Source organism: Pseudonocardia kunmingensis, assembly GCF_006716445.1.
GTDB classification, from domain to species: domain Bacteria; phylum Actinomycetota; class Actinomycetes; order Mycobacteriales; family Pseudonocardiaceae; genus Pseudonocardia; species Pseudonocardia kunmingensis.
This window is the reverse complement of sequence record NZ_VFPA01000001.1, coordinates 2612889-2668313: the sequence shown is the minus strand read 5'-3', so window position 1 is coordinate 2668313 and position 55425 is coordinate 2612889. Positions and strand designations below refer to the sequence as shown.

Below are 55425 nucleotides of genomic sequence, written 5' to 3'. Positions count from 1 at the left end.
GCAGGTGTGCGGAGCCGAAGCGCGGGGCGGCGCCGATCGGGCGGCGGTGCACGTCCAGCGCGCCGTAGGTGGGTCGGTCGGTCGGGGCCACGGCGTCGTAGGCGCCGCCGAACATGCGGCTCTCCCAGCGCCACCGGTCCCCGCCGGCGTGCGCGGTGAGCCCGCCGTTGCTGATGGCCGTCTCGAACTGGCTGCGATAGCGGCGGTCGGCCGCGATCGCTTCGAGCACCGTGCCTCCCCGGAACGGCAGGTCCGGGTGGAAGTGCAGCATGACGCGCCGGTCCGGCTCGGTCGGGCGGCCGCCGCCCCCGACGTGCGCGAGGGCGGCGCGGTGCGCGTCGCCGAGTGTCACGGGAGCCGATCGTCCCAGGCGGGACCGGCCCTGCCCACAGCCGGCGCACAGTCGAGGCCGAACCCGCGGACAGGGCGATCCGGCAACGTGGATCTCGCGGGTGGTTCCGGGGGCGAGCGGCCTGCGTGCTCGCCGCGTCCGAGGGCAGGGGGGCTCGGCGCGGTCCGGAGGGGCCCGCCGGTGCTGCAGGGGAGCACCGGCGGGTTCCTGCTCGCCGAGCCGGTGGGAACCCGGCAGTTTTGTAACGATGAATCCAGAACGTGCTACGGTTCCCGCCATGCCGCGCCCCCGGACGTTCGACGAGGACCGCGCCGTGGACGCCGCGATGCGCACGTTCTGGGCCCAGGGCTACGAGGCGACCACCACGCAGGACCTGTGCGAGGCCACCGGCCTGGGGCGCAGCAGCATCTACAACACGTTCACCAGCAAGCACGAGCTGTTCACCCGGGCGCTGCTGCGCTACATCGAGACCACGACCGCGACGCAGCTGGCCATGCTCGAGAACGAGCGGCGGCCGCCCGTGGAACGGTTGCGCGCCCTGTTCACCCTCGTCGTCGACGGCGAGGCGGCGAACCGCCGTGACGGTCGGAGCCCCGGCTGCCTGACCGTCAACACCACCGTCGAGCTCGCCGGGCGCGACCCGGAGGCCACCGCACTGCTCGAGCGCGACCAGCAGCGCCGGACCGAGGCCCTGCGCGACGTGATCGCGGCCGGGCAGCGCGACGGCGGGATCACCTCCCCCCGTGACCCGGTGGCGCTGGCCCGCTACCTCAACGCCGTGATCGGCGGGATCCGGGTGGCCGCGCAGGGTGGTGCGGACCCCGACATGCTGCAGTCGATCGCCGACGCCGCCCTGGACGCCCTGACTCCCTGACCTCGGCGGTCCCGCCGAGGGCCGCTCCTGCACGGGCAAGTTTTGTACAGATCATCCCAAAACAAGGAGGAACACGTGCCACGCGCCGTCTACGTGCTGGCCCTCGGCATCTTCGCCATGGTCACGAGCGAGTTCGTCGTCGCCGGGCTCATGCCGCAGATGGCCGAGGGGCTGGGTGTCTCGATCCCGCAGGTCGGCTACCTGATCACCGCGTTCGCATTCGCCATGTCCGTCGGCGGGCCCCTCCTGATGGTGTTCGTGATGCGGATGCGCCCCAAGCCGGCGCTCATGCTGCTGTTCGGGATCTTCCTGGCCGGGAACGTGCTGGCGGCCACCGCGACCGGGTACGGCGTGATGTTCGTGGCGCGCCTGGTCACGGGCACGGCGTCGCAGGCGTTCTTCGGCGCGGCGGTCTCGATCTGCGCCGCGATGGCCGCCCCGGAGCTGCGCGGGAGGGCCGTCGCGGTCGTCCTGAACGGCCTGATGCTGGGCACGTTGCTGGGGTTGCCGCTGGCCACCCTGGTCGGGGCGGCGTACGGGTGGCGGTCGGCGTTCTGGGCGATCGCGGCGCTCACGGTGGTCGCCGCGCTCTGCACGGTGCGGGGCGTGCCCGACCTGCCGCGCGTCGACCGCGGGCCGGTGCGCCAGGAGCTGGGTGTCTTCCGCAGCCCCCGGCTGTGGCTCGTGTTCGCCACCAGCACGCTCGTGATCGGCGCGACGTTCTCCGCCTTCAGCTTCCTCAACCCGATCCTGACCGGGATCAGCGGCTTCACCCCGGGTGCGGTCCCGCTGCTGCTGGTGGCCTACGGCGCCGCCACCCTCGTCGGGAACATGGTCGTCGGGCGGCTCGCCGACAGGTTCGCGCTGCCCGTGCTGTGCTGCGGGCTCGTCCTGAACCTGCTCTTCCTCACGGGGTTCGCGCTGTTCGCGGAGGTCGGCGCCGCGGCGGTGGTGTGCGCGCTGGGGATCGGCCTGGTCGGGGTGACGATGAACCCGGCGATGGTCGTGCGCGTGCAGCGGGCGGGCAGCGTCGGGCCGCTGGTGAACACGATCCACGGTTCGTTCATCACGGGCGGGATCATCATCAGCTCGTCCCTCGGCGGCCTCGCCATCGACGCGTTCGGGCTGCGGGCCCCGCTGTGGCTCGGCGCAGGCCTGGCGCTGGCCGGGATCCTCACGCTCGTGCCCGACCTCGTCCGCAGGGCCCGCCCGGACCGCGTCCCGGCGCTCACCGGGGCCGGCTGACGCTCAGGCTCCGGCGTCGCGGGCGATGCGGTCGAGCTGGTCGCGGTACTCCGCCCAGCGCGCCGCGTCGCCCGGCGGCATGTTCTCGTTGCCCGGGCGCAGCCCGACGCTGCCGTCGATCAGCTCCCGCACGATGTCGGCGTGCCCGGCGTGCCGGTTCGTCTCCGCGATGACGTGCACGAGGATCCGGTGCAGCGTGACGTCGCCCTCCGGCCACCAGGGCACGTGGCCGGGAGCGTCGAGGGAGAGGGTCTCGATCGTGACGTCCGAGTGCGCCCAGGCGGCGCGGTAGAGCCCGATGACGTGCTCGCGCGACTCGTCTGCGGTGGCGAACATGTCCGCGTTGGGGTCGGCGTCCATCCCGTACCAGGGACCCGGCGACTCGACGGGGCGTCCGAAGGTCTCTCCGAAGTACCCGAGCTCGACGCCGGCCAGGTGCTTGACCAGTCCGAGCAGGTTGGTGCCGGTCGGGGTCGACGGCCGCCGGACGTCGCGCTCGGCGAGCCCGTCGAGCTTCCACAGCATCGCGTCGCGCGCGGACTGCAGGTAGCGGCGGAGGTCCGCCTTCGGATCGTTCGCTGCCATGCGGGCCAGTCTGCCGGTGCCCGGTGTCCCACTCGGTCAGGCCTCGTGCGCCTCCGGGTCGCGGGCGAGCACCGAGCGGCCCCCGTCGACCGGCACCGTGGCGCCGGTGACGTACGCGGCGTCGTCCGAGAGCAGGTGGGCGATCACCGCGGCCACCTCGGCCGCGGTGCCCACGCGCCCGAGCGGGTGGATCCGCCGCATCTCATCCTCGACCTGCGCGGCGCCGGCGCCGCCGAGCCCGTCGAGGAAGGCCTCGTAGCGCTCGGTGGCGATCGAGCCCAGCGCGACCGTGTTGACGCGCACGCCGCGAGGTCCGTACTCGACGGCGAGCGCGCGGGTGAGGCCCTCGATCGCCGCCTTCGCCGTGACGTAGGGCGTGCACCCGGGAACGGCGCGCTGGGCCTGGTGGGAGGAGACGTTGACGACGGCGCCCGCCGTGCCGGCCGCCAGGAACCGGCGCACTGCGGTGGTGGCGCCGACGACCGCCGGGGCGAGGTTGGCGTGGACGAGGTCGAGCACCTCGGCCGCGGAGGCGGTGTGTACGGAGGCGTCGCGGAACACCGCTGCGTTGTTGACCCACCCGGTGAGCGGGGCGGCACGCTCGGCCCGGTCGGCGGCCTCCTCGGTGACGGCGTCCGACGAGGCGCTGCCGATCACCGCGACGGCGGCAGGGTGGTCGGCCAGCCAGTCGAGCGCGGCCGCGTCGAGCTCGATCGCGACCACCCGCGCGCCGTCGCGCAGCAGTCGCTCGACGACCGCGCGACCGACGCCGCGGCCGCCTCCGGTGACGACGACGGAGCGGGGAGCGCGGGCGGAAGGCACGCGCGCACACTAGTGGGTGTGACGGTCGTTGCGATTTCGTGATGTGCGGCCCAGACTGCGTCCGGGCGGTGCGTGCAACCCGCCTGAAATCACGTCGTGAGCTGGCGGAACGGCACCCTTCCCGGCTGCCATGATCTCCAAACCAAATTGTGATAGCGGTCACAATATCTGTGCCCACGGCTTCCCCTCCGGGTCCCGGAGCGGTATCCGGCCTGTTAAGTTCCATGGACATGGCCGCACCTGCTGGATCCCCCGACCGCACAGATCGAAACGTCGGGGAACAGTTGATGATCGGTCGGCCGACCGTGTCCGATGGAGTGGCGTGCTGGCGTATCGCGGCGGCGTCCGGGGTGCTGGACGTGAACTCGCGCTACGCGTACCTGCTGTGGTGCCGCGACTTCGCGGCCACCTCCGTGGTGGCCCGCGATGGCGCCGACGTGATCGGGTTCGTCACGGGCTTCCGCCGCCCCGACGAGCCTTCGACGCTGGTCGTCTGGCAGGTCGCGGTCGACGAGGTCGCCCGGGGTCGCGGCGTCGCGGGGCGGATGCTCGACGCCCTGTTCGACGCCGTGCCCGACGTCGGGCACCTGGAGACCACGATCACGCCCGACAACGAGGGCTCCATCGCGCTGTTCAGCCGCTTCGCGCAGCGCCGTGGCGCAGAGGTGCGCAGGAGCGAGCTGTTCAGCGCGGAACTGCTCGGAGCCGGCCATGAGCCCGAGATCCTGTTTCGGATCGGACCGGTTCGGCACTGACCGAACGATCCATTTCGACATTCCTAGGGGAAGCACGTGGAGACGACCGTTTTCGACGACATGGAATCCCAGGTCCGCAGCTACTGCCGGACCTGGCCCGTGGTGTTCGACACCGCCCGCGGGTCCCACATCAACGACATCCACGGCCGTAGCTACCTCGACTTCTTCGCCGGTGCCGGCGCATTGAACTACGGCCACAACCCGCCCGCTCTGAAACGTCCGCTGCTGGAGTACCTCGAGCGCGACGGCATCACCCACGGTCTGGACAAGTACACCGTCGCCAAGGGTGAGTTCCTGCGGACGTTCGAGGACGTCGTGCTGAAGCCGCGCGGCCTCGACTACAAGGTCCAGTTCCCCGGGCCGACGGGCGCGAACACCGTCGAGGCGGCCCTGAAGCTGGTCCGGAAGATCACCGGCCGCGAGTCGATGATCAACTTCACCAACGCGTTCCACGGCATGACGCTGGGCGCGCTGTCCGTCACCGGCAACTCGATGAAACGGGGCGGAGCGGGCATCCCGCTGGTGCACGCCACCCCGATGCCGTTCGACAACTACTTTGACGGCACGGTCCCGGACTTCCTGTGGTTCGAGAAGCTGCTCGGCGACGCCGGCAGCGGGCTGAACGAGCCCGCCGGCGTGATCGTCGAGACCGTGCAGGGCGAGGGCGGCATCAACCCGGCCCGCATCGAGTGGCTGCAGGGGCTCGAGGAGCTGTGCCGGCAGCACGGCATGCTGCTGATCGTCGACGACGTGCAGATGGGCGTCGGGCGCACCGGCCCGTTCTTCTCGTTCGAGGCCGCGGGCATCAAGCCGGACATCGTCTGCCTCTCGAAGTCCATCAGCGGTTACGGCCTGCCGATGGCCCTCACGCTGATCAAGCCCGAGCTCGACCAGTGGGGGCCGGGCGAGCACAACGGCACCTTCCGCGGGCACAACCCGGCCTTCATCACGGCCACGGCCGCCCTGCGCGAGTACTGGACCGACGACACGCTGGAGCGCTCCACCATCGCCAAGGGTGAGCGGGTGGAGCAGCACCTCACCGAGCTCGCGGCGTCGTCGCAGGCCGTGGAGCTGACGCCCAAGGGGCGCGGGCTCGCGCGCGGGTTGTCGTTCTCACAGCCCGAGCTGGCCGCGAAGGCGTGTGCCGCCGCGTTCGAGCGGGGACTGCTCATGGAGACGTCCGGCCCGTCCGACGAGGTCATGAAGATCATGCCCCCGCTCACGATCTCCGACGCGGAGCTGGAGGAGGGCCTGTCCGTGGTCGGCGACGCCGTCCGCGCCGTCACCGAAGGAGTTTCTGCATGATCGTTCGTACGCTGGACGAGATCACCGACACCGAGCGCGACATCAAGACCCCGCACTGGCGCAGCAAGCGCATCGTGCTGGCGGGCGACGGTGTCGGCTTCTCGGTGCACGAGACCGTGCTCGACGCGGGGTCGGTGAACGACTTCTGGTATGCGAACCACATCGAGGCCGTCTTCATCACCGAGGGTGAAGGCGAGCTGTACGACAAGGACAACGATGTCACGTACGAGCTCGGCCCGGGCTCGATCTACGTGCTGAACGGCAACGAGCGCCACCAGCTGCGTCCGAAGACGCAGATGCGGACGGTGTGCGTGTTCAACCCGCCGGTGACGGGGCGCGAGGTGCACGACGAGAACGGTGTGTACCCGCTCATCACCGTTCCGGCGGGAGCGGATGAGGAGGGTTCCTGAATGACGGCCACGATCGGCAGTGAGACCCGCAAGGAGGACCGCTACTACACCCGGGTGGCGCCGACCCCCGCTCTGATCGAGCGGGTCGAGCCGGCGGTCTGGGGTGGTGACGCGAGTGCGGGCATGTTCGGGGCGCAGGAGCTCGCCACGCACGAGCGTGACGGGTTCGTCTCGATCCCGCAGCTGCTCACGGCCGAGGAGGTGGCGGGTTACGCGGCCGAGCTGGACCGGCTCGCCACGGACCCGGCGGTGCGCGCGGACGACCGCACTGTCATCGAGAAGACCTCCAACGAGGTGCGCTCCGTCTTCGAGGTGCACAAGATCAGCGAGGCGATCGGCGCGCTCGTCTCCGACGAGCGGGTGGCCGGCCGGGCCCGCCAGATCCTCGGCTCCGAGGTGTACGTGCACCAGAGCCGGATCAACTACAAGCCCGGCTTCGGGGGCGGCGGCTTCTACTGGCACTCCGACTTCGAGACCTGGCACGCCGAGGACGGGATGCCGGTCCCGCGCGCGGTCAGCATCTCGATCTCGCTCACCGAGAACTACCCGCACAACGGCTGCCTGATGATCATGCCGGGGTCGCACAAGACGTTCGTGTCGTGCGTCGGGGAGACCCCGGAGGACAACTACAAGGAGTCGCTGCGCGAGCAGGAGATCGGGACGCCCGACCAGGACAGCCTCACGGCGCTGGCCGACCGCCACGGCATCGCCATGCTCACCGGCGCCGCCGGCTCGGCGACGTTCTTCGACTCCAACTGCATGCACGGCTCGGGTGGCAACATCACCCCGTACCCGCGCTCGAACATCTTCATCGTGTTCAACAGCGTGGAGAACGCCACGGTCGAGCCGTACTACGCGCCCAAGCGCCGCCCGGAGTACATCGCGGCACGGGACTTCACGCCGGTCCCGCGCAGCTGACACCCGAGCGACACCGACGCACCCCGTCACGGGGCGGGCGCCCCATCGACGGGGGGCGTCCGCCCGGGCGGGGTGCGTCGGCGTTCTCGCGGGTGAGCGGAACACCAGTGCTGTTCGATCACGTTCGGAGGACTCTGGTGTTCCGTTCACCCGTGATCGCTTGCGGTGGGCGCGCCGTTCCCGGCATCTGCCGCGGCCATGATCAGCAGGATCGGGACATGAACCGCGCCCGGGCAGCGGATGTCCGTTTCCGCCGATCATGGCTGGCGAACCGCCCGACGTGTCCGGATTGCTCGGGTGAGGTGGTGCACCGGCTCGACCTGATCATGGATGGCCGGGTGGTGATCGGCGGAAGTGGTGTGAGGGCGACATTTCTGTCGCTGTGACACCACTCCTGGCGATCATGCGGCGCGGCGGCGTGCGAGACGTACGGGAGCACGGTCGCGACGACGCCGACGTGCGACTCGCATCGATCACGCCGCCAGCACAGGAGCCCGACGTCAGAGCACCGGGTCCAGTGGCAGCAGCTCGGGGCGCTTGGGCACGTAGCCGTCGCCCGTGGCACGGCCCCGCAGCCGCTTGTGGACGTAGGGCATCACGAAGTCGCGCATCCAGCGCAGGTCCTCGCGCACCCAGTCGTGCCATGGTGTCGGGGCCATCTCCGGGAGCGGGGTGCGCCAGTCGTCGGTGACGGGCTCGCCGAGGGTCTCCAGCACGCGCAGGGCGACCCGGCGGTGCCCCTCGGCGGTGAGGTGCAGGCGGTCGCGGCCCCAGCTGCGGGGATCGGCGAGCGGCGCCATGCCCCACAGGTCCACCACGGTGCTGCCGTGGCGCTCGGCGCTGGCGCGCACCAGCTCGTTGAAGCAGGCGACGCGCCCGCGCAGGCGGCGCAGGATCGGGTGCATGCGGCCCAGGTCGAACCCGGTGAAGACGAGCACCTCCGCGCCGGTGGCGCTGACGCGCGCCAGCGCGGCGTCGAAGCGACGGGCGAGGTCGTCGGTGTCGCAGGAGAACCGGATGATGTCGTTGCCGCCCGCGCAGAACGTGATCAGGTCCGGCCGAAGCCGCTCGGCCACGGGCAGCTGGTCCTCGACGACCTGGTCGAGGAGCTTCCCGCGCACGGCGAGGTTGGCGTAGCGGAATCCCGGTTGCCGGGCGCCGAGGTGCTCGGCGAGCCGGTCGGCCCAACCCCGGGGCGTACCGTCGGGACGCCAGTCGTCCAGTCCTTCGGTGAAACTGTCCCCGAGTGCGAGGAAGCTGCTGATGGGTCTCACCGGCGGTCGCCCCCTTCCGTTCACGATCCCGTCATCCCCGTGACGGGCAGAGCTCCCCCCAATATCACCCAGGACCGGGCGGGAGCGCTACCGGGGTGATCGATCCGTAGTGATAGGGCACCCTTATCCCATGGGACGTCGGAAGGAGACCGCCGAGCCGGGCCTCGCGGAGGTCCTCGGGGGACGCGGTGGCGCCGTCGACGCGACGGTGCCGGTGGTCGCCTTCGTGGCGGCGTTCACCGTGGCCGACGCGTCGGCGTGGGCGTCGCCGGTGGCGTGGGCGGGCGGCGCGGCGGTGCTCGTCGGGGCCGTCGTGGCGGTGGTGCGGCTGGTGCGCGGGGGGCGGCCGCGCGCGGTGCTGTTCGGGCTGCTCGGTGTGGCGGTCGCGGCGCTGGTGGCGCTGTACACCGGCCGGGCCATCGACTTCTTCCTGGTCCAGATCGTGAGCAACGCGGCGAGCGCGCTCGCGTGGGCGGTGTCGATCGTGGTCCGGTGGCCGCTGCTGGGGCTCGTCGTCGGCACGGTGCTCGGCCAGCGCACCCGCTGGCGCGGGGACCCGGACCTGCTGCGCGGCTACCAGCGCGCCAGCTGGATCTGGGTCGGCCAGTACCTGGTGCGGCTCGCGGTGTTCCTCCCGCTCTACGCCGCCGACGCCGTGGTCGCGCTGGGCATCGCCCGCACCGTGCTCACGTGGCCGCTCGTCGCGCTGTGCGTGGCGCTGTCGTGGCCCGCGCTCCGCTCGGCGCTCCCGCCGGGGCACGGCGGCCTGCGGCATCCGGCCGTACGGGGTGAAGACGCTCACGAAGGGTGATCGACTGGAGCGATTCGCGAGATCGCCCCGTTGAAGCGGGACGGAAGCCCCCGCCCCGCGACGCCACCCCCAGGAGCCATGCGCCAGCCACCGAGTCCCCGGCCCGATCCCGCCCCCGCCGAGACGCCGCAGGAGCGCCTGCAGGAGACGACCGCGACGTCCGCCGCGAAGGCGGCGGCGGACCTCACCGTCAACAAGGTGCTCGCCGGTGCCGGCGCCGCCGCCACATCGGCCGTCCTCGGCTCGTACTTCGGCGCCACGGGCACGGTGGCGGGTGCCGCGTTCGGCTCCGTGGCCAGCACGCTGAGCACCACGCTGTACCAGCGCTCGCTCGACCGCACCCGGGACACGCTCGTCGCGCGCGTCCGGGTGCCGCGCGGTGGGCGCACCGGGTACGCGGACGCGCCGACGGTCCAGCTGGCGGTTCCGGAGCCGCGCGTCTCGCCCGAGGAGGCGACCACGCAGCTGCGCGTGGAGCCCGCCCTGCGCCGTCCCAGGCGGGTCTGGCTGTGGCTCGGGGTGACGGTGCTGGTGTTCGTCCTCGGCCTGCTCGCCGTCACGGGGATCGAGTGGGCCAAGGGCTCCACGCTCAGCACGGGCCAGGAGGGCACGTCGGTGGGGCGGGTGCTGGCGCCCGGACCGGCGACGGATGACGACACCGGTGACGGCGGCACGGGCGCCTCGGAGCCGGACGGGGCGGCGACCGACGGGTCGGACGGTGACGGATCAGATGGCGCCGACGCACCGGACACCGAGGGGGCCGAGGACGAGCGGTCGGGCGCGGACGACCCGGACGCGGGCGGGACGGACCGCTCGGGCTCGGAGGGCGCGGGCTCGGACGGCGCGGACGACTCGGGTGGTTCGGGCTCGGACGGTTCCGGCTCCGACGGCACGGGCTCGGGCGATGCGGGCTCGGGCGATGCGGGCGAGGACAGCGGTGGCGGACCCGGCCCCGAGCCCACCACGGCCCCCAGCGGTGCCGATGAGCCCGAGCCGGAGCCACGGGACGTGACCGGCCCGGAGCCGGCGGCCCCCGAGAACGGCTGACGCGGGCCGGCTGTTCGCCGCGACTTGTGACGGCTCGCGAACGTCTTCGCGCCGTGACCGCCCCGCGCGCCTACTCTCGGTCGGTGCGAGTGTTGATCACAGGTGGGGCCGGGTTCGTCGGGTCGCACGTCGCCGATCGGCTCGTCGCCGACGGCCACGACGTGCTGCTGCTCGACGCGCTGCTGCCGCAGGCGCACGGCGAGGGCGGCTCCGGGTGGCCGGGGGAGCACGACGGCGTCGTCGGCGACGTGCGCGACGCCGAACTGCTGGCCCGGCTGCTGCCCGGCGTGGACGCGGTCTGCCACCAGGCCGCGATGGTGGGGCACGGCGTGGACCCGTCCGACGCCCCGGACTACGCCGCGCACAACGACCTCGGCACCGCCGTGCTGCTCGCGGCCATGCACGGCGCCGGCGTGCGCAGGCTGGTGCTCGCCGGGTCGATGGTCGTGTACGGGGAGGGCCGCTACGACTGCCGCGAGCACGGCGTCGTGCGGCCGCTCCCCCGGACCGCGGCGGACCTCGACGCCGGCCGGTACGAGCCGCGTTGCCCGCACTGCGGGGCCCCGCTGGTGCCCGGGCTCGTCGGCGAGGACGCGCCGCTGGACCCGCGCAGCACCTACGCGGCCACGAAGCTGGCGCAGGAGCACCTGGCGAGCGCGTGGGCGCGGCAGAGCGGCGGGCAGGTGTGGTCGTTGCGCTACCACAACGTGTACGGCCCGCGGATGCCTCGCGACACCCCGTACGCGGGCGTCGCCTCGATCTTCCGCTCCGCCCTGGAGCGGGGTGAGGCACCGCGGGTGCTCGAGGACGGGCGCCAGCGCCGGGACTTCGTGCACGTCAGCGACGTCGCCCGGGTGAACGCGCTGGCACTGGCCGCGGACGGCGAGGGCTTCGCGGCGGTCAACGTCTGCTCCGGTGAGCCGCACACCGTCGGCGAGCTGGCGCAGGTGCTGGCGGAACGGATGGGCGGCCCGGCGCCGCAGGTCGTGGGCGGGGCGCGCCCGGGCGACGTGCGGCACGTGGTGGCCGATCCCGCGCGGGCCCGGGAGCTGCTCGGCTTCTCCGCGGCGGTCGGGTTCGCCGAGGGCGTCGGGGCGTTCGCCACCGACCCGTTGCGGGCGCCGGCCGCGACCGTCACCGTTCGGTAAGCCGTTCAGGCGGTTCAGCGGCGGCCGTCCGGCCCAAGATCGTGGTGTGCCCAGTTCACCGCCGGAGATCGTCCTGCCCTGCCTCGACGAGGCGGACGCCCTGCCCGCCGTGCTGCGCGAGCTGCCGGCGGGATGGCCGGTCCTCGTCGTCGACAACGCCTCCACCGACGACACCGCGGCCGTCGCCGCCGCGCTCGGCGCGCGGGTGGTCCGCGAACCGCGCCGCGGCTACGGGGCCGCCGTCCACGCCGGCCTGGTGGCGGCCCGGGCCGAGCTCGTCGCCGTGCTGGACGGCGACGGGTCGCTCGATCCGGCGGCGCTCGGCCCGCTGACGGACGCCGTCCGCTCCGGACGCGCGGACCTCGCCGTCGGACGGCGGGTGCCGGTCTCGGCCGGCGTGTGGCCATGGCACGCGCGCGCGGGCAACGCGGTGATCGCCGCGCTGCTGCGCGGGCGCGGCGTCCCGGTGCACGACATCGCGCCGATCCGGGTGGCCCGCCGGGACGCCCTGCTCGCGCTCGGCGTCGCCGACCGCGCCTTCGGCTACCCCCTGGAGCTGCTGCTGCGTGCCGGGGCGAGCGGCTGGCGGCTGCACGAGCTGGACGTCGCGTACCGGCCGCGCGCGGGTGGGCGCTCCAAGGTCTCGGGGTCGGTGCGGGGCACGGTGCGCGCGGCCCGCGACATGACCCGCCTGCTGCGCGGTGCGGGCGTCCGGCCGGTCCGGCCGTGACGCGGCCCGCCGCGGCGCTGGTCGTGCTGGCCAAGGCGCCGGAGCCGGGCCGTGTCAAGACCCGCCTGTGCCCGCCCGCGACGCCGCAGCAGGCCGCCGAGCTCGCCGCGGCCGCCCTGCTCGACACCCTCGACGCCGCGGCCGCGGTGCCCGCCGCCGTGCCGGTGGTGGTGCTGACCGGCCGCCTGCCGCGGGCGGCCCGCGCCGCCGAGCTGGCCGCGGCCCTGCGCCGGACGCACGTGCTGCCGCAGCGGGGCGACGGTCTCGGCCGCCGCATCGCCGCCGCCCACGAGGACACGGCGGCGCTGCTACCCGGGTGCGCCACCCTCCAGGTGGGCATGGACACCCCGCAGGCCGGCGCCGCGCTGCTCGCCGAGTGCCTCGAGCGCCTGCACGCCCCCGGCACCGACGCCGTGCTCGGTCTGGCCGCCGACGGCGGGTGGTGGGCGTTGGGGTTGCGCGACCCGCGCGCGGCCGCGCTCGTCGCGGACGTGCCGACCTCCCGGGACGACACCGGCGCCCGCACGGCGGCGGCGCTGCGGAACGGCGGGCTCCGCATCGGCCTGCTGCCCGAGCTGATCGACGTGGACACCGCGGCGGACGCCGTCGCCGTCGCGGCCGCCGCCCCCGCCGGGCGCTTCGCGGCCGCAACCGCGGGCTGCCGGGCCTTCGAGGTCGTGGCGTGACGGCTGCCGGCCGGGCCGGGCCGGTGGTGGCGGCGCGCCGGAGGTGGCCCGGGCCCGAGCTCCCCGCCGACGAGCAGGTGAGCACGGCGTTCGACGCTGCCCTCACCGGCGGTCCCGTCCGCATGCTGCGCAGCGACGGCGCCGAGATCGCGCTCGCGGTCCAGCGGTGGCGCGGCGACGCCGCGGGCGACGACGGATGGTTGCTCGACCGCTGCACGGGCCCGGCGCTCGACCTGGGCTGCGGGCCCGGGCGGCTGGTCGCCGCGCTGGCCCGGCGGGGGATCCCGGCTCTCGGGGTGGACGCCTCGGCCGCGGCCGTGACGCAGTGCCGCGCCAGGGGAGCCGCCGTGGTGCGGCGCGACGTGTTCGGCGCCCTGCCCGCCGCGGGCCGGTGGCAGCACGTGCTGCTGGCCGACGGGAACATCGGGATCGGGGGCGATCCCGCGAGGCTGCTGCGGCGCGCCGCGGCGCTGCTGGCTCCCGGTGGCACGGTGCTCGTCGAGACCGACCCGGACCCACGTGCCCGGTGGTCGGGCACGGCCCGGGTGCACACTCCCGACGGCGCTGGACCGCCGTTGCCGTGGGCCGTGGTCGGGGCGGTGGTGCTCCGCGAGCTGGCCGCCGCGGTGGGGCTGGGGGTGAGCACGACCGCCACCGGGCCGCGCTCGTTCGCCGAGCTGCGAGCGGTGCCGCGGTCCCGGCTCCGGAGCGGGATTCGCACGACGAACGGCACTTTCGTCGGCTAGGTTCCGACGAGAGTGCCGTTCGTCCGAGTGGGAGCCTGAGCCGCGCGGGACGCACTGTCAGCGGGCGAGCGGCAGCGTGATCTCGAACCGGCAGCCCGGCGCGGCGTTGACGACGGTGATCCCGCCCTGCTGCGCCTCCACCAGGGCCTTCGCGATGGCCAGGCCCAGCCCGGCGCCCGAGCCCGCACCGGGTGTGCGGGCGTCGCCGCCGCGGAAGCCGGGCTCGAAGACCCGGTCGAGATCGGCGTCCGGGATGCCGCCGCACGCGTCCTGGACGCGCAGCCACCCCGTCTCGTCGCGGGTGCCGGCCGACAGCCGCACGGTGCCGCCCGCCGGCGTGTGCCGGATGGCGTTGGACAGCAGGTTGCGCAGCACGCGGACGAGGTCGGCGTCGCTGCCCAGCACCGTGGGCCAGCACTCGGGACCGGTCGCCGTGACCGTGACGCCCGCGGCGGCCGCCCGTGCCGACTCCGCGGCCACCGCGTCCGACCCGGTCTCGCCGAGCGCGACCCGGCCGGTCGGCAGCCGCAGCGCGGCCGAGGTGGCCCGCGACAGCTGGAACAGGTCCTCGACCATCCCGGCCATCCGCACGGTCTCCTTGCGGATCCGGCGCAGGTACTCCTCGACCTCGGCAGGCCGCTGCACGACGCCGTCGAGGAGGGCGTCGGTCATGCCGCGGATGCCGGCCAGCGGCGAGCGCAGGTCGTGGCCGATCCCCGCCACGAGCTCGCGGCGCGCCGCCTCGGCCCGCCGCTCGGCGTCGAGCGCCTCGCGCTGCCACAGCGTCTCCCGGGCAACGGCGCGGCCCAGCAGCATGCCCGCCGGGACCGTCACCGCGGCGACGACGGCGACCACCGCGACCGTGCCGACCAGCTGCGGCGTGTACATGAACCCGCTGGTCGCGATCACACCGACGAGGGCGGCGACCAGCGGGACCAGCACGAGCGCCGTCATCGTCGCGGCCATCGACCGGCGGCGCATCCGCTGGACGACGACGCCCCCGACCGCGGCCACCGGCAGGACGAACAGCAACGCCAGCGGCGCCGCCCTGGCCAGCTCGTCGACGACGTTCACGCGAGGTTCACGCGGGGTCGTACCGGTAGCCGGTGCCCCAGATCGTCGCGATCCGCACCGGCCGCGTCGGGTCCGCCTCGATCTTCTCCCGCAGCCGCCGCACGTGGACCGTGACCGTCGACTGGTCACCGAACTCCCAGCCCCAGACCTCGGCGAGCAGCTCCGCGCGCGTGTAGGCCCGCCCGGGATGGGCCAGCAGGTATGCGAGCAGGTCGAACTCGCGGGTGGTCAGCGCGAGCGGGCTGCCGTCCAGCTCGGCGCTGCGTGCCGCCGGGTCGACGCGCAGCGCGCCGTCGACGAGCACGGACCCACCGGGCTCGGCGGGCCGGGCGCGGCGCAGCACGGACCCGATGCGCAGCACGAGCTCGCGGGGGCTGAACGGCTTGGTCACGTAGTCGTCGGCGCCGAGCTCGAGCCCCAGCACGCGGTCGTCCTCCTCGCCGAGCGCGGTGAGCATGACGATCGGCAGCCGCTCGTCGTCGCGACGCAGCTCGCGGCAGACGTCCAGGCCGGTCATGCCGGGCAGCATCAGGTCGAGCACCACGGCGTCCGGGCCCCGCTCGCGGGCCGCCCGCAGGCCGGTGGGCCCGTCGGCGGCGAGGTCGACCCGGTAGCCGGCCTCGTCGAGGTAGCGCCCGACGACGTCGCGGACGGTCGCGTCGTCGTCCACCACGAGCACGCGCGAGGCCATGGGGGCGAGCCTAGAGACCCGGCACCCCGAGGATTCTTACGAGATCCTCACCGGGCTGCTCACCACACGGTCAGCAGCAGGTGGTTGACGGCCAGCGCCAGCGCCGCCTGCGCGGCCAGCCAGTAGCGGGCGCGGGGCAGCAGCGCGCACGGGACCACCAGCCAGACCGCGAACGGCAGCCAGATCCGCTCGACCTCGGCCTTGCTCATCCCGGACGCGTCGGCCAGCAGGATCGCGGCCAGCCCGGCGCCCGCCAGCGCCGCGGCGGCCACCGGGAGCGCGCGCGGCCGGGCCACGGCGCGCCGGACACCTGCGACGACCGCCGGGCCCAGCGCGAGCAGCACGGCCGCGAGGTTCGCCCAGACGAAGTAGCCGTAGGGCCGGGTGGAGGCGATGCTCGCGGCGTAGATGACCTGGACGCGGTCGAACCCGGTGAACCACCAGAACCCGCTCACCGTGAACGCGGCGACCACCGCGAGCACCCCGGCCGTGCCGAGCAGCCCGGCTCGCGGGCTGCGGGCGAGCGCGAGGACCGCCAGTGCGAGCAGCCCGCCCAGCACGAGCCCGTAGGACAGGTACAGGCACCAGCCCAGCAGCACGCCACCGGCGAGCGCGGCCGCGTCGGCCCGGCGGCCGTGGCCGGTGGCCCCCACGGCCAGCAGCGCGACGCCCCAGGCGAGCACCCCCGCGAACATCCCGTCCGCGGAGACGCCCACCCACACCGCGCCCGGCAGCAGCACGCCGAACGGCAACGCGCGCCGTGCCACGTCCTCGGCGCCGAAGGCCCGCAGCGCCACCGCCACCGCCACCGGCGCCGAGGCACCGACCAGCACCACGAACATCCCGGCGGGCCCGCCACCCCCGAGCCCGAGCCGGTCGAGCCACACGAACGTCAGGAGCGCACCCGGCGGGTGGGCCCCGACGTGCGTGGTCCAGAAGCCGGGGCTCTCGGTGAGGATGTGGTCGCTGAAGGTGCGCAGCATCGCGCCGATGTCGTGCACCCGCGGGACGTCGTGCAGGTACTCCTGGCTGCTGGACAGCCGCTCGACCACCCCGCGCCGCCAACCGTCCACGAGCGCGAGCGACACCGTCCACGTGAGCGCGCCCGCGTAGCCCACCGCGAGCAGCGGTCCCCACCGCAGGCGCTGGGCCACCGCCGGCCCCTGCGCCGCGACCAGCACCGCGACGGCCACCGCGGCCGGCGTCCCCGGCCCGACGTGCGGCAGCCACGCGGCCAGCAGCGGCGGGAACGGCAGGAAGATGTCGACGCCGGCCGCGAGCAGCCTGCGCCCGACCAGCGCCGCGGCCACCACGACGAGCGCGGCGACGCCCACCGCGACCAGGTCGGCCGCCGTGCGGGACCGGCGCTGGGTGATCGGCACGCGAGGACGGTAGCGGCGCGCCCGGCCGGATGGTCCTTACAGCTCGGGGACGGGCGCGTTCCGCGGAACGCGATGGCCATGATCAGCAGAAATGGTGTGAGAGCGACAGATCTGTCGCCCTCACACCACTCCTGGCGATCACCCCGTGAATGCGCGGACGCGAGAGCCCTGCGTGCGGGTCACACCGCGCCCGTCACCGACGCGGTCCTGATCGTTCCGACATCCACGGATCCGCCCCGCGAGGGCGCTCGGGGTGGATCTCGGAACGATCAGCGGTCGCCGGGAGCGCCCGTGTCAGGGTCGCAGCTTCGCCGCGAACGCCGCGGCGGCCGCCCGCGGGTCCTCGGCCTCGGTGATGGCCCGCACCACGACGATCCGCTCGGCGCCGGCGGCGAGCACCTCGTCGAGGCGGTCGTGGTCGATGCCGCCGATCGCGAACCACGGGCGGGACGGCCCGCGGCCTGCGACTTCGCGCACGAGGTCCAGGCCCGGCGCCGGGCGGCCGGGTTTGGTGGGGGTGGGCCAGCAGGGGCCCACGCAGAAGTAGTCGACGCCGGGTTCGGCGGCGGCCGTCGCGGTCTCGTCCGGGCTGTGCGACGAGCGCCCGATCACGACCTCCTCGCCCACGACCTTCCGGGCCCAGTGGACGGGCAGGTCGTCCTGGCCGAGGTGCAGGACGTCGGCGCCGGCGGCGAGGGCGACGTCGGCGCGGTCGTTCACCGCGAGCAGGGCCCCGTGCCGGGCGCACGCCTCGGCGAGCACCTCGAGCGCGGCCAGCTCCTCGCGGGCCTCCAGCGGCCCGTCCGGGCCCTTGTCACGCAGCTGGACGATGTCGACGCCGCCGGCGAGGGCGGCGTCGGCGAACGCGGCGAGGTCGCCGGTGCGGCGGCGGGCGCCGGTGCAGAGGTAGAGGCGGGCGTCGTCCAGGCGCTTGCGCACGGTGGCGCCGTCGAGAGCAGGCACGCCCGGTGACGCTACGCGCCGCGTCGAGATCGGGGGAGCCAGCGCGACGGGCGGACCGCCGGAGCGAAGGCGAAGGTCGTCCCACAGGGCGTAGGGTGGACGGCAGGTGACGCACGGGAGCCCGTACGGCGGGCTGAGAGGGGATCGGAACAGATCCCGACCGTCGAACCTGATCCGGGTCATGCCGGCGCAGGGAGCGGAGATGATGACGAACTCGTTGACGGTGGTCGGGGCCGGCGTGATCGGCTTGGCCTGTGCGTGGCGCGCCGCCGAGTCGGGGGTGGCGGTCACGGTGCTCGACCCGGCGCCCGCGTCCGGGGCGTCGTGGGTGGCGGGCGGCATGCTCGCGCCCGTCACGGAGGCGTGGCCGGGCGAGGAGGAGCTGCTCGAGCTCGGCGTGGCGTCGGTGGCGCGGTGGCCGGGGTTCGCGGAGGAGCTCGTCGCGGCGTCCGGCCGGCCTGCGGGGCTGCGTACGGAGGGCACCGTGGTGGCGGCCACCGGTACCGGTGACCGCGCCGAGCTGGACGCGCTGGCCGTGTACCTGGGCCGCCTCGGGCGCAGCGTCGAGCGGCTGAACGGCCGGGAGCTGCGCCGCCTGGAGCCCGCGCTCGGACCGGACGTGCGCGGCGGCCTCTCGGTGCCCGGCGACCTCGCGGTGGACAACCGGGTGCTGCTGGCGGCCCTGCGCGCCGCCGCGCAGCGGGCAGGCGTCACGATCGTGGAACGCGCCGTGCGCGCCGTCCTCGACGACGGCTCGCGGGTCACCGGCGTGCGCACGGACGACGGCGACGTCCAGGCGGGCGCCGTCCTCGTCGCGGCGGGCGCCCACTCCGCGGGCCTGCACCCGGCGCTGGACGGCCTGGTCCGCCCGGTGAAGGGCGAGATCCTGCGGATCGCGCACCGACCGGGCGCCTTCCCGCCGCCGCGGCGCACGGTCCGCGCGCTCGTGGACGGCCGCCCGGTCTACGCCGTCCCGCGCGACGACGGCGGGCTCGTCCTCGGCGCCACCCAGGCCGAGCTGGGCTTCGACACCGAGGTCACCGTCGGCGGCGTGCGCGACCTGCTGCGCGACGCCGAGCGGATCCTGCCCGGCATCGCCGAGTACGCGCTCCTGGAGAGCGCGGCGGGGCTGCGGCCCGGCAGCCCGGACAACCTGCCGCTGGTGGGGGCCCTCGGTCCGGACGGCCTGCTCGTCGCCACCGGACACCACCGCAACGGGATGCTGCTGGCACCCGTCACCGCCGACGCGGTCGCGGCACTGCTGCGCGGCGAGCCCGTCCCCGACCCGGTGCGCGCCGCGGACCCCGCCCGGTTCTCGTACGCCAGGAGGTAGCACGTGCAGGTGTGGATCAACGGAGAGCAGCGCGAGCTGGCGGACGGCGCCCGTGTTCGCGACGCGCTCGACGCGCTCGGCGCCCCCGGGAACGGCGTCGCGGTCGCGGTGGACGGCGAGGTCGTGCCGCGGGCCGAGTGGCCGTCCACGGCGCTCGCGGACGGCGCGCGCATCGAGGTGCTCACCGCTGTGCAGGGAGGATGACGATGACCGGAGAGTTGCTCGCAGGCTCGACCATCGACACCGAGACGCTGTTGGTCGGGGACCGGAAGATCGCGTCCCGGTTGATCATGGGTACGGGAGGCGCGGCGAACCTGGAGGTCCTGGAACGCGCGCTGGTGGCATCGGGCACGGCGCTCACGACCGTCGCGATGCGCCGCATCGACGCCGTCACCGGCACCGGCGTGCTGGACCTGCTGCGCCGCCTCGGCATCGAGGTGCTGCCCAACACCGCGGGTTGCCGCACCGCCGCCGAGGCCGTGCTCACCGCGCGGCTCGCGCGGGAGGCTCTGGAGACCGACCTGGTCAAGCTCGAGGTCGTGGCCGACGAGCGCACGCTGCTGCCCGACCCGATCGAGCTGCTCGACGCGGCCGAGCAGCTCGTGGACGACGGGTTCACCGTGCTGCCCTACACCAACGACGACCCGGTGCTCGCCCGCAAGCTCGAGGGCGTGGGCTGCGCGGCCGTCATGCCGCTGGGCTCGCCGATCGGCACCGGGTTGGGCATCCGCAACCCGCACAACATCGAGATGATCGTCGAGCAGGCGGGCGTGCCGGTCGTGCTGGACGCAGGCATCGGCACCGCGTCCGAGGCCGCGCAGGCGATGGAGCTGGGCTGTGACGCCGTGCTGCTGGCCACTGCCGTCACGCGCGCGGGCGACCCGGAGCGCATGGCCCACGCCATGCGCCTGGCGGTGGAGGCGGGCCGGGCGGCGAGGGAAGCCGGTCGCATCCCCCGCCGCTACTGGGCCCAGGCCTCCTCGCCGGACGTGGAGCCCTAACCCGCACCTTGGAGCCATACTGCTGAAATCCGGGCGTTGGAACAGCAGTACGGCTCCAAGGTGCTGGTCGTCAGGCCTTTCGGGCGACCGTCGTGCGGAGTGGGACCTCCTTGATCAGGAGCACTGCCGCCAGCGTCAGCAGCGACGCCACCGCGGAGATCCCGAAGACCGTGCCCACGGCGTCGCCGTAGGCGGCACGCACCGCCTCGGCCTGTGCCGGCGGGAGCGCGGCGAGGTCGGAGAGCCCGGTGCCGGTGGTCCCGCCGTCGAGCAGGGCGGACACCCGGTGGCTGAGCACCACGCTGAGCACCGTGACGCCGACCGTCCCGCCCAGCGAGCGCAGGAACGCCACCAGTGAGCTGGCGGCGCCCACGTCGCCGACGTCCACGGTGTTCTGCACGGCCAGCACCAGGTTCTGCATGGTCATGCCGAGCCCGAGGCCGAGCACCACGAGGAAGGCGCCGACGAGCGGGACGGGGGTGGTGTGGTCGACCGTCGACATCAGCGCCAGCCCGGCGGTGATCATGGCCGCGCCGGCGAGCAGGTAGGGCTTCCAGCGCCCGAACCGGCTGATCAGCTGGCCGGATCCGGTCGACGCGACGAGGAGCCCGCCGATCAGGGGCAGCGTGAGCAGGCCCGCGGTGGTGGCGTCGTAGGAGCGGGCGATCTGGAAGTACTGCCCGAGGAACACCGAGCCGCCGAACATCACCATCCCGACCACGAGGCTGGCGGCCACGGACAGCACGACGGTGCGCTCGCGGAACAGCCAGAGCGGCACCACCGGTTCGACCGCCCGCCGCTCCACGAGGACGGCCGCGGCGAGCGTCAGCGCGCCGAGCGCGGCCAGCGTGAGCGAGATCGGGGAGCTCCACGCGAACTGCTCTCCGGCGAGCGACACCCACACCAGCAGGACGGACACGCCGCCCGAGATCAGTGCGGCGCCCGCGTAGTCGAGGTGCACCTCGCGCGGCGTGGTCGGCACGTGCAGGGTGCGCTGCAGCACGGCCAGTGCGACCAGCCCGACCGGCACGCCGACGAAGAAGCACCACCGCCAGCCCAGGGCGGGCGTGCTGACGAGCAGGCCGCCCGCGAGCGGCCCGGAGACGGTGGCCGCGGCGAGCACCGAGCCGAGGTAGCCGGAGTAGCGGCCGCGTTCGCGGGGCGGGATGAGCGCGGCGATCACGACCTGCGCGAGGGCCTGCAGGCCGCCCGCGCCGATGCCCTGGACGGCGCGCCAGCCGATCAGCGTGCCCATCGACCCGGCGAGGCCTGCGCCGACCGAGCCGACGATGAAGATGATGATCGCGATCTGGACCAGCAGCTTCTTGCTGAACAGGTCGGAGAGCTTGCCCCAGATCGGCGTGGTGGCGGTGGTGGTGAGCAGGGTCGCGGTGACCACCCAGGTGTAGCCGGTCTGCGTGCCGCGCAGATCGGCGACGATCGTGGGCAGCGCGTTGGCGACGATCGTGCTGGACAGGATCGCGACGAACATCGCGAGCAGCAGGCCGCTCAGCGCCGTGAGGATCTCGCGGCGGCTGCGGACGGGCTCGTCGAGCGCGGTCGCGCGGGGCTGCGCCGGGTTCTCGGCGGTGGCGGTGGTCATGAGGAGGTCGCGCCTCTCGTGCTGCGGGTCAGATCAGTTGTACCGTGCAAGCATACTTTTCGTTGGTTGTGCCATACAACTGATTTTCCTGTGACCTCGCACTCAGGCAGGCGCCACCCCGTCGCGGTGCCGTCGCGCGAGCTCCTGGTAGGTGCCGGGGTTGCCGTCCACCCACCACCGCGCGGACTCCGTCAGCGGCCCCTTCTCGCGCCCCGCGGGGCCCAGCACGAGCCGGCCGTCGGGCACCACGGCGTTCGGCGGCACCGTCGCACCCGCCCCGATCAGGCAGCGGGCGCCGATCCGGGCGCCGTCCTGGACGGTGGCGCCGTTGCCGATGAGCGCCTCCGCACCGATGACGCAGCCGTGCACGACGCACAGGTGGCCGACCGTCGCGCCGGCGCCGATCTCCGTGACCGGGTCGTTGCCGCCGTGCAGCACGGAGCCGTCCTGCACGTTCGCCCCCTCGCGCACGACGATCGGGCCGAAGTCGGCGCGCAGCACGGCGTTGTACCAGACCGAGGCGTGCGCCTCGATGCGCACGTCGCCCACCAGCGTTGCCGTGGGGGCGATGAAGGCGTCGGGGTGGACGGTCGGGGAGAGGCCCTCGAAGGAGAACAGCGGCATGCGCCGGAGACTGCCACCCGAGCGGGTCCGGCGTGCCGAACGGGTGACGCGTCGCGGGCGCGGCAACCTGGGCCGCGGAGGTGATCGGATGGTCGCGCGCCGGGGTGCGACGCTCGCCCTGTCCGCTGCCGCGCTGCTCGCGCTCGTCACCGGGTGCGGTGCCGAGCCCGACGCCGTGGACCGGGTGACCCCGGACGTCCCACCCAGGTCCACCCCGTCCGAGGCCCCGACCCCCGGACCGACGCCGTCGCCCTCCCCCACGACCGGGCCCACCCCGTCCCCGGTGCCGCCGCCCGGGTCCGGCGACGGAGGGCCGCAGGTCGCGGTGCCCGTGTACTACGTGAACGAGACGGCCGCCGGCCACCGCCTGCAGCGCGAGTTCCACCGCGTCGCCACCCGCGACCCGGCGAGCGCCGCGGTGCGCGAGATGCTGGCGAACCCCACCGGTGCGGACCCGGACTACCGCTCGCACTGGCCCGCGGGCACCACGCTGCGCGCTCCCGTCACGCAGGACGCGGGCGTCATCGTCGTCGACCTCGCGGGGGTCGGGTCGGCGCAGGTGGGCACCGCCCTCGCCGAGCTCACGGTGCAGCAGCTGGTGTTCACCGTGCAGGGCGCGCTCCGGTCGAGCGCGCCCGTGCGGATCCTGGTCGACGGGCAGCCCGTGCCCGAGCTGTGGGGGGCGGTCGACACCTCCGCTCCCGTGGAGCGCGGCGACCCCTACGCGCTGCGCTCCCTCGTGCAGATCGACGCCCCGGTCGACGGCGCGCAGGTCGGGCGCGCGGTCGAGGTCAGCGGCGAGGCCGCGGTCTTCGAGGCCACGGTGCTCTGGGAGGTGTTGCAGGACGGCGCCCTCGTGCAGAAGGGGTTCGCGAGCACGAGCGAGGGCCAGCGGTTCGCGCCGTTCGCGTTCACGGTGACGCTGGAGCCCGGCGACTACACGGTCCGCGTCCGCGAGGACGACCCGTCCGGCGGCGAGGGGCGCCCCGTGCTGACCGACGACAAGGCGTTCACGGTGGCCGGCTGACGGTCCCGCCGGAGGTTCAGTCCGGCGGGGTCCTCGAGGCGCGCAGGCCGAGGCTGCGCAGTTCCAGTGCCGCCAGGTCGCGCACGACGCCCCGGTCGTCGCGCCGCCACGCGGCGGCCGGGTCGGGCGAGACCTCGAGCAGCCGCCGCACCGGTCTGCGGGCGATGGCGCGCAGTGCGAGCAGGTCGGTGTCGACGGCGCGGGCGGTGACGGCGGAGCGGGCCAGCCGCGCGTAGCGCAGCCGCAGCGGCAGCCACACTGCGAGCACCGGGAGCGCGCCGAGCAGCACGACGGCGACGCCGGTGCCGAGGGCGACGGCGGCGACCGCCTCCACCTGCTCCTGGCCGGCGGTGGCCAGCGAGTCGCCCGCTCCGGTGCCGGTCGCGAGGGCCCGGGCGAGGTCGTCGCCGACGAACGGCACCTCGGACGCGGTGCGGGCGGCGTCGTCGAACGCGCCGCGGATGGAGTCGCCCGCCCCGGCGATCGCCCGCGCCGGTTCCTGCAGGCGCAGGATCAGGCCGTGGGCCGCGCGCGCCACCAGCACGCACGCCACGACCCAGCCGACGGCCAGCAGGTCGGCCAGCAGCTGGAGGGACGCGCGGGCGGGACGCTCGGCGTAGAAGCGCATGACGGCGCAGCCTAGGACGACTTCACCTTCGTGGGACCCGGCGCACGTGGACGGTTCTGCCCGATCGGTCGCGGATGGTCGAATAGGGGGGTGCCACGGGCGATGCGGGGGTGGGTCACGGCGTGGCGTGCCCGGTTGCCCAACGCCATCGGCACGCCGGACGGGGTGTGCCGGCCGGTGCTGCCGGCCTGGCCGTTCCTCGTGATCGCCACCTTCGCCCTCGCGGCGTCGCTGGTCGTGTTCCCACCCGCGGGCCCGCGGTCGTGGCTGGCGGCGCTGCTCGCGGTCGGCATCTGCCTGCCGGCGCTGCTCGCTCAGCGTCTCCCGCTCGCCGCGGGGCTGGCCGCCGGCGTGCTCAACCTGGTGATGGCGTTCGTGCTGGTGGCTGCCCTGCCTCGAGAAGTCGTGTCCCCGCCGTGGTTCCTGAACGCCGCGCCGCCCCAGCTCGCCGCCGCCTACACGATCGGCTTCGCGCTCCCGGTGCGGGCCGTCGTCGTCGCGCTGGCGGGAGTCGTCGCGAGCGGAGTGGTGTTCGTCCTGGCCGTGGGGCGGGTGCCGCTACCGGCCGAGCTGTGGACGTGGGCGGCCCTGCTGGTGGTCGCGGCGCTGCTGGGCATCCGGCAGAAGGAGCGGCACGCGCGCGCTCTGCGCTGGATCGCCGACGGCGCGCAGCGGCGTGTGCAGGACGAGCGCGACCGCATCGCGCGCGAGCTGCACGACGTCGTCGCGCACCACATGTCGGTGATCGCGGTTCGCGCGGTGAGCGCGTCGCGCCGCATTCCGGACGTGTCCGATGCCGCGGCGCGGGAGTTCGCCGACCTGGGCACGGGGGCGCGTGAGGCGCTGGGCGAGCTGCGCCAGCTGCTCGGCGTACTGCGCGACGACACGGGTCCGGAGCTGGAGCCGCAGCCCGGCCTCGGCGACCTGTCCCGCCTCGCCGAGCGGACGCGCGGTGCGGGCAGCTCCGTCGCGCTGTCGGTGGCCGAGCCGTCCGGCGTACCGGCGGCGGCTGCCGTCTCGGCCTACCGCATCGTGCAGGAGGCGCTCAGCAACGTGAGTCGGCACGCGACCGGAGCCCGCGTGCACGTCCGCGTCGGGCCCGACGAGGGCGGCACGCAGCTCGTCGTCGAGGTCGTCAACGACCCGCCGCCGGGGCCCTCCGCTCCGGGCGTGAGCGGTGGTCACGGGCTCGACGGGATGCGCGAGCGGGCGCGGTTGCTCGGCGGGGCGTGCGTGGCCGGGCCGACGCCGTCGGGCGGGTTCCGGGTGCGCGCCGAGTTGCCGCTGCGGATGCTGTCGTGATCCGGGTGCTCGTCGCCGACGACCAGGCGATGGTGCGGGCCGGTCTCGCCGCGCTGCTCGACGCCGAACCGGACCTCGCCGTGGTCGGGGAGGCCGCCGACGGGGTGCAGGCAGTGACCGCGGTTCGCGCGCTGCGTCCGGATGTCGTCCTGATGGACGTCCGGATGCCCGAGCTGGATGGGCTCGCCGCTGCCCGGACTCTGCTCGCCGACGGCGCGGTGCACCGGCCCCGGATCGTCATGCTGACGACGTTCGACGTCGACGACTACGTCTACGAGGCGCTACGAGCGGGCGTCAGCGGGTTCCTGCTGAAGGACGCCACGCCTGAGGTGCTCGCCGAGGCGGTGCGGGTGGCGGCGGCGGGCGACGCCCTGCTGGCCCCGTCGATCACCCGACGGATGATCGAGCGGTTCGCGGCGCGCCGCCCGGCCACCCGCCGGGACGCCCAGCGGTTGGCGGGCCTCACCGCGCGCGAGCGCGACGTGCTGCGGCTGATCGCCCGCGGCCTGTCGAACGCCGAGGTCGCAGCCGACCTCGTGATCGCCGAGGAAACGGTGAAGTCGCACGTCGGACGGTTGTTCGCGAAGCTCGCGCTGCGCGACCGCGCCCAGGCGGTGGTCTTCGCCTACGAGAGCGGGCTCGTCGAGCCCGGCCGCTGACTCCCCCTGCGGGGGCAACGGGGATGCGCTCCGCGGAGGGAGGTGCCGCCACCCTCCGCGTTCCTAGCGTCGCCGCATGATCACAGGAACGGACGCATGCAGACGGCCCACCGCGATCGGCGCACTGCTGCGGGCGGCGGCCGCGGCCGGCCTGGCCGAACCGGAGGTGCGCGGACTGGCGGCCCTGGTGCGGCCGGGCGACGTCTGCCTCGACGTCGGGGCGGCGTACGGGATGTACAGCCACGTGCTCGCCGAGCTGGTGGGACGGAGCGGCGCGGTGCACGCGTTCGAGCCGCTGCCGGTGCCGTCGCGGGTGCTGCGCGCGGGCGCCCGGTTCACCGGCGGTGTCGTCCGACCGCACGCCGCCGCCCTCTCCGAGACCGAGCACGACGGGCACGAGCTGGTGCTACCGGTGCGGTTCGGCCTGCCGATCCACGGGTGGGCGCATCTGGGCGGCGATCGGGTCCGACGCGCCTTGCCAGGACGTTCCCGGTCGCTGCGCGTCCCCGTCCGGACGGTCGACGGCTTCTGCGCCGCGCAGGGCATCGACCGGGTGGCGTTCATGAAGGTCGACGTGGAGGGAGCCGAGCCGGCCGTGCTGGCGGGCGCCGCCTCCGTCCTCGCGCGCTGCCGTCCCGCGCTCCAGCTGGAGATCGAGCAGCGCCACCTCGACCGCTACGGCCACGGCACGCAGCGACTGGTTGCCGAGCTGCGGCAGCGCTACGGCTACCGCATGCACACCTGGCGGCTCGGCCGCTGGGTGCCGGCCACCGAGGTCGGGACAGCGCACCGCAACTACCTCTTCCTCGCCCGTCCGGCGGGTGACCCGCACACCGGGCTGCCGGAGCCGGTGTAGGCCGGATCACGGTGCCGGTCGGGTGACGCCGCGGACGTCCCAGACCCAGGCGTCGGTCGCGCGCCGGCCCGGTCCCAGGAGCTCGGAGAGCGTGGCGTGCAGTTCCCGCTGCCGTGGCCCGTCGGCGAGGACGACGGCGTCGGCGCGCCAGAAGCGCAGGTCGTCCGCCATGGCGGCGCGGTCGGCGTCGGTGACCGCGGGCGCCGCTCCGGTGGTGGCGACCGCGTCGAGCAACGCGGAGCTCGGCCGCGGGGCGGCTCCGTAGCCGCCCACGCGGTCCTCCCCCCACGGCCCGACGAAGTAGCCCTGGGGGAGCGCGAAGCCCATGCCGGCGTCGACCTGCCAGCGCAGCGCCTCGGCGCGACCGGGCCGGGGCAGCGGGGCGGGAACGATGGTGCGTCCGGGGTCGGCGAAGCGCCGCCACTCGCCGCTGGTGAAGAAGGCGGGGGTGGGCGCGCGGGAGACCGTCTCGAACGGGATCGGGACGAGCGGGAGCAGCACGGCGACGAGCGCGACCGACCAGGCGGCCCGCGCCGACACCGTCACGAGCCGGCGGTCCGACCGGAGGTCGAGGACCCGCTGGGTGGCGAGGGCGAGCAGGCACCCCACCGCCGGGACGGCGGCCAGTGCCATGCGGGACTCGAGCACCGACTCGAACAGCGGCAGCTCCGACAGCAGGGCCCACGGCCCCGGCACGCCCGTCGGTCGCCCGTCGACGGTGACCTCCGCCCCGAGGGACAGGACCGCGGCCACGCCTGCGGTCGTCGCGGCCATCCGGGCCACCAGGTCGTGGCGCAGCCAGACCGCCAGCACGGCGACGAGCACGACGAGGCCCCAGCCGAGGTAGGCGTTCTCCTCCGTGGGGTTCATCGCGAGGTGCGGAGAGGTCTCGGAGAACAGGCCGCCGACCGACTGGCTGGGCCGGGCGCCGAACGCGGCGAGCGGGTTGCCCCGCGGGCCGTGGTCGATGTTGCGGTAGCTCTGCTGGCCGAAGAACTGCCACCAGAGCGGGTAGGCGAGCAGCGCGCACGCCACGACGCCCCCGGTCCCGAGACCGACGACGACGGTGCGGGGCACCCGCCTGCGCGCCACGGCGAGGCCGATCACGAACGGCGCCGTGGCCGTCACCGCGATCAGCAGGATCTCCTCCCCGATCAGCACCTGCAGCGTCACGAGCAGCCCCAGCCCCACCCCGTGCAGCACGGGCCGGGCGGCGGACGGGAGCCGGACCAGCCAGATCACGATCACCGGCAGGAGGAACGCCACGACGAAGTTGGGATGCGCCTTGGCGTGCGAGATGACCGGCGGCGCGAACCCGCAGAAGCCGGCGCCCAGTGCCGCGGCCGCCCGCGATGTGACGACGTGGCGGGAGAACAGCCAGTACCAGGCGGTCGCGGTGCCGGCGAGCCCGCCGGTCAGGACCAGGGTCCAGGTGGCGGTGGGGCCGAGGGCGAGCGTGACGGGCGCCAGCGGCACGGCGAGCGCGGGGAGTGCCGTGTTGGCCATCAGGTTGACGCCGAGCGGGGCGTTCTGCAGGTCGGAGAACAGCAGCGGGCCACCGTGCTGCAGCGCGTGGGCCTGCGCGGCGAACAGCCACTCGAACAGGTTCTGGTCCTGGTCGCTCGCGACCAGGTAGCCGCGGTCCAGGTCGCGCCAGAGCCCGGCGTACAGGAGCACCGACGCGATCAGGTACCCGGCGACGACGAGGACGTCCGAGCCGGTGACCGAACCCCGCCCCGGACGCACGGCGGGCGCGAGGTCGGTCACGAGAGGATCACCCGCCAGAGCTTCGGTGAGAACGACGATAGCCGCCAGAGGATCACACGCGCCGACACCCCACAGCACCGTGGATCCTTACTGCTGTCAGCAGCGCCGAAAAACAGCAGTACGGCACCAAGGGGCTGGGTGGGTGGAGTCAGCCCGCGTGGATGGGGCCCTCGCGTTCTGCCAGGCGCTTGCCCGCGCCGCCCCAGTGCATGGCGATCATCTCGGCGGCGATCGAGACGGCCGTCTCCTCCGGCGTGCGGGCGCCGAGGTCGAGGCCGATCGGCGACGACATCCGCGCGATCTCCTCCTCGGTCACGCCTGCCTCGCGCAGCCGTTCGATGCGGTCGTCGTGGGTGCGCCGCGAGCCCATCGCGCCGATGTAGCCGACCTCGGGCAGCCGCAGCGCGACCTCCAGCAGCGGCACGTCGAACTTCGGGTCGTGGGTCAGCACGCACAGGACGGTGCGCCCGTCGATGCGGCCCGCCTCGGCCTCGGCGGCCAGGTAGCGGTGCGGCCACTCGACGACCACCTCGTTGGCCCCGGGGAAGCGGGACGCGGTGGCGAAGACCGGCCGGGCGTCGCAGACCGTGACGCGGTACCCGAGGAAGCTGCCGATCTTGGCGACGGCGGCGGCGAAGTCGATCGCCCCGAACACGATCATGCGGGGTGGTGGGGCGAACGACTCGACGAAGACGTCGAGGCCCTCTCCGCGGCGCTGGCCGTCCACGCCGTAGTGCAGCATCGCGTTGCGGCCCGCGTCGAGCAGCCCGCGCGCGTCGTCGCGGATCGCGTCGTCGAGCCGGCTGGAACCGGTACCGCCCTCGGTGCGGTCCGGCCACACGACCAGGCGTGTTCCCAGCCGCTTGGCCGGGCCTGCGACGACCGTGGCGACGGCCACCGGCGACCCGGTGCGGATCGCCTCGGCCACGTCGCCGAGCTGCTCGTAGCCGGCGCGGTCGATCTTCTCGACGAAGATGTCGATGATCCCGCCGCAGGTCAGGCCGACGGCGAAGGCGTCGTCGTCGGACACGCCGTAGCGCTGCAGCACGGGGCGGCCGTCGGCGAGGACCTGCTGGCCCAGCTCGTACACGGCACCCTCGACGCAGCCGCCGGAGACGCTGCCCACGGCCTCGCCGCCGGGCCCGACGAGCATCGACGCGCCCGCCTGGCGGGGGGCCGAGCTGTAGGTGCCGACGACCGTGGCGAGCGCGGCGGTCTGCCCGTTCTTCCACCAGCCCTCGAGCTGATCCACAACATCACGCATGCCGTACCACCTCGAGTAGTCGTTCCAGGGTGGCCAGGCTGTGGCCGGCCAGCAAGTCGTCCAAGAACGGCAGCGCCGCGACTATTCCACCCTGCACCGGCGCGTACCCGTCCTTGCCGACGTGCGGGTTCACCCAGACCACCCGGTGCGCGAGCCGGCTCAGCCGCGACATCTGCTCGCGCAGCACGTCGGTCTCCCCGCGCTCCCAGCCGTCGGAGAAGATCACGACGACGGCGCGGCGGGCGGCGCCGCGCTGCCCCCAGCGGTCGACGAACGCGCGCAGCACCTCGCCGAGGCGGGTGCCGCCCGACCAGTCCGGGATCGCCGTCGCCGCCGCGGCCAGCGCCCGCTCCGCGTCGCGCATCCGCAGCTCGCGGGTCACGCGGGTGAGCCGGGTGCCGAGCGTGAACGCCTCCACCGATGCGGGCGAGCGGCGCACCACCACGTGCGCGAACCGCAGCAGTGAGTCGGCGTAGGGCTCCATCGAGCCGGACACGTCGACGAGCAGCACGACCCGCCGGTGCCGCCGGGACCGGTCGCGGCGTCGCAGCTCGCGCAGCTCACCCTGGTTGCGCAGCGCGGCCCGCAGGGTGCGGCCGGGGTCGGGGGCGCCGTGGCGGGACGGGCGCAGCCGCCGCGAGGACCGCATCGGGGGCTCGGGCCGCAGCATCGCCAGCAGCCGGCGCAGGTGCTCCCGCTCGGCGGGGCTGAGCTCCCCGAGGTCGCGGTGGCGCAGGATCTCGGTGCCGCTGGCCCGCGCGTGGATCTGCGGGGACTCGGTGCTCTCCTCCTCGCCGCCGCCCGCGTCGCCCGGCGTGAGCGCGGCCAGCCGCGGCGGCGGAGGCGGGCGCTCGTCGCGGATCTCCGTCCGGCCGCTCTGCGGCGGGGTGAACCAGGTCGCGAACGCCTGGTCGTAGCGGGGCAGGTCGTCGGGATCGGAGCAGAGCGTGAGCCGACCGGCCCAGTAGGTCTGGGTCCGATCGGTGACGTCGAGTGCGTCGAGCGCCGAGAGGAACGCCGCCACCCGGTCGGTCGTGACCGCCAACCCCGCGTTGCGGAGCACGACCGTGAACCCGACGAGGCCGGGGACCGGATCGTCGGTGGCGGGGGCGACCGGCGGGGACACCATCCGTTCAGGAGGCGAGGAGGGCGTCGAGCTGGTTGCGGACGCGGTCGGCGTCCTCGCGGTACTTGAGCACGGCGCCGAGCGTGGCGGCCGCGGAGTCGACGTCGAGGTGACGGGCGCCGACGAGCTGCAGGGCCCGCGCCCAGTCGATCGTCTCGGCGACGCCGGGCGGCTTGAGCAGGTCGGCCTGGCGCAGCTGCCGCACCGCCCCGGCGACCTGGGCCGCGAGCCGCTCGGGCAGGCCCGGCAGCCGCGAGTGCAGGATCTGGATCTCCCGCTGCAGGTCGGGGTGGTCGAGCCAGAGGTAGAGGCAACGGCGCTTGAGCGCGTCGTGCACCTCGCGCGTGCGGTTGGAGGTCAGCACGACGAGCGGCGGATCCTTCGCGCGGATCTCGCCGACCTCCGGGATGCTCACGGCGTGCTCGGTGAGCACCTCCAGCAGGAAGGCCTCGAACTCGTCGTCGGCGCGGTCGACCTCGTCGATCAGCAGCACGCTCGGGCTGGTCTGCAGCGCCCGCAGGATCGGCCGGGCGAGGAGGAAGCGCGGGTCGTAGAGGGAGGCCTCGACGGCGTCGGCGTCGAGGGTCTCACCGGTGGCCGACGCCGCGGCCTCCAGCGCGCGCAGGTGCAGCAGCTGGCGGGGGAAGTCCCAGTCGTAGAGGGCCTGGGAGGCGTCGATGCCGTCGTGGCACTGCAGCCGGATCAGCTCGGCGCCCAGCACCTCGGCCAGTGCCTGCGCGAGCGCGGTCTTCCCGGTGCCCGGCTCGCCCTCGCAGAACAGCGGCCGGTTCATCTGCATGGCGAGGAAGGTGGCGGTCGCGAGCCCGTCGTCGGCGAGGTAGCCGGTGGCGCGCAGCGCCGTCGCCAGCTCCGCGGGCGATCCCACGGGGTTCGAGGGGCGTTCGGTCACGGTTCCAGCATGACGGACGGGGGCTCCGGCAGCCACCACGGGTGAGCCCGGTCATGCCGCGCGGAGCCGGATGATCATGCGCGCGGGCGCTCAGGAGTGTGACGCAATCGGTAATACTTTCGCTCTGAATGTATTTCATCGCCCGTGATCAACCTGTGATCGCATGCCGCTGACCAGCAAGTATTCAGGAGTCGACAGGTCAACCGCGGTGTTAACGTGATGATGGTCACCCCGCCGAAGTTTGACGATTCGCGGGATCTGCCTCGTAGCGTCATCGCTCGGCAGTTCCGCATGGGACCGCCGAAAACACATCCGGAACCGCCGCGCCCCGTCCAGTCCCGCGGTTCCGGTCCGTCGAGCCAGAGATGGGACTGGGCCGAGCGTGGCATTCATGACGGGCTTCCCCTCGCTTCGTCATGATCGCCAGGACGTGGTCAGGGTCCGCCCCCCGGGCCTCTGACGAGCACGTTCGCCTCGATGGTGCGACCTGGAGCCCCGAAATGACTTCTCGACCGGATTCCCGCCTGGGCCGAAAGCTGGTGCGGCTGGCCGTCGTCGGTGCAGTTGCGGTCGGCGCCCCCTTCGCCGTCGCGGGTACCGCGAACGCCGCCTCGGATTCCACCTGGGACCGCCTGGCCAAGTGCGAGAGCGGCGGCAACTGGAAGATCAGCACCGGAAACGGCTACTACGGCGGTCTGCAGTTCAGCCCCCGCACCTGGCGCGCCCACGGCGGCAAGGGCATGCCGCACAAGGCGAGCAAGGCGCAGCAGATCCGCGTCGCCGAGCGCGTCCTGGCCAACCAGGGCTGGAAGGCCTGGCCGTCCTGCTCGAAGAAGCTCGGCCTGCGCGGCAGCGACTGAGTGCCCCGGCTCGCGGCGCCGGGTCAGGCGGAGCCGACCCACTCGTCGGTGCCGTCGGCGAACAGCTGGTGCTTCCACACCGGGAGCAGCCGCTTGACCTCGTCGACCAGCTCGGCGCAGGCCGCGAACGCCTCTCTGCGGTGATCGGCGGCGACGGCGCACGCCAGCGCCACGTCGCCGATCCCCAGCGGGCCGATCCGGTGGCTCACCGCGATCGCCCGCACCCCGGTGGCCCGGCCCGCGACATCCGCCGCGACCTGGGCCACGATCTTCTCCGCCGTCGGATGGGCGCTGTAGGACAGGCCACGGACGGAACGCCCCCCGTCGTGGTCGCGCACGACGCCGGCGAACGTGACCACCGCGCCCGCGGCGGCCTGGTCCACCAGCGCGGCGTGCTCCGCGACGTCGAGCGGAGCCTCACCCACCGCCGCGCGCAGGACGGCGGCACCTCCCGGGCTCGTCACCGGTGATCGCCTCCTCGTAGCTGGTCGACCGCGTGGTCGAGGACCTCGGCCAGCACGGCGAGGCCGTCCCGGACTCCACCTGTCGATCCGGGCAGGTTCACCACGAGCGTGCGGCCCGCCACGCCGGTCAGCCCGCGGGAGAGCACCGCCGTCGGCACCGCGGGCGCGCCCGCGGCGCGGATGGCGTCGGCCAGGCCGGGCACCTCGTAGTCCAGCACCGCGCGCGTGACCTCCGGCGTGGCGTCGGTGGGGGAGATCCCCGTGCCGCCGGTGGTGATCACGACGTCCACGGCGTCGGCCACCGCCGCGCGCAGGGCCTCGCCCACGGGCTCGCCGTCCGGCACCACGGTCGGGTCGGGCGTGGTGTAGCCGCGGGAGCGCAGCCACTCCACGATGACCGGCCCGCCGCGGTCGGCGTAGACCCCCGCCGCGGCACGGTTGGACGCGGTGACCACGCGCGCGCGCCGCTCGGCCGTCACGGCCGGTCCTGCGGTCGCGTCCACGTGCCGGTCTTCCCGCCCTCCTTGCGCTCGACCTGAACGCCGTCGAGCACGGCGGCCGGGTCCACGGCCTTGACCATGTCGTGCAGCGCCAGCCCGGCGACTGCCACCGCGGTGAGGGCCTCCATCTCGACGCCCGTGCGGTCCGTGGTGCGCACCGTGGCCCGGATCCGGACCTCGGCGCCCTCCGGCTCGAGGTCGACGACCACGCCGCTCAGGGCGATCGGGTGGCAGAGCGGGACGAGGTCCGGGGTGCGCTTGGCGCCCATGATCCCGGCGATCCGCGCGGTGGCCAGCGCGTCGCCCTTCGGCAGGCCGTCCCGGCGCAGCAGCTCCACCACCTCCTCGGTGGTGCGCAGTGTTCCGGTGGCGACGGCGGTGCGCGCCGTGGCCTCCTTGCCCGAGACGTCCACCATCCGGGCGGCGCCTGCGGCGTCGACGTGCGTCAGCTCCACGCACGAACCCTACGACGTGCGCGGCGACCGTGCCGAGACGCCATCGTGATCTTCTGGTGATGTGATCTGGACCACTGCTTAGCAACCTGGAAGTAATTCGCGCGTTGTCCCAGACCCGCGTCCTGAGCTGCGAAGACGGCGCCCTCGTCACTCGTTCGGACGTACTTCCCGCCACACTCCGCCCGAGATGGGGGGTTTGCGCGCGGGCTCGCCGGACGTAGCGTCCTGTCCCGGCCCGGACGGATGCCCCAGATCCGGCCAGGCCCCGGGAATCGCAGCGCTCCCCTGTCCGGCGATCCCCGGCCCCGCCCCCGAACGAAGCGTGGGACAGGAACGGACGCGGCCTCCCCAGCCGCACCGCCAGCTCCCCGGCGGTAGTCGTCCGGCGCGCAGCGCGCGGAGTTGCCCCATGGCCCGCTACCGCGGCCGTCATCGTGCCCCGAGCACGGCAGGCCGAACGATCGCCCGCACCGCTCTGGCCGGCGCTGTCGCCGGCGCTCCGCTCCTCGTCGCCGCCCCGGCGTACGCCGCATCCGACTCCACCTGGGACAAGCTGGCCCAGTGCGAGAGCGGCGGCCGTTGGGACATCAACACCGGCAACGGCTACCACGGTGGCCTGCAGTTCTCGCCGCGCACGTGGTCCGGGTTCGGGGGCAAGGAGTTCGCCCCCGTGGCCTACAAGGCCAGCCGGGCCGAGCAGATCGTCGTGGCCGAGCGCGTGCTCGCCGAGCAGGGCTGGAACGCCTGGCCGTCGTGCTCGCGCAAGACCGGCGTCCGCGGCGAGTCCGCCAGCCAGCGCGAGGCCCCGGCCCGCGAGTCCTCCTCGGACGACTCCGAGGACCGCGTGCGCCTGGCCTCGTCCGGTTCCACCAGCGGCAACTACACCGTCAAGAGCGGTGACACGCTGAGCCGGATCGCGTCGGCCAACGGCGTGGCGGGCGGCTGGAAGGCCCTCGTCGAGAAGAACCCGGCACTGCAGGGCAACCCCAACTCGCTGGTCCCCGGCCAGAAGCTGACTCTGTAGAACCTGGCCTCCAGGCCGCACCTTGGAGCCATAGCGCTGTTCTGACCCCCCCTCGGGCAGCGCTATGGCTCCACGGTGTTTCCGGCCCAGCGCGACAGGTGCTCCTGCGTGTCCACGTCGTCCGGCGTCGACACGTCGCCGCACTCCAGCAGCTCCAGGGCGGGGTGGCCGGCCAGGTAGCCGCGCGCGCCGGCGTCGCCGGCGGCCGATGCGCGCACGCCCGGCCAGTGCGCGCGGCCGATCAGGACCGGGTGTGCCGGGCGCCCGTCGTACGCGGCGCGCACCAGCGCGTCGGGGCCGCTGCGGGCGGCCAGGCGCGCCACGGCGTCGGCGGTGACCCCGGGCAGGTCCACCAGGTGCACGAGCACCGCGTCCGGTGCCGGGTCGATCGCGGCGACGGCGTCCAGCCCGGCGCGCAACGACGCGCCCATGCCCTCGGCCCAGTCCGGAGCCGGCACCGGCTGCACGCCCGCCGGCAGGAGGCCGCGCACCTCGTCCGCGGCGGCGCCCAGCACGACCAGCAGCGGCGCGCAGCCGCCGTCGTCCAGCACGCGCAGCGCGCGCCGGACGAGCGGCTGCCCGCCGAGGGTCACGAGCGCCTTCGGCCTGCCCATCCGGCGGCCGGCGCCGGCCGCGAGGAGCAGGCCGGCCGGCGGGCGACCCGCTATTTGTTGATCTCCGTGACGGGGTGCACGTACGGCACCTCGTCCAGCGGGAACTCCACGTCGCCGAACGGCGAGAGGGAGCCCTGCAGGGGGCTCGCGAGTTCGGTGACCGGGTGCTCGCCGTCGGGCAGGTCCGGCCACGTGGGGTCGATCCGGCGGGAACGCTCGGCCACGGTGTCCTCCTGGTGCTGTGGTGGGTCCTCCCCGAGTATCCCGTACCGGTCGCGGCCGCGTCGACGCGGCGTGAACACCGGGGTGGATCACCGCCGGCGCGCGGGTCCGTGTGGGGTGGCGAGCCGGCCGGTCGCGACGATCCACGCGGCCACCACCGCCGTCGGGATGGCCATGACGAGCGCGTGGGTGGTGTCGTCGAGCCGGCCCGCGGTGAGGACGTCGCCGGTCAGCAGCGCCAGGACCATGTTGTTCCCGGCGTGCGCGAGGCTCGTCGGCCAGATGCTGCCGCTGCGGATGCGCAACCAGCTCAACAGCACCTGCTGGGCGAGGAACGAGCACGTCCAGATCAGCAGGCCGAGCGGGACGACGTCGAAACGGATGTAGCCGACGAAGGCCAGCGGGTAGTGCCAGACCGCCCACACCAGGCCGGTGGCGAGGGTCGCCCGGAGCGGCCGCCCGGGGAACAGCCGCATCCGCAGGTAGCCGGTCCAGCCGAACTCCTCGCCCCAGTAGACCGGGGTGAGCAGGGGGACGAGGAGGAGCAGGAGTATGACGAACGCCCACCCGGGCAGGCCGAGCCACGCCACGAGGTACGAGCTGGGGCTCGCGCGCAGGCGCAGGGCGAGGCCGGCGTCCGTGAATCCCTGGCGGGTCACCCACCGCCCTGCCGCCCACCGCCGACACCCACCGAAGGGTCCTCGCCGTGCTGGCCTACCTCAGGGGCCCGGACCGTCCGGGTGGGCCCGCCCGCTGAGTGCGCGTACACGCTCGACCCCGTCCTGGCGCCGCCGACTACCGTGGACCTGATGCCCGACTCGCTGGTGGACTGGCTTCGCGCCCAGGACGACGAGACGCTCGCCGCGTTGCTGCGGCTGCGCCCCGACCTCGGCGTGCCCCCGCCCGCGGACCTCGTCGTGCTCGCCACGCGGGCCGGCATCCGGGCCTCGGTGCACCGGGCGTGCGACGACCTCGACTCGCTGACGCTGGCCGTGCTGGAAGCGGCCGTCGTCGCCGGCGCCGACACCGCGCCCGTGCCGCTCGACGAGCTCCGCCGCCTGCTGGGCCCGGACGTCCCCGCCGAGGCCCTCGACCGGGCGCTGCGGGCCCTGCGCGAGCGCGCGCTGCTGTGGGGGCCCGACGAGGGGATCTCGCTCGTGCCCGCCGCCCGCGAGGTGGTGCCGCGCCACCCGGGCGGCCTGGGCAGGCCGGCCACCGGCCCCGCGGGCTCCTCGGCGCTGCCCGAGCTGCTCGCCGCCGTCACCCCCGAGGAACGCCGGGTGCTCGACGCCCTCGCCGCGGGGCCGCCGATCGGGCGCAGCCGGGCCGGCTCGGACCCCGACAGCCCGGTCGGGCGGCTGCTCGCGCGCGGGCTGCTGCTGCGGGTGGATCCGGAGACCGTCGAGCTGCCCCGCCAGGTCGGGCTGGCCCTGCGCGGGGACCGGCCGATGGGCGCGGTGCCGGTCGCACCCCCGGACATCGGGGCGCGGGACCGCGGCGCCGACGTCGTCGACCGGACGGCCGGCGGTGCCGCGCTCGAGGTGCTGCGCAGGCTCGACCTGCTCATCGCGTTCTGGGGCCGCACCCCGCCTCCCGTGCTGCGCTCCGGCGGGCTCGGCGTGCGCGAGCTGCGCCGCGCCGCCCGGGAGATGGACACCGACGAGACGATGGCCGCGCTGCTCGTCGAGCTCGCGCTCGCGGCCGACCTCGTGGGGGAGAGCGACGGCGTGGCGCCGGACTGGGTGCCCACCACGACCGCCGACGTGTGGGGCGCGGGCGGGCCGGAGGTGCGCTGGTCGGCGCTGGCACGCACGTGGCTCGACATGGCCCGGATGCCCGGTCTCGTCGGTCGCAAGGACGACGCCGGCCGCCCGATCTCCGCCCTCTCCGACGGCGTGCGCCGCCCGCTGGCCCCGCGCGACCGGCGCCGGGTGCTCGCCGGGCTCGCCGAGCTGCCGCCGGGCACCGCGCCCGCGTCCGCCGGGGCGCTGGCCGACCTGCTCGCCTGGCGCGCGCCGCGCCGCGGCGGCCGGCTGCGCGACGAGGTGGTCGACTGGGTGCTCGCCGAGGCCACGGTGCTGGGCGTGGTGGCGCTGGACGCGCTGACCGCGCCGGGCCGGGCCCTGCTCGACAACCCGGACCGGATCGTGGCCGCCCTGCGGGCCACGCTGCCCGAGCCGGTGGGCCACGTGCTCCTGCAGGCCGACCTCACCGCCGTGGCCCCTGGCCCGCTGGAGACGGCGCTGGCGCGCGAGCTCGACCTGGTGGGCGAGGTCGAGTCGGCGGGTGGGGCCACGGTCTACCGCTTCACCGAGGCCACCGTGCGCCGCGCACTGGATGCGGGCCGCTCCGCCGCCGACCTGCACGAGCTGTTCGCCCGGCGGTCGGCCACCCCCGTGCCGCAGGGCCTGACCTACCTGGTGGACGACGTCGCGCGTCGGCACGGGCAGCTGCGCGGGGGCGCCGCGGCGTCGTTCCTGCGCTCGGACGACGAGGTGCTCATCGCCGAGGTGCTGGCCCACCCCGACAGCCCTCCGCTCGAGCTGCGGCGCATCGCGCCCACCGTGCTCGTCTCCCCGCTCCCGCTCGTCGAGCTGATGGACGGTCTGCGGGCCGCCGGCTTCAGCCCGGCCGCCGAGGACACCGGCGGTGGCGTGCTCGACCTCACCGACCGCGGCCGGCGGACCTCACCGCGGCGCCGGGCGGCCTCCCGCAGCGGACCTCCCGAACCGGGCGCCGACCAGCTCGCGGCGCTCGTGGCGCGCATGCGATCGGGAGACGCGACGGCCGGCGTGCGGCGCGGCACCGCGGCCCCGGTCACGACGAACGGCTCCACGCTCGACCTGCTCCGCGCCGCCGCGGCGGCCCGGCGCGCCGTCTGGATCGGCTTCGTCGACGGGCACGGCGTGGCGGGGGAGCGCGTGCTGGAACCGCAGAGCATCGGTGGCGGCGTGGTGGAGGGCCGCGACGCCGTGGACGGCGCCGTGCACCGCGTGCCGCTGCACCGCATCACGAGCATCGCGATGGTGGAGGACTCCGTCTGACTGCCTCCGCTTCGCTCAAGCGGGGGTCTGACCGCCTCCGCCGTGCGGCGGCCGGCTCGCGGACCTCGGGACGAGGCCCGCGAGCGGCGCCGGGAATCAGCGGGCGCCGGCGGTCATCCGGTGGTGCATCGCGTGCTCCACGAGCGTGATGAGCGTCTGCTTCGTGGACTGCCGGTTGCGGGCGTCGCAGCTGACGATCGGGATCGCGGGGTCGATCGACATCGCCTCGCGGACGTCCTCGATGCGGTGCTGCAGCAGGCCGTCGAAGCAGTTCAGGCCCACGATGTAGGGCAGCCCGCGGTCCTCGAAGAAGTCGATCGCGGCGAACGAGTCGGCCAGGCGCCGGGTGTCGACGAGGACCACCGCGCCGATCGCGCCCTTGACCAGGTCGTCCCACATGAACCAGAACCGGTGCTGGCCCGGCGTGCCGAACAGGTAGAGGATCAGTTCGGCGTCGAGCGAGACGCGACCGAAGTCCATCGCGACCGTGGTGGTCTGCTTGTTCGGCGTGGCCGCGAGGTCGTCGACGCCCGCGCTGGCCTCGGTCATGACGGCCTCGGTGGTGAGCGGCATGATCTCGGACACCGAGCCGACGAACGTGGTCTTACCCACGCCGAATCCACCGGCTACCACGATCTTGGCCGAGATCGTCGCCGCGGTGGCGATCGCCGGGGGCCGGCCGGGGTAACTAGAGCCGACGGAGTCCACTCAACACCCTTTCCATCAGTGCGAGGTCCGGCGCGTCGCCGGCGCTCGTCGCGGTCTGGTGCACGGTCACCAGGTTGAGCCCCGCCATGTCACCCAACAGCACCCGGGCGACACCGAGCGGGATCGACAGGAGGGCCGCCACCTCGGCGACCGATCGCGTCTGCTCGCAGAGCTCCGCGACTGCCCGGTGCTCGACCTGCAACAGGCCCATCTGGTCATGGCCGCGTTGGCTGGTGGAGACGAGCGTCTCGATCGCCAGGTCGAGGCCGGACTTCGTACGTCCGCGGGTCCAGGCATACGGCCGGACCGCGGCGGCACCGCCCTCCTGGCCGCCGTGCTCCGGGCCGAGGGTGCGCATGTCGATCGGAGCGGTGGCCGGCCCGGGGACGACCGGCGGCGGTGCGGGAGCAGGCGCAGGCGCGGGTGCCTCGGCGGTCTCCTCGACCACGTCGGTCTCGGAGCCGCGTTTGCGACCCCACCTCCGGCGGCGCGACGATCGGCTCGCGTCGAAGCTGAAGCCGTTCATGACGTCGGCGAAGGTCGGCTCCGAGGGTTGCCGGCGCTCGTCGTCGGGACCGGAGCTCATCGCACCTCACCTGCTTCCTGCCGGTCGGTGGCTTGCCTGTCGGATACGTTCGGACCTGGCCGCTCAGCGGCCGAAGGTGCCCTGCAGTTCGGCGCGCAGCTCGGGCGTGAGCAGCTGACCGACCCGGTCGACCAGCAGCGTCATCTCGTATCCGATCAGGCCGATGTCACAGCTCGGTGACGCCAGCACGGCGAGGCAGGAACCGTCGCTGATCGACATCAGCAGCACGATGCCACGGTCCATCTCGACCACGGTCTGGACCACGCCGCCCGCGTCGAAGCACCGCGCCGCGCCCTGGGTGAGGCTGACGAGCCCGGATGCGACGGCGGCGAGCTGGTCGGCGCGGTCACGCGGCAACCGGTCGGATGCCGTGAGCAGCAGACCGTCGGCCGACACCACGATCGCGTGTGCCACCCCGGGCACGCGCTCGGCGAAGTTCGTGACAAGCCACCCGAACCGGCTCGGCTGGACCTGCGGTGCCGTCATGAGGACTCCTCGTCGTGATTACCACCCGCGTTGGCGGGTCCCGTGCCACCGTTGGCTCCGGGAACCGATGATCCTTGTTGCTGGTAGCCGCGCATCCTGCTCTCGCGGCCCTGGCGAACGCCCTGCTGGTAGCTCGCGAGGCGCCCCCTGATGTTCTCGGCACTACGCGCCGTGGTCGCAGGCGGGGCCAGCACTGCCGATCCGGCGCTACCGGGCACCAGCCGGGCCCGCGGCCGGCGCTTCGGCAGCCCGGCCGCGGTGACCTCGTCGGGCTGCTCGGCCAGGGCGTCGCTGGCAGCACGCCACCCCTCGTCGGCCGTGCTCGCGAACTCCTGCGCATCGGCGTCGGCATCGCCTGCCGGCGCCGCCGCCGTGACGGGCACCTCGCTCGTCGGCGGTGCCGGAGCCGGCGCAGGGGCCGGCGCGGGCGTCGGTCGCGGTGCCGGTGCGGGCCGCGGAGCCGGGGCCGGCGGCGGGGCGGGCGCCGCAGCGGGCGCCTGCGGTGCGGGAGGCGGGCCGGGCCGCTCGTCCTGCTCGGTCTGCCAGTTGACCGGGATCGGCCGGTTCGACCGGAACCAGGCCGACGCGATCTCCTCGAAGATCGGCGTGGTCTCCCCGAGGTCGAAGCCCGACCCCTCCGGCCGGCCGTCCGGCACGTGGCCGGGCTCGGCGATGACCGGGACGTTGGGGGCGAACAGCCCCTCGGCGTCCGAGGCGGCAGGAGCGGGCTGGGCCTGCTCGGGCCTGGACTGCTCGGGCCTGGCCTGCTCGGGCCTGGCCTGCTCGAAGCGGGCGGTCTCGGGCCGGGCGGTCTCGGGCCGGGCGGTTTCGGGCCGGGCGGGCTCGGAGCGGGCGGGAGCCGGCCGCGGGGCCTCGGGCTGCGGGGCCGGTCCGGTGCGCTGCGGGAACGGGCGAGGCGTGGGCCGCGGGGTGGGCCGCGGTGCGGCCGGCCCCGATCCAGCCGGTGCGGCCGGCCCCGATCCAGCCGGTGCCGCCGGTGCGCCGGCCGCGGGGCGCCGCACCGTGGGCATCGGCATGGTGGGCGGGGACACCACATCGGCGGCGTCCTCGACCTGCTGCCCGGCCTCCGCCTGCGGGGCGGCGGCCTCCTGGCCCTGCTCCGCGGGGACCTCCTGCGCATCCTGCGCCGGCACCGGCTCCGCGGCGGGCGCCTCGGTGCCGGAGCGGCCGGACTCGGTGCCGGAGCGGTCCGCGCGGTGCGCCCCGTCCTGCCCTTGCCGGTCCGCAGGGGCCGGGCGCGGCCGCAACGGTTCGGGACGAGCCGGGGCGGCCTCCGCGTCCGCGGGCTGCGCCGCGGCCGGCTTCGCCGGCCCGGACTGGAAGAGGTTCGGCTGCCCCTCGGCGGGGGCCTCCGCCCGGGGCCAGTCGGGCCGACCCGGCGTGCGGCGGGGCAGGCCGGAGCGCGTCTGACCGCCGTGGGACGCCTCGCCCTCGGGCGTGCTGCCGCGCTGGTCGACCGGCGGTTCCTGCGCCGCCCCGTTGCGGGTGGCGCCCCGGTCGGTGGGCTGCTGCTGGTCGACGCGCGCCTGGGACTCGCGCTCGTCGGCGGGCCGGTCGGACGACGCGGGGTCGGCCTCGCGGCGCTTCTCGAGGCCGGGTCCGGCGTGCCCGTTGAGGCGTCCGGACTCCGGGTGACCGCCGCTCCGGCCCGACTCCTCGGCACGTGCGGCGGCGGCGCGGGCCGCGGCCTCCTGGTCACGGCGGGCCTGCGCGGCGACCTCGCGGGCCTGCTCGTCGCCCGACCGGTCGGCGGGCTCGGGGCTGCCGCCCTGGTCGGGCTGCTCCCCGCGCTCCGGCGGCACGGGCGGGCCGCCCGGGCGCAGCGTGGACCCGGGGCGCCTGCTCGGCAGCGACGGCGTGGCGCCGTTGGAGCTGGGCGGCGGGGTGAACAGCTGCCCGTCGCCGGCTGCGGGTGCGTCGAACACGCCGGTGGGGTTGGCCGGGCCGTCGGTGCCGGCGACCAGCGACGACAGCCCGCCCGTGCGCGCGGCGCCGTTGACCCCGCGCTGCGGCGGCACACCGGGACGCCCGCCCGCGGCCCCCGCGGCGAGCGGGAGGCTCGCGGTGCGGCTGACCTCGACCGGCTCGATGCTCGGGATCAGGTGCGCGGGCACCGTGACCGACGCGGTGAGGCCGGAGCCCTGGCCACCGGCCGACGAGGTGGACAGGCGCACGCCGATGCCGTGGCGGGCCGCGAGGCGACCGACCACGAACAGGCCCATCCGCCGCGACGCCGAGACGTCCACCGAGGACGGTCCGCCGAGGCGCATGTTGGCGTCGTTCAGCTCGTGCTCGGCCATGCCGACGCCGCGGTCGGCGATCTCCACGACGATCGCGCCGTCGGTGGTGCGGGCGGTGCTCATGACCACCTGCGAGTCGGGCGGGGAGAAGTTGGTGGCGTTGTCGAGCAGCTCGGCGAGCAGGTGCACGACGTCGGAGGCGGCGCGGCCGGCGACCGTGGCCGTGGGCGGCGTCTGCACGACGATGCGCTGGTAGGACTCGACCTCGGAGACCGCGGCCCGCAGCACGTCGACCATCGGCACCGGCGCGATGTTGCGCTTGGCGAGGTCGGTGCCCGCGAGGACCAGCAGGTTCTCGCTGTTGCGCCGCATGCGGGTGGCGAGGTGGTCGAGCTGGAACAGGTTGGACAGCTGGTCGGCGTCCTGCTCGTTGCTCTCCAGCTGCTCGATCAGCTGCAGCTGGCGCTCGACCAGCGCCTGGCTGCGGCGGGAGAGGTTGACGAACATCGCGCTGACGCCCGCCTGCAGGGCGGCCTGGTCGGCCGCGAGGCGGACCGCCTGCCCGTGCACGGCGTCGAACGCGCGGGCCACCTGGCCGACCTCGTCGCGCCCGGTGAGCGGGACGGGATCCACGGCGACGTCGGGCGACTGCCCGGCGCGCATGCTCTCGACCGCGAGCGGCAGGCGCCGCTCGGCGACGTCGAGCGCGGACGTGCGCAGCACCCGCAGCGACCGGATCAGCGCCCGGGCGATCAGCACCGCGACCGCGATGCCGATCAGCAGGCCGAGCATCAGGACCACCGAGTTGACACCGGCCAGGTTGCTGGCCTGCTCCTCGGCCGCGACGCTCGCCGCCATGAGCTCGTCGCGCAGCAGGTCGGAGGTGCGGTCCGCGCCCGCGCGTGAGCCGTTGTAGGCGGTGTCCCACTCGGCGGGGGCCAGCGCGATCGGCTGGCCCGGCGGAGTGGCGAGGATCGCCGCCACGAGCCGCTCGCGCTGCGCGTTGGCGGCGTCGTCGAGGAAGCTGCCGAAGCGGGTGAGCTGCTCGGGCGTCAGCGCCGCCCGGTACTCGCCGATGGCCCCGGCCAGCTCGCTGTCGGTGGCGATCTCGTTGGCGTCCTGCGGCGACAGGCTGCCCGCGCGGATCGCGGCGCCGAGCACCGTGTGCTGCACGGCCAGCTGCTCGCGCGCGTCGGTGACGGCCGACAGCGCGTCGGCGATGCCCGCGACGTTCGGCGTGCGCAGCTCGCGCAGCAGGGCGCGGTCGAGCACGTCGACGCTCGCGACGACCGCGTCGTAGCGGGTGCGGAGCTGGTGGGCGTCGACGGCCGGGTTGTCGGTGACGTCGTCGCGCAGCACCTGCAGCTGCGAGACCTCGCCCTCGGTGCGCTGCAGTGTGGAGGCGGTGGTGGCGCCGAGCTCCTCCACGCCGCGGACGGCGCCGAGCATGCCCTCGATCTCGCCGTCGGCCTGCCCGAAGCCGATCTCGAGGACGCCGCGGTCGCCCGAGCGGCCGCCCGCCACGAACAGCGTGGCCTCGTGGCGTTCCTGGCGCAGTGAGTCGGCCGCGGCCGCCACCCGCTCCTGGACCGCGAGCAGCCGGGTGCTGTCGCCGAGCTCGGACGCCTGGCCCGCCTGGTCGGTGACGCGCAGGACGCCCAGGACCAGCGCCAGCAGGGCGGGCACGAGGCCGACCACCACCAGCTTCCAGGTCAGCGTCCAGTTGCGCGGGTTCAGCCGCTCGGACCAGGAGTGCCCGGTCTCGATGCTGGTCACGTCAACGTCCCCCTGAGGATTGCCGGCGACGATCTGTCGAACTCTGGCACGCGCCGACCCCCGCGCGCGAGGGTGGGCGGGACGAGCTGCGGCCCGTGGGCGGTGGATGGCCGCGTTCGGGCGGGCAGCCCGGGGAGCAAGAGCATCGGGTGGGTCCGTCGCGCCTTCGGTCGGGGTCGGACCGGTCGGGTGTCCCGGTCCGCATCGTGCGCGCTCCGCTCCGACACGCGCCCTCTGGGGAAGGGCGACGCCCTTCGGATCCGGTACGATCGCGACGGCGCACGTGCGCTCTCGGACAGAGCTGGCAAAGTATAGCCCGAGTTCAGAGCGTCCCCATCCGCGTGGTCGACCCCACCGACCCGTTCCCCCGAACGGACCTATCAGACACAGCGAGTAGCGTCCTTCCGGGGTGCCGTTGCTGCGTTCGAGGAGTACCACAGCTCATGACCGACGGGCCGCTGATCGTCCAGTCCGACAAGACGCTGCTGCTCGAGGTCGACCACCCCGACGCCCGGGCGGCGCGGGGGGCGATCGCCCCGTTCGCGGAGCTCGAGCGGGCTCCCGAGCACGTCCACACCTACCGGGTCACCCCGCTCGCACTGTGGAACGCCCGTGCCGCGGGCCACGACGCCGAGCAGGTGGTCGACGCGCTGGTGCGCTACTCCCGCTACGCCGTTCCGCAGCCGCTGCTCGTCGACGTCGTCGACACGATGGGCCGCTACGGGCGCCTGCAGCTCACGAACTCGCCGGTGCACGGGCTCGTCATGGTCGCGCTGGACCGGGCGGTGCTCGAGGAGGTGCTCCGCCAGAAGAAGATCGCCCCGCTGCTGGGCGCGCGGGTGGACGAGGACACCGTCGTGGTGCACCCGTCCGAGCGCGGCCACCTGAAGCAGGCGCTGCTCAAGATCGGCTGGCCCGCCGAGGACCTCGCCGGCTACGTCGACGGCGAGGCGCACCCGATCGCGCTGGCCGAGGACGGCTGGTCGCTGCGCAGCTACCAGCACGAGGCCGTCGAGGGCTTCTGGGCGGGCGGTTCCGGGGTGGTCGTGCTGCCCTGCGGCGCCGGCAAGACGCTGGTGGGTGCGGCGGCGATGGCACAGGCGCAGGCCACCACGCTGATCCTGGTGACCAACACGGTCGCGGGGCGGCAGTGGAAGCGCGAACTGGTGGCGCGCACCAGCCTCACCGAGGACGAGATCGGCGAGTACTCGGGCGAGCGCAAGGAGATCCGCCCGGTCACGATCGCGACCTACCAGGTGATCACGCGCAAGTCCAAGGGCGAGTACAAGCACCTGGAGCTGTTCGACTCCCGCGACTGGGGGCTCGTCATCTACGACGAGGTGCACCTGCTCCCCGCGCCGGTCTTCCGGATGACGGCCGACCTGCAGTCGCGGCGCAGGCTCGGGCTCACCGCCACCCTCGTGCGCGAGGACGGGCGCGAGGGCGACGTGTTCTCGCTGATCGGGCCCAAGCGCTACGACGCGCCGTGGCGCGACATCGAGCAGCAGGGCTGGATCGCCCCGGCCGAGTGCACGGAGGTGCGGGTCACCCTCACCGACGCCGAGCGCATGGGCTACGCCGTGGCCGAGGCCGAGGAGCGCTACCGGATGGCGTCCACGGCCCACACGAAGCTCGCCGTCGTGAAGGGCATCCTGGAGCGCCACGCCGGCGAGCCGGCGCTCGTCATCGGTGCCTACCTCGAGCAGCTGGAGGAGCTGGGGGAGGCGCTCGACGCGCCCGTCATCCAGGGCTCCACGAAGAACAAGGAGCGGGAGGAGCTCTACGACCGCTTCCGCCGCGGCGAGCTGCCGGTGCTCGTGGTCAGCAAGGTGGCCAACTTCTCGATCGACCTGCCCGAGGCGAGCGTCGCGATCCAGGTCTCGGGCACCTTCGGGTCGAGGCAGGAGGAGGCCCAGCGGCTGGGCAGGCTGCTGCGGCCGAAGGCCGACGGGCGGCAGGCCCACTTCTACTCGGTCGTCTCCCGCGACACGCTCGACACCGACTACGCCGCGCACCGCCAGCGGTTCCTCGCCGAGCAGGGCTACGCCTACAAGATCGTCGACGCCGACGACCTGCTCGGGCCGGCGGTACCGGACGTCGGCTGACGTCCCGTTCGCCCGATCCTGTGGTCCGGCCGTGCGACCGGCAGCGGCCCGGAGGACACTGGCTGCTCGCGCACCGACAGGGGAGCGGGCATCGGCACTCTCGGCTGGATCCTCGTCGTGGCGGTGGCCTGGCTGGTCGTCGCCGCGGTGGTCGGTCTGCTCGTCGGGCGGATGATCCGCGAGCGCGACCGGCAGGTACCCGGCGCCCCCGACGCCCCGGCCCCCGGCGCCCGCGAGGGCACCCGGCCGCGGGTGGTGGGCCGGGGCAGGCAGCGCCGTCGGTGAACATCGACCGGGCACCCTCTGCATCCGGGGCTGTCGCAGGCTCCTGACCTGTGTCATCGTCCGCGGATGGGGTCGAGCGAGCGCGCCGCGTCGGAGCGGGTCCTCGGGCAGGAGCACCTCCTTGACGCGCTGCTGGCCGAGCGCGACGGGTTGCTGTCGGTGCTCGACCGGGTGCTGGCCCTGCACGGCACCGCTCGGTTGATCCGCGACGCCGCAGGCGCCGACGCGGGGTTCGTCGCCGATGTCGAGGGGACCTCGCAAGCCGTCATCAGGTGGCTGGCGGGCAACCGCACCGACTCGCTGCAGGACCTCGCGGTACCGGCCGGACAGGGGGTCGGCGGGCGGGTGCTCGCGCTGGGCCGGCCGGTCCGGGTCAGCGACTACGTCACCGCGCGCAGCATCACCCACCAGTTCGACGGGGTGGTGAGCCGCGAGCACATGTCGGCGATGCTCGCGGTGCCGATCCTGGAGGACCGGCCGGGCAGCGCGCGGACCGTCGCCGTGGCGTACGCGGCCCTGCGCGGGCCGGGCGCGTTCGGCGACGACGCGGTCCGGGCGGTGCAGCGGGTGGCGGTCGACGCGGCCCGTGCCCTCCGCCTCGCCGACCGGGCCGCGGTGGGCCAGGCGGCGGCGGTGGCGGCCGAGCGGCAGCGGATGCAGGCGTCGCTGCACGACTCGGTGGGCGCGATGCTGTTCTCGATCGGCGCGCAGGTCCGCGACCTGCGCACGACGCTGCCGGACAACCCCGTCCTGCGCACCCGGCTGGGTCGGCTGGAGTCCGACATCTCGGCGGCGTCCCTCGCCCTGCGCGAAGCGTTGCTCGCGCTGGCCGAGTCGAGTCCCGAACGCGCCCTGCCGATCGAGATCGCCGAGCACTGCCGCAGCTTCGAGGCGCGCACCGGCGTGCCGGCCCGGTTCGTGCAGCTCGGCGACGTCCGCCCGTTGGACGCCGAGCGCACGACGCTGCTGGTCAGCGCGGTGCGGGAGGGCCTGCTCAACGTCGAGAAGCATGCCGGGGCCGCCACCGTCGTGGTCAGCCTCGGCGAGGTGGACGGCGGGGTGCAGGTCGCCGTGGCCGACGACGGCGTACCCCGCAGGGACGGCGACGAGGACACCGGTTCCGACGGGACCGGGCTCGGGGTGCGCCTGCTGGTGGAGAAGGCGGCCCGGCTCGGGGGCCGGGCGAGCCTCGTGCACGACGAGGACGGCGGCACGACCCTGCGGGTGCTGCTGCCCGAACCGCCCCGATGACGCCCGCCCGCGTCATGGTGGTGGACGACCACCCGGTCGTCCGCGACGGCGTGGCGCTGCTGCTGCGGGGCGAGCCCGCGCTGGCCGTCGTCGGGGCGGCGGAGAGCGGGCGCGCGGCGCTCGAACGGGCCGCCGCGCTGCGGCCGGACCTGGTGCTGCTCGACCTGCGGCTCCCCGACATGCTCGCGCCCGAGGTGGTGGCCGGGCTGCGCGCGGTGGTGCCGTCCGCGCGGGTGGTCGTCTTCACCGCGCACGGCGACCACCACGGCGTGCGGGCCGCCCTGGACGCAGGCGCCCACGGCGCCCTGCTCAAGGACGCCGCCGTCACCGACCTCGTGGCGGCGCTGCGCCGGGTGCTGCGCGGCGAGCGGGTGTGCGACCCGCGGATGGTGCAGGACGAGCAGCCCGGCCGGGCCGCTCTCGCGCGCAGCGGGCTGACCCGCAGGGAGTACGAGGTGCTGCGGCTCGCCGCGCAGGGGCGCACCAACCCGGAGATCGCCGAGACCACGGGGCTCGCGCGCAACACCGTGAAGACGTACCTGCAGTCGGCCCTGCACAAGCTCGGCGCCCGCAACCGCGTGGAGGCCATCGGCAAGGCGAGCGAGGCGGGGCTCCTCTGACCCGGCGCGGCGACGCTGCGTGTGCCGTCGTGCGCGATCCGCGACACGTGCGCGTCGGCCGGGTAACGGGCCGTCAACATTCCGGTCTTCCCTCTCCACCTGGGGGTGGCCGGGTGGTGTGACGGGCCACACGATGTGCCCCGGCCGCAGCGCTGCGGCACGGGCGAAGGGGCTCGAGAGTGGCGGTAGGACGAGGTACGGCGCGTCCGCGACCGGGGTGGTCGCGGTGCTGAGCGTGCGTGGGCTGTCGGTGCGCTACGGGCGGTCGGTGCGCGCCCTCGAGGCGGTCGACGTCGAGGTCGGCGACGGTGTGCTCGCGGTGCTCGGCGGGAACGGGGCGGGGAAGTCGACCCTGCTGCGCGCCGTCTCGGGCACCGTGGGGATGCACGGCGGTGCCGTCACCGCGGGCGAGGTGCTCCTCGACGGGGAGCGGGTGACCGGGCTCGCCCCGGCGGCCGTGGTCCGTCGCGGGGTCGTCGCGGTGCCGGAGGGCCGGCAGGTGTTCGCGCGGATGACCGTGGAGGAGAACCTGCGCGCGGGGGGCCTCGGCGCCCGCTCGACGGCGGAGCGGGCGGCGGCGCGCGAGCGGGTGCACGAGCTGTTCCCGGTGCTCGCGGAGCGTGCGGGCCAGCGTGCGGGCCTGCTGTCCGGCGGCGAGCAGCAGATGCTGGCGATCGGGCGGGCGCTGATGGCCGGGCCCCGGATCCTCCTGCTCGACGAGCCGTCGCTCGGACTGGCGCCGCAGATGGTCGGGCGCATCGCCGCGATCGTCCGGGAGATCCACGCGCGTGGCACGGCGGTGGTGCTGGTGGAGCAGAACGCGACGATGGCCCTGGCGGTGGCCGACCGCGCGGTGGCACTCGAGGTGGGCCGCGTCGCGCTCGCCGGGCCTGCCGCCGAGATGGCCGCGAGCGACGAGGTGCAGCGGCTCTACCTCGGCGGGCACGCCGAGTCGAGCGAGCAGGCGGACGCCGAGGCGCGGGCGGCCGAGCGGGAGCTGTCCGGACGGACGCTCGCGAGGTGGCGCGCATGAGCACCGACACCGCCCGTGGCGCGGCCGGGCAGGCGACCGGGCGCGCGGACGTCCCCGAGCTGCGCGTCGAGGGGCTGACCCTGCGCTTCGCCGGCATCAGCGCCCTCGACGACGTCTCCTTCGCCGTGCGCCCCGGCACCATCCACGCGCTCATCGGCCCGAACGGCGCCGGCAAGTCCAGCTGCTTCAACGTGATCTGCGGGGTCTACCGGCCCACGTCCGGCCGGGTCGTGCTCGGTGACACCGTCCTGACCGGGCTGGCGCCGCACCGGTTGGCCCGCCTCGGCGTCGGCCGGTCGTTCCAGAACATCGCGCTCTCGGAGCACTCGACGGTGCTGGACAACGTGCTGCTCGGCAGGCACGCGCTCACCCGCGGCGGTTTCCTGTCCGGCGGGCTGCGACTGCCGTGGGTGCTGGCGCAGGAACGGGTGCACGCGCAGCGCGTCACCGAGATCTGCGAGTTCCTCGGCATCGCCGACCGGTTGCACACCCCCGTGGCCGCGCTGCCCTACGGCGTGGCGAAGCTGGTGGACGTGGCCCGCGCGCTGGCCGTCGAGCCCCGCGTGCTGCTCCTCGACGAGCCGGCCGCCGGGCTGAACGCGGTGGAGACCGCGGTCATGGCGAGCACCATCCGCGCGCTGCGCGACGCGCTGGGCATCTCCGTGCTGCTGGTCGAGCACGACATGGGGCTCGTCATGGGCATCGCCGACCGCGTCACCGTGCTCGACTTCGGCCGGCTCATCGCCGACGGCGAGCCGGCGGCCGTGCAGCGCGACCCCGAGGTCGTCAAGGCCTACCTGGGCACCGGCGACGACGAGGAGGCGGCCCCGTGAACACCTTCGTCCAGCTCATGGTGAACGGCCTGGGCAAGGGCGCGGTGTACGCGCTGCTGGCCCTCGGCTTCGTGGTCATCTTCAAGGCCACCGAGGTGATCAACTTCGCGCACGGGTCGCTGGCGCTGATCGGCGGCTACGTCATCGCGGTCACCGTCGACGCGCTGGGCTTCCCGCTCGCGGCGGCCCTCGGGATCGTCGGCGCGGGGCTGGCCGGCCTGCTGATGGAGCGGCTGCTGCTCTCCCGCAGCAGGTTCGCCGACCCCAACAGTCTCGCGCTGCTGACGATCGGTGTGGACGTCGTGGTCGTCGAGGACATCTTCCGCAGGCTCGGCACGACCGTTCCCTACCTGGGCGCGCCGTGGGACGCGCGGCCGATCCAGCTCGGCGGGGTCACGCTGTTCAGTACTCAGTTGGTGGCACTGCTCGTCGGTCTCGTGCTGATCACCGCGTTCTTCCTGGCGTTCCGCTACACCGACTGGGGCATCGCCATGCGGGCCCAGGCCGAGAACCGCGAGGCCGCGGCGCTCATGGGCATCCGGAGCTCCCGGGTGACGGCGACCGCCTGGCTGGTCGCGGGCGCGCTCGCCGGCGTGGCCGTCATGTTCATCGTCACGCAGGACTTCTCCGGCACCGGGCTGTCGCGCAGCACCCACGCCATCGCGTTCGCCGCGTTCCCCGCCGCGATCATCGGCGGGCTCGACTCGACGGCGGGCGCCGTGGTCGGTGGCGTCGTCGTGGGCCTCACCCAGGCGCTGACCGAGGTGTACGTGTCCATCCCGTTCGCCAAGGTCGCGGTCTTCCTGGTGATGCTCGTGGTGCTGGTCGTCCGTCCGGCCGGGTTGTTCGGGACGAGGGAGCTCAGTCGTGTCTGAGACGACCACCTCGGCCCCTCCCAGCTCGCCGGAGCCGCCCTCGGCGCCGCCGCCCGCGCGGCGCCGCGGCCGCCTCCTGCGCGGCGCCGCCTGGCTCGCCCTACTGCTCGTCATGCTCGCGCTGCCCCTCGTCATCGGGCCGGGCCTGCTGTCCGCGGGGCAGTACGTGATGGTCGGCGCCGTCGGGGCCATCGGGCTGACGCTCGTGATCGGCCAGGCAGGCCAGCTCTCCCTCGCCCACGCGTTCTTCCTGCTCGTCGGCGGCACGTCGTACGCGGTGCTGGCCGGCGAGACCGAGCAGGCCGGCAGCGAGCGCATCGTCGGTCTGGGGCTGCCCCCGCTGGTCGCGCTCGTCGGGGCCGTGGTGATCTCCGCGCTCGCGGGGCTGGCGTTCGCGCCGGTCGCGGGCCGGCTCAAGGGCATCTACCTGGGCGTGGCGTCGCTGGCGCTGGTGTTCCTCGGCTTCTACCTCGGCCAGGCGCTGCCCGCCCTCACCGGTGGCGCGGCCAGCGGCCGCAACCCCGAGCCGTTCTCGCTGTTCGGCTTCCCCTTCACCAACGAGGGCTACCTCGCGGTGCTCGGCGTGCCGTTCCGGCAGCCCGAGCGGCTCTGGTACCTGTTCCTGGCGTTCACCGTGATCGCGTTCGTGCTGGCCCGCGGGGCGGTGCGCAGCCGCGTCGGCCGCTCGTGGCGGGCGGTGCGCGACAACGAGGCCGCCGCGGCGGTGATGGGCGTCGACGTGCTGCGGGCGAAGGCCGGTGCCTTCGCGGTGAGCGCGGCCTACGCCGGGCTGGCCGGGGTGATGGTCACGCTCTGGCTGGGTCTGCTCAAGCCCGACGAGAGCGAGTTCGGCACCTACGGGCTCAACACCTCGATCGCGTTCCTCGCGATGGCGATCATCGGTGGCCTCGGCTCGATCCCCGGGGCCGTCGTCGGTGCCCTGATCGTCTTCGGCACGCCCCAGTTCCTCACGCTGTTCGCCGACGAGCTGGGGCTCGGCGACACGTTGGCCGGGATCAGCCCCACGGTGATCAGCCTGTACGTCTACGGCTTCGCCGTGATCCTCGTCGTGCTGTTCGAACCCGGCGGACTGGCCGCGATCGGTCGCCGCATCGTCGGGCTCGTGACCAGGACCGGGGCAACGGCGCCCCGGTCCGGACCCCCTGGAGAGGAACGATCATGACCCTTCGGCGAGCATGGCGCCGCACGGGCGTCCCGGCGGCGATCGCCGCCGCGCTGGTGCTGGCGGGCTGCACGACACAGGCGCCCGAGCCGGGAGCGGGTGGTGGCGGCGACGGGGCCGTCGCGACCGACGTCGGCGCCACGGCCGACACGATCACCCTCGGGGTGCTCACCGACACGTCCGGGCCGTTCCGCAACCTCGGGACCGGCATCACGCAGGGCAACCAGCTGTGGGCCGACGAGATCAACGCGCGCGGCGGCGTCTGCGGCCGGCAGATCGCACTGGAGATCGCCGACAGCGGGTACAAGGCGGACACCGCCACCACCGTCTACCGGCAGCAGCAGCCGAACGTACTGGGGTACCTGCAGCTGCTCGGTTCGCCGATCAACGCGGCGCTGCGCGGGAACCTGGAGACCGACGAGGTCACGTCGCTGGCGCTGTCGTGGTCGTCGTTCATCCTCGACAACCCCTACCAGATCATCCCGGGCACCACCTACGACCTCGAGATGATCAACGGCCTCGCGTACCTGCAGCAGCAGGGCCTGATCGCCGACGGCGACACGCTCGGGCACATCTACATCGGCGGCGAGTACGGCGACAACGGGTTCCTCGGCGCGCAGTACTACGCGCAGCAGCACGGGATGACCGTGGCGCCGGCCAAGATCGCGGCCACCGACACCGACATGACGAACATCGTCACGGGTTTCCAGGGCACGGGCGTCGATGCGATCCTGCTGACCACCACGCCCGCCCAGACCGCGTCGGCGCTGAACGCCGCCAACGCGCTCGGGCTGGACGTGCCGGTCGTCGGCAACAACCCGGTGTTCGACCCGGCCACCAACCTCGCCGGACCTGCGGCGGCGTCCGTCGGCAACCTGTACGTCGTGGCCAGCTCGGTCCCGTACTCGGCCGACGTGCCGAAGGCGCAGGAGGTCCAGCAGGCGTTCGAGGCCGCTTACCCCGACGCGGCGAAGAACTACGGCGTGCCGTACGGCTACGCGGGCGGCCTGATCTGGGAGCAGATCCTCACGCAGGCGTGTGAGAGCGGTGACCTCACCCGCGCCGGTGTGCACGACGCGTTCGTGACCAGCGAGAACATCACCACCGACGACCTCGTGGCGAGCGAGCTCGACTTCTCGCAGGCCGGCTCCCCGCCGAGCCGCTCGGTCTACATCGCACAGGCCGACCCGGCCCAGGAGGGCGGCTTGCGCCAGGTGGTCGAGCCGTTCACGTCCCCGGAGGCGGAGAGCTACGTGGCGCCGCACCAGCAAGGGGCGTGACGGCCGGTCCGGGTCCACTCAGGGGTCGGGTCCGGGACGGAGCCGGGGTGGACCCGGAGGTGGTGGGCCGGTCGGAGCGGCAGAGTCGGTGGCATGGAAACGACGACCGACTCGGCCACCACCCGCCTCACCAAGGACCCGGTCGACCCGACGGGCCCGGTGTTCGGCCCCGTCCCCGCGGACGAGGCGTCGGGTGCGCCCTCCTACCCGGCCTCCGCCGCCGCGCCGGCGAGCCGGCCGAAGTTCCGGCTGCGCCGCAGCCGCACCGACCGGATGCTCGGCGGGGTCTGCGGCGGGCTCGCCGAGAGCCTCGGCGTCGATGCGGCCGTGGTCCGCATCGGCCTGGTGACCCTCACGGTGCTCGGCTTCGGAACGGGCGTGGTGGTCTACGGCGCGATCTGGCTGCTGGCCCCGGAGACCGACGAGCCGTGACGGCGCCACTTCGCATACCCACCAGCCACTTCGCACAAGGCCCGCCCTGTGCGAAGTGTGCAGACGGTGTGCGAGGTGGCCCGGGGATCCTTCAGGGGAGTGGCGGGGTGCTCTCGCGGAGCACGACCTCGCCGCGCACCCGCCGGATCCTCGGCTGCTCGGCCTGCGGCTGCAGCACCATCTCCAGCGCCTCGGCGCCCAGCTCCTCGAGCGGCAGCCGCACCGTGGTGAGGGCGGGGGTGACGTCGCGCAGCGTCTCGATGTCGTCGAAACCGGCCACCGCCATCCCGGACGGCAGGGCAACGCCGCGGTCGCGCAGGGCGGCCATGGCGCCGACGGCCATCACGTCGTTGACGGCGAAGACGCAGGTGGCGTCGGTCCCGCGGTCGAGGAGCTCCCGCATCGCCGCGTAGCCGCCGTCGCGGGTGAAGCCGCCGTGCACGACGTCGTCGGCCTCGATCCGCACGCCTGCGCGCGCCGCCCCCTCCCGGAAACCCGCGCTGCGGTCCCGGGCGGTGAGCAGGTCGGCTCGGCCGGCGAGCACCGCGAAGCGGCGGTGCCCGAGCCCGCACAGCGCCTCGGCCAGCGCCCGCGCGCCGGCCCGGTTCTC

57 protein-coding genes, 1 pseudogene and 1 riboswitch (2 of these 59 running past the window's edge) are annotated in these 55425 nt (G+C 74.5%); of the genes and pseudogenes, 33 read left to right on the top strand and 25 right to left on the bottom strand.

Features of this window, described 5'->3' with window-relative positions; genetic code table 11:
* Positions 1–352, bottom strand: the start of a protein-coding gene (locus FB558_RS12695; RefSeq protein ID WP_342787304.1) for a DUF3626 domain-containing protein. 479 nt of this gene lie to the left of the window's left edge; only the first 352 of its 831 coding nucleotides appear in the window; it begins with the start codon at positions 350–352; the stop codon falls past the left edge of the window.
* 277 nt (positions 353–629) lie between these two features.
* On the opposite strand from FB558_RS12695, the gene FB558_RS12690 reads away from it, so the two are divergent.
* Both FB558_RS12690 and FB558_RS12685 read left to right on the top strand, forming a co-directional pair.
* On the top strand, positions 630–1226 hold the full coding sequence (locus FB558_RS12690; protein WP_142052112.1) for a TetR/AcrR family transcriptional regulator: 597 nt from the start codon (positions 630–632) through the stop codon (positions 1224–1226).
* Between the two features lie 75 nt (positions 1227–1301).
* The gene (locus FB558_RS12685; RefSeq protein WP_142052109.1) at positions 1302–2471 is read left to right on the top strand and encodes an MFS transporter; all 1170 of its coding nucleotides are present in this window, start codon (positions 1302–1304) and stop codon (positions 2469–2471) included.
* Positions 2472–2474: 3 nt separating this feature from the next.
* Here FB558_RS12685 and FB558_RS12680 read toward each other — a convergent pair whose 3' ends face one another.
* Positions 2475–3056 (bottom strand): DinB family protein, encoded by a 582-nt coding sequence (locus tag FB558_RS12680; protein ID WP_142052106.1) that lies wholly within the window; start codon positions 3054–3056, stop codon positions 2475–2477.
* A 36-nt stretch (positions 3057–3092) separates the two neighbouring features.
* Positions 3093–3878, bottom strand: coding sequence for an SDR family NAD(P)-dependent oxidoreductase (locus FB558_RS12675; RefSeq protein ID WP_142052103.1), 786 nt, complete (start codon positions 3876–3878; stop codon positions 3093–3095).
* 224 nt (positions 3879–4102) lie between these two features.
* On the opposite strand from FB558_RS12675, the gene ectA reads away from it, so the two are divergent.
* From ectA to FB558_RS12650, 5 genes are all read left to right on the top strand, one after another.
* Entirely contained in the window at positions 4103–4633 is a 531-nt protein-coding gene (gene ectA, locus FB558_RS12670; RefSeq protein ID WP_342787364.1) for a diaminobutyrate acetyltransferase, read from the top strand.
* 36 nt (positions 4634–4669) lie between these two features.
* The gene (ectB, locus tag FB558_RS12665; RefSeq protein WP_425467995.1) at positions 4670–5938 is read left to right on the top strand and encodes a diaminobutyrate--2-oxoglutarate transaminase; all 1269 of its coding nucleotides are present in this window, start codon (positions 4670–4672) and stop codon (positions 5936–5938) included.
* Complete coding sequence (locus FB558_RS12660) at positions 5935–6348, top strand: ectoine synthase (RefSeq protein WP_142052097.1); 414 nt, start codon at positions 5935–5937, stop codon at positions 6346–6348. The genes ectB and FB558_RS12660 overlap by 4 nt, the downstream gene beginning before the upstream one ends.
* On the top strand, positions 6349–7266 hold the full coding sequence (gene thpD, locus FB558_RS12655; protein WP_142052094.1) for an ectoine hydroxylase: 918 nt from the start codon (positions 6349–6351) through the stop codon (positions 7264–7266).
* Between the two features lie 218 nt (positions 7267–7484).
* Positions 7485–7652 carry a hypothetical protein gene (locus FB558_RS12650; protein WP_211366333.1) on the top strand — a complete coding sequence of 56 codons (168 nt, stop codon included), beginning with the start codon at positions 7485–7487 and terminating at the stop codon, positions 7650–7652.
* Positions 7653–7766: 114 nt separating this feature from the next.
* Here the strand turns inward: FB558_RS12650 and FB558_RS12645 are convergent, their stop codons facing one another.
* Positions 7767–8540, bottom strand: a complete 774-nt coding sequence (locus tag FB558_RS12645) for an SGNH/GDSL hydrolase family protein (RefSeq protein ID WP_142052089.1) — start codon at positions 8538–8540, stop codon at positions 7767–7769.
* 130 nt (positions 8541–8670) lie between these two features.
* Between FB558_RS12645 and FB558_RS12640 the strand changes: the two genes are divergently transcribed.
* The 6 genes from FB558_RS12640 (at position 8671) to FB558_RS12615 (ending at position 13708) form a co-directional block, all read left to right on the top strand.
* The gene (locus FB558_RS12640) at positions 8671–9351 is read left to right on the top strand and encodes a DUF3159 domain-containing protein (protein ID WP_142052085.1); all 681 of its coding nucleotides are present in this window, start codon (positions 8671–8673) and stop codon (positions 9349–9351) included.
* A 78-nt stretch (positions 9352–9429) separates the two neighbouring features.
* Entirely contained in the window at positions 9430–10398 is a 969-nt protein-coding gene (locus tag FB558_RS12635; protein WP_142052082.1) for a DotU family type IV/VI secretion system protein, read from the top strand.
* Positions 10399–10481: 83 nt separating this feature from the next.
* Positions 10482–11546, top strand: a complete 1065-nt coding sequence (locus tag FB558_RS12630) for an NAD-dependent epimerase/dehydratase family protein (protein ID WP_142052079.1) — start codon at positions 10482–10484, stop codon at positions 11544–11546.
* Positions 11547–11592: 46 nt separating this feature from the next.
* Positions 11593–12276, top strand: a complete 684-nt coding sequence (locus FB558_RS12625) for a glycosyltransferase family 2 protein (RefSeq protein ID WP_142052076.1) — start codon at positions 11593–11595, stop codon at positions 12274–12276.
* Positions 12273–12962, top strand: coding sequence for a TIGR04282 family arsenosugar biosynthesis glycosyltransferase (locus FB558_RS12620; RefSeq protein ID WP_142052073.1), 690 nt, complete (start codon positions 12273–12275; stop codon positions 12960–12962). Before FB558_RS12625 ends, FB558_RS12620 begins: the two co-directional genes overlap by 4 nt.
* A complete protein-coding gene (locus tag FB558_RS12615) occupies positions 12959–13708 on the top strand; it encodes a methyltransferase domain-containing protein (protein WP_246106391.1) in 750 nt (249 codons plus the stop codon). The genes FB558_RS12620 and FB558_RS12615 overlap by 4 nt, the downstream gene beginning before the upstream one ends.
* Positions 13709–13765: 57 nt before the next feature.
* Here the strand turns inward: FB558_RS12615 and FB558_RS12610 are convergent, their stop codons facing one another.
* From FB558_RS12610 to thiE, 4 genes are all read right to left on the bottom strand, one after another.
* Positions 13766–14782 (bottom strand): sensor histidine kinase, encoded by a 1017-nt coding sequence (locus tag FB558_RS12610; RefSeq protein ID WP_246106390.1) that lies wholly within the window; start codon positions 14780–14782, stop codon positions 13766–13768.
* A 7-nt stretch (positions 14783–14789) separates the two neighbouring features.
* Positions 14790–15473, bottom strand: a complete 684-nt coding sequence (locus FB558_RS12605) for a response regulator transcription factor (protein ID WP_142052070.1) — start codon at positions 15471–15473, stop codon at positions 14790–14792.
* A 59-nt stretch (positions 15474–15532) separates the two neighbouring features.
* Positions 15533–16855, bottom strand: a complete 1323-nt coding sequence (locus FB558_RS12600; protein ID WP_170231283.1) for a hypothetical protein — start codon at positions 16853–16855, stop codon at positions 15533–15535.
* Between the two features lie 294 nt (positions 16856–17149).
* Positions 17150–17818 (bottom strand): thiamine phosphate synthase, encoded by a 669-nt coding sequence (gene thiE, locus FB558_RS12595; RefSeq protein ID WP_142052067.1) that lies wholly within the window; start codon positions 17816–17818, stop codon positions 17150–17152.
* 103 nt (positions 17819–17921) lie between these two features.
* Positions 17922–18031, top strand: a riboswitch (TPP riboswitch).
* Here thiE and thiO point away from each other — a divergent pair.
* The 3 genes from thiO (at position 18021) to thiG (ending at position 20152) form a co-directional block, all read left to right on the top strand.
* Positions 18021–19151, top strand: a complete 1131-nt coding sequence (gene thiO / locus FB558_RS12590; RefSeq protein ID WP_425467994.1) for a glycine oxidase ThiO — start codon at positions 18021–18023, stop codon at positions 19149–19151. (Overlaps the previous riboswitch by 11 nt.)
* Before the next feature lie 3 nt (positions 19152–19154).
* Positions 19155–19355: a sulfur carrier protein ThiS gene (thiS, locus tag FB558_RS12585; protein ID WP_142052065.1), complete on the top strand. Its 201-nt coding sequence runs from the start codon at positions 19155–19157 to the stop codon at positions 19353–19355.
* A 2-nt stretch (positions 19356–19357) separates the two neighbouring features.
* Positions 19358–20152 carry a thiazole synthase gene (gene thiG / locus FB558_RS12580; RefSeq protein WP_142052062.1) on the top strand — a complete coding sequence of 265 codons (795 nt, stop codon included), beginning with the start codon at positions 19358–19360 and terminating at the stop codon, positions 20150–20152.
* 70 nt (positions 20153–20222) lie between these two features.
* Here thiG and FB558_RS12575 read toward each other — a convergent pair whose 3' ends face one another.
* A complete protein-coding gene (locus FB558_RS12575; RefSeq protein ID WP_142052059.1) occupies positions 20223–21755 on the bottom strand; it encodes an MDR family MFS transporter in 1533 nt (510 codons plus the stop codon).
* A 102-nt stretch (positions 21756–21857) separates the two neighbouring features.
* Entirely contained in the window at positions 21858–22379 is a 522-nt protein-coding gene (locus FB558_RS12570; RefSeq protein WP_142052056.1) for a gamma carbonic anhydrase family protein, read from the bottom strand.
* Positions 22380–22467: 88 nt separating this feature from the next.
* On the opposite strand from FB558_RS12570, the gene FB558_RS12565 reads away from it, so the two are divergent.
* Positions 22468–23406, top strand: a complete 939-nt coding sequence (locus FB558_RS12565; RefSeq protein WP_142052053.1) for a GerMN domain-containing protein — start codon at positions 22468–22470, stop codon at positions 23404–23406.
* 16 nt (positions 23407–23422) lie between these two features.
* Here FB558_RS12565 and FB558_RS12560 read toward each other — a convergent pair whose 3' ends face one another.
* Complete coding sequence (locus FB558_RS12560; RefSeq protein ID WP_142052050.1) at positions 23423–24034, bottom strand: hypothetical protein; 612 nt, start codon at positions 24032–24034, stop codon at positions 23423–23425.
* A 102-nt stretch (positions 24035–24136) separates the two neighbouring features.
* Here FB558_RS12560 and FB558_RS12555 point away from each other — a divergent pair, with 102 nt between their 5' ends.
* From FB558_RS12555 to FB558_RS12545, 3 genes are all read left to right on the top strand, one after another.
* Positions 24137–25336, top strand: a complete 1200-nt coding sequence (locus FB558_RS12555; RefSeq protein WP_142052047.1) for a sensor histidine kinase — start codon at positions 24137–24139, stop codon at positions 25334–25336.
* Complete coding sequence (locus tag FB558_RS12550; protein ID WP_211366331.1) at positions 25333–25995, top strand: response regulator; 663 nt, start codon at positions 25333–25335, stop codon at positions 25993–25995. Before FB558_RS12555 ends, FB558_RS12550 begins: the two co-directional genes overlap by 4 nt.
* A gap of 76 nt (positions 25996–26071) precedes the next feature.
* Positions 26072–26851: an FkbM family methyltransferase gene (locus tag FB558_RS12545; RefSeq protein WP_142052044.1), complete on the top strand. Its 780-nt coding sequence runs from the start codon at positions 26072–26074 to the stop codon at positions 26849–26851.
* Between the two features lie 6 nt (positions 26852–26857).
* Here the strand turns inward: FB558_RS12545 and FB558_RS12540 are convergent, their stop codons facing one another.
* The 4 genes from FB558_RS12540 to FB558_RS12525 form a co-directional block, all read right to left on the bottom strand.
* Entirely contained in the window at positions 26858–28618 is a 1761-nt protein-coding gene (locus tag FB558_RS12540) for a DUF6311 domain-containing protein (RefSeq protein WP_246106389.1), read from the bottom strand.
* Positions 28619–28766: 148 nt separating this feature from the next.
* Positions 28767–29882: an XdhC family protein gene (locus FB558_RS12535; protein ID WP_142052041.1), complete on the bottom strand. Its 1116-nt coding sequence runs from the start codon at positions 29880–29882 to the stop codon at positions 28767–28769.
* The gene (locus FB558_RS12530; protein ID WP_142052038.1) at positions 29875–31011 is read right to left on the bottom strand and encodes a vWA domain-containing protein; all 1137 of its coding nucleotides are present in this window, start codon (positions 31009–31011) and stop codon (positions 29875–29877) included. The genes FB558_RS12535 and FB558_RS12530 overlap by 8 nt, the downstream gene beginning before the upstream one ends.
* A gap of 4 nt (positions 31012–31015) precedes the next feature.
* Positions 31016–31918, bottom strand: a complete 903-nt coding sequence (locus FB558_RS12525) for an AAA family ATPase (RefSeq protein WP_142052035.1) — start codon at positions 31916–31918, stop codon at positions 31016–31018.
* 500 nt (positions 31919–32418) lie between these two features.
* Between FB558_RS12525 and FB558_RS12520 the strand changes: the two genes are divergently transcribed.
* Positions 32419–32778, top strand: coding sequence for a transglycosylase family protein (locus FB558_RS12520; RefSeq protein WP_142052032.1), 360 nt, complete (start codon positions 32419–32421; stop codon positions 32776–32778).
* Between the two features lie 23 nt (positions 32779–32801).
* On the opposite strand, the pseudogene FB558_RS45175 reads toward FB558_RS12520, so the two are convergent.
* Positions 32802–33745, bottom strand: a pseudogene (locus FB558_RS45175) (molybdenum cofactor biosynthesis protein MoaE).
* Positions 33718–34197 (bottom strand): cyclic pyranopterin monophosphate synthase MoaC, encoded by a 480-nt coding sequence (moaC, locus tag FB558_RS12505; protein WP_142052024.1) that lies wholly within the window; start codon positions 34195–34197, stop codon positions 33718–33720. The pseudogene FB558_RS45175 and the gene moaC overlap by 28 nt, the downstream one beginning before the upstream one ends.
* A gap of 409 nt (positions 34198–34606) precedes the next feature.
* On the opposite strand from moaC, the gene FB558_RS45170 reads away from it, so the two are divergent.
* Positions 34607–35221: a LysM peptidoglycan-binding domain-containing protein gene (locus FB558_RS45170; protein ID WP_142052021.1), complete on the top strand. Its 615-nt coding sequence runs from the start codon at positions 34607–34609 to the stop codon at positions 35219–35221.
* A gap of 62 nt (positions 35222–35283) precedes the next feature.
* Here the strand turns inward: FB558_RS45170 and FB558_RS12495 are convergent, their stop codons facing one another.
* The 3 genes from FB558_RS12495 to FB558_RS12490 form a co-directional block, all read right to left on the bottom strand.
* Positions 35284–35889 carry a nucleotidyltransferase family protein gene (locus FB558_RS12495; protein WP_281288621.1) on the bottom strand — a complete coding sequence of 202 codons (606 nt, stop codon included), beginning with the start codon at positions 35887–35889 and terminating at the stop codon, positions 35284–35286.
* Positions 35886–36059: a hypothetical protein gene (locus tag FB558_RS43230; RefSeq protein ID WP_170231280.1), complete on the bottom strand. Its 174-nt coding sequence runs from the start codon at positions 36057–36059 to the stop codon at positions 35886–35888. The genes FB558_RS12495 and FB558_RS43230 overlap by 4 nt, the downstream gene beginning before the upstream one ends.
* An 87-nt stretch (positions 36060–36146) precedes the next feature.
* A complete protein-coding gene (locus tag FB558_RS12490; protein ID WP_142052015.1) occupies positions 36147–36716 on the bottom strand; it encodes a CPBP family intramembrane glutamic endopeptidase in 570 nt (189 codons plus the stop codon).
* 150 nt (positions 36717–36866) lie between these two features.
* Here FB558_RS12490 and FB558_RS12485 point away from each other — a divergent pair, with 150 nt between their 5' ends.
* Positions 36867–39101, top strand: a complete 2235-nt coding sequence (locus tag FB558_RS12485; protein ID WP_142052011.1) for a helicase-associated domain-containing protein — start codon at positions 36867–36869, stop codon at positions 39099–39101.
* Between the two features lie 96 nt (positions 39102–39197).
* Here the strand turns inward: FB558_RS12485 and FB558_RS12480 are convergent, their stop codons facing one another.
* The 4 genes from FB558_RS12480 to FB558_RS45165 form a co-directional block, all read right to left on the bottom strand.
* On the bottom strand, positions 39198–39809 hold the full coding sequence (locus FB558_RS12480; RefSeq protein ID WP_142052009.1) for a GTP-binding protein: 612 nt from the start codon (positions 39807–39809) through the stop codon (positions 39198–39200).
* Positions 39790–40395 (bottom strand): DUF742 domain-containing protein, encoded by a 606-nt coding sequence (locus FB558_RS12475; RefSeq protein WP_142052006.1) that lies wholly within the window; start codon positions 40393–40395, stop codon positions 39790–39792. Before FB558_RS12475 ends, FB558_RS12480 begins: the two co-directional genes overlap by 20 nt.
* 63 nt (positions 40396–40458) lie before the next feature.
* The gene (locus FB558_RS12470) at positions 40459–40881 is read right to left on the bottom strand and encodes a roadblock/LC7 domain-containing protein (RefSeq protein WP_142052004.1); all 423 of its coding nucleotides are present in this window, start codon (positions 40879–40881) and stop codon (positions 40459–40461) included.
* Positions 40878–44918, bottom strand: a complete 4041-nt coding sequence (locus FB558_RS45165; protein WP_170231279.1) for a sensor histidine kinase — start codon at positions 44916–44918, stop codon at positions 40878–40880. Before FB558_RS45165 ends, FB558_RS12470 begins: the two co-directional genes overlap by 4 nt.
* Before the next feature lie 443 nt (positions 44919–45361).
* Here FB558_RS45165 and FB558_RS12460 point away from each other — a divergent pair, with 443 nt between their 5' ends.
* The 10 genes from FB558_RS12460 to FB558_RS45495 all read left to right on the top strand — a co-directional run bounded on the left by FB558_RS12460 (position 45362) and on the right by FB558_RS45495 (position 54815).
* Entirely contained in the window at positions 45362–47023 is a 1662-nt protein-coding gene (locus FB558_RS12460; protein ID WP_142051998.1) for a DNA repair helicase XPB, read from the top strand.
* Positions 47024–47140: 117 nt separating this feature from the next.
* Positions 47141–47308, top strand: coding sequence for a hypothetical protein (locus FB558_RS43225; RefSeq protein WP_170231278.1), 168 nt, complete (start codon positions 47141–47143; stop codon positions 47306–47308).
* A 66-nt stretch (positions 47309–47374) separates the two neighbouring features.
* Positions 47375–48559, top strand: a complete 1185-nt coding sequence (locus FB558_RS12455; RefSeq protein ID WP_142051995.1) for a GAF domain-containing sensor histidine kinase — start codon at positions 47375–47377, stop codon at positions 48557–48559.
* A complete protein-coding gene (locus tag FB558_RS12450) occupies positions 48556–49179 on the top strand; it encodes a response regulator (RefSeq protein WP_142051993.1) in 624 nt (207 codons plus the stop codon). Before FB558_RS12455 ends, FB558_RS12450 begins: the two co-directional genes overlap by 4 nt.
* 226 nt (positions 49180–49405) lie before the next feature.
* Positions 49406–50212 carry an ABC transporter ATP-binding protein gene (locus FB558_RS12445; protein WP_142051990.1) on the top strand — a complete coding sequence of 269 codons (807 nt, stop codon included), beginning with the start codon at positions 49406–49408 and terminating at the stop codon, positions 50210–50212.
* Positions 50209–51045 carry an ABC transporter ATP-binding protein gene (locus FB558_RS12440; protein ID WP_142051987.1) on the top strand — a complete coding sequence of 279 codons (837 nt, stop codon included), beginning with the start codon at positions 50209–50211 and terminating at the stop codon, positions 51043–51045. The genes FB558_RS12445 and FB558_RS12440 overlap by 4 nt, the downstream gene beginning before the upstream one ends.
* Entirely contained in the window at positions 51042–51920 is an 879-nt protein-coding gene (locus FB558_RS12435) for a branched-chain amino acid ABC transporter permease (protein ID WP_142051984.1), read from the top strand. Before FB558_RS12440 ends, FB558_RS12435 begins: the two co-directional genes overlap by 4 nt.
* Positions 51913–53103: a branched-chain amino acid ABC transporter permease gene (locus tag FB558_RS12430; RefSeq protein ID WP_246106388.1), complete on the top strand. Its 1191-nt coding sequence runs from the start codon at positions 51913–51915 to the stop codon at positions 53101–53103. The genes FB558_RS12435 and FB558_RS12430 overlap by 8 nt, the downstream gene beginning before the upstream one ends.
* Positions 53100–54383 (top strand): ABC transporter substrate-binding protein, encoded by a 1284-nt coding sequence (locus FB558_RS12425; RefSeq protein ID WP_142051981.1) that lies wholly within the window; start codon positions 53100–53102, stop codon positions 54381–54383. The genes FB558_RS12430 and FB558_RS12425 overlap by 4 nt, the downstream gene beginning before the upstream one ends.
* A gap of 93 nt (positions 54384–54476) precedes the next feature.
* On the top strand, positions 54477–54815 hold the full coding sequence (locus FB558_RS45495) for a PspC domain-containing protein (RefSeq protein ID WP_142051978.1): 339 nt from the start codon (positions 54477–54479) through the stop codon (positions 54813–54815).
* Positions 54816–54906: 91 nt separating this feature from the next.
* On the opposite strand, the gene FB558_RS12415 is transcribed toward FB558_RS45495, so the two are convergent.
* Positions 54907–55425, bottom strand: the final stretch of a protein-coding gene (locus FB558_RS12415; RefSeq protein WP_142051975.1) for a LacI family DNA-binding transcriptional regulator. It continues 519 nt past the right edge of the window; 519 of the gene's 1038 nt are visible here — the last part of the coding sequence; its start codon lies off the right edge, out of view; its stop codon occupies positions 54907–54909.

Bases quoted from the DNA above. Each gene is read 5' to 3' on its own strand.
- FB558_RS12555 (WP_142052047.1), top strand. From the start codon at position 24,137: ATGCGGGGGTGGGTCACGGCGTGGCGTGCCCGGTTGCCCAACGCCATC.
- FB558_RS12425 (WP_142051981.1), top strand. From the start codon at position 53,100: ATGACCCTTCGGCGAGCATGGCGCCGCACGGGCGTCCCGGCGGCGATC.
- FB558_RS12640 (WP_142052085.1), top strand. From the start codon at position 8,671: ATGGGACGTCGGAAGGAGACCGCCGAGCCGGGCCTCGCGGAGGTCCTC.
- FB558_RS45495 (WP_142051978.1), top strand. From the start codon at position 54,477: ATGGAAACGACGACCGACTCGGCCACCACCCGCCTCACCAAGGACCCG.
- FB558_RS12460 (WP_142051998.1), top strand. From the start codon at position 45,362: ATGACCGACGGGCCGCTGATCGTCCAGTCCGACAAGACGCTGCTGCTC.
- thiO (WP_425467994.1), top strand. From the start codon at position 18,021: ATGATGACGAACTCGTTGACGGTGGTCGGGGCCGGCGTGATCGGCTTG.
- ectA (WP_342787364.1), top strand. From the start codon at position 4,103: ATGGACATGGCCGCACCTGCTGGATCCCCCGACCGCACAGATCGAAAC.
- FB558_RS12560 (WP_142052050.1), bottom strand. From the start codon at position 24,034: ATGCGCTTCTACGCCGAGCGTCCCGCCCGCGCGTCCCTCCAGCTGCTG.
- FB558_RS12635 (WP_142052082.1), top strand. From the start codon at position 9,430: ATGCGCCAGCCACCGAGTCCCCGGCCCGATCCCGCCCCCGCCGAGACG.
- FB558_RS12650 (WP_211366333.1), top strand. From the start codon at position 7,485: ATGAACCGCGCCCGGGCAGCGGATGTCCGTTTCCGCCGATCATGGCTG.
- thiG (WP_142052062.1), top strand. From the start codon at position 19,358: ATGACCGGAGAGTTGCTCGCAGGCTCGACCATCGACACCGAGACGCTG.
- thpD (WP_142052094.1), top strand. From the start codon at position 6,349: ATGACGGCCACGATCGGCAGTGAGACCCGCAAGGAGGACCGCTACTAC.
- FB558_RS12680 (WP_142052106.1), bottom strand. From the start codon at position 3,056: ATGGCAGCGAACGATCCGAAGGCGGACCTCCGCCGCTACCTGCAGTCC.
- FB558_RS12485 (WP_142052011.1), top strand. From the start codon at position 36,867: ATGCCCGACTCGCTGGTGGACTGGCTTCGCGCCCAGGACGACGAGACG.
- FB558_RS12605 (WP_142052070.1), bottom strand. From the start codon at position 15,473: ATGGCCTCGCGCGTGCTCGTGGTGGACGACGACGCGACCGTCCGCGAC.
- FB558_RS12520 (WP_142052032.1), top strand. From the start codon at position 32,419: ATGACTTCTCGACCGGATTCCCGCCTGGGCCGAAAGCTGGTGCGGCTG.
- FB558_RS12450 (WP_142051993.1), top strand. From the start codon at position 48,556: ATGACGCCCGCCCGCGTCATGGTGGTGGACGACCACCCGGTCGTCCGC.
- FB558_RS45170 (WP_142052021.1), top strand. From the start codon at position 34,607: ATGGCCCGCTACCGCGGCCGTCATCGTGCCCCGAGCACGGCAGGCCGA.
- FB558_RS12565 (WP_142052053.1), top strand. From the start codon at position 22,468: ATGGTCGCGCGCCGGGGTGCGACGCTCGCCCTGTCCGCTGCCGCGCTG.
- FB558_RS12690 (WP_142052112.1), top strand. From the start codon at position 630: ATGCCGCGCCCCCGGACGTTCGACGAGGACCGCGCCGTGGACGCCGCG.
- FB558_RS12440 (WP_142051987.1), top strand. From the start codon at position 50,209: ATGAGCACCGACACCGCCCGTGGCGCGGCCGGGCAGGCGACCGGGCGC.
- FB558_RS12455 (WP_142051995.1), top strand. From the start codon at position 47,375: ATGGGGTCGAGCGAGCGCGCCGCGTCGGAGCGGGTCCTCGGGCAGGAG.
- FB558_RS12530 (WP_142052038.1), bottom strand. From the start codon at position 31,011: ATGGTGTCCCCGCCGGTCGCCCCCGCCACCGACGATCCGGTCCCCGGC.
- FB558_RS12660 (WP_142052097.1), top strand. From the start codon at position 5,935: ATGATCGTTCGTACGCTGGACGAGATCACCGACACCGAGCGCGACATC.
- FB558_RS12545 (WP_142052044.1), top strand. From the start codon at position 26,072: ATGATCACAGGAACGGACGCATGCAGACGGCCCACCGCGATCGGCGCA.
- FB558_RS12575 (WP_142052059.1), bottom strand. From the start codon at position 21,755: ATGACCACCGCCACCGCCGAGAACCCGGCGCAGCCCCGCGCGACCGCG.
- FB558_RS12470 (WP_142052004.1), bottom strand. From the start codon at position 40,881: ATGACGGCACCGCAGGTCCAGCCGAGCCGGTTCGGGTGGCTTGTCACG.
- FB558_RS12475 (WP_142052006.1), bottom strand. From the start codon at position 40,395: ATGAGCTCCGGTCCCGACGACGAGCGCCGGCAACCCTCGGAGCCGACC.
- FB558_RS12535 (WP_142052041.1), bottom strand. From the start codon at position 29,882: ATGCGTGATGTTGTGGATCAGCTCGAGGGCTGGTGGAAGAACGGGCAG.
- FB558_RS12570 (WP_142052056.1), bottom strand. From the start codon at position 22,379: ATGCCGCTGTTCTCCTTCGAGGGCCTCTCCCCGACCGTCCACCCCGAC.